This is a genomic window from Luteimonas rhizosphaericola (assembly GCF_029888045.1).
Classification (GTDB): Bacteria; Pseudomonadota; Gammaproteobacteria; order Xanthomonadales; family Xanthomonadaceae; genus Luteimonas; species Luteimonas rhizosphaericola.
Map to the genome: position 1 here is coordinate 91,150 of NZ_JARXRN010000029.1, position 55,650 is coordinate 146,799.

The 55,650-nt window shown below is 71.8% G+C and carries 52 protein-coding genes and 3 pseudogenes (1 of these 55 only partly in view); 29 read left to right on the top strand and 26 right to left on the bottom strand.

Annotated features, from left to right (window positions below; genetic code table 11):
- The 3 genes from QFW80_RS16920 to lepB all read left to right on the top strand — a co-directional run.
- Window positions 1–935: ATP-dependent DNA helicase (locus QFW80_RS16920; protein WP_280603254.1), on the top strand; the 935-nt coding region annotated here is incomplete at its 5' end.
- Window positions 936–1,002: 67 nt separating this feature from the next.
- Window positions 1,003–1,698, top strand: a complete 696-nt coding sequence (gene tsaB, locus QFW80_RS16925; protein ID WP_280603255.1) for a tRNA (adenosine(37)-N6)-threonylcarbamoyltransferase complex dimerization subunit type 1 TsaB — start codon at window positions 1,003–1,005, stop codon at window positions 1,696–1,698.
- Window positions 1,699–1,752: 54 nt separating this feature from the next.
- On the top strand, window positions 1,753–2,382 hold the full coding sequence (gene lepB / locus QFW80_RS16930) for a signal peptidase I (RefSeq protein WP_280603256.1): 630 nt from the start codon (window positions 1,753–1,755) through the stop codon (window positions 2,380–2,382).
- Between the two features lie 93 nt (window positions 2,383–2,475).
- Here the strand turns inward: lepB and QFW80_RS16935 are convergent, their stop codons facing one another.
- The gene (locus tag QFW80_RS16935; RefSeq protein WP_280603258.1) at window positions 2,476–3,357 is read right to left on the bottom strand and encodes an energy transducer TonB; all 882 of its coding nucleotides are present in this window, start codon (window positions 3,355–3,357) and stop codon (window positions 2,476–2,478) included.
- A gap of 4 nt (window positions 3,358–3,361) precedes the next feature.
- Window positions 3,362–4,315 (bottom strand): glutathione synthase, encoded by a 954-nt coding sequence (gene gshB / locus QFW80_RS16940; protein WP_280603259.1) that lies wholly within the window; start codon window positions 4,313–4,315, stop codon window positions 3,362–3,364.
- Window positions 4,316–4,499: 184 nt separating this feature from the next.
- On the opposite strand from gshB, the gene pilG reads away from it, so the two are divergent.
- The 5 genes and pseudogenes from pilG to QFW80_RS17650 form a co-directional block, all read left to right on the top strand.
- Window positions 4,500–4,901 carry a twitching motility response regulator PilG gene (gene pilG / locus QFW80_RS16945; protein ID WP_280577287.1) on the top strand — a complete coding sequence of 134 codons (402 nt, stop codon included), beginning with the start codon at window positions 4,500–4,502 and terminating at the stop codon, window positions 4,899–4,901.
- Between the two features lie 12 nt (window positions 4,902–4,913).
- Window positions 4,914–5,285, top strand: a complete 372-nt coding sequence (locus QFW80_RS16950; protein ID WP_280603261.1) for a response regulator — start codon at window positions 4,914–4,916, stop codon at window positions 5,283–5,285.
- On the top strand, window positions 5,282–5,821 hold the full coding sequence (locus tag QFW80_RS16955; RefSeq protein WP_280603263.1) for a chemotaxis protein CheW: 540 nt from the start codon (window positions 5,282–5,284) through the stop codon (window positions 5,819–5,821). Before QFW80_RS16950 ends, QFW80_RS16955 begins: the two co-directional genes overlap by 4 nt.
- A gap of 42 nt (window positions 5,822–5,863) precedes the next feature.
- Window positions 5,864–7,885, top strand: a complete 2,022-nt coding sequence (locus QFW80_RS16960; protein ID WP_280603264.1) for a methyl-accepting chemotaxis protein — start codon at window positions 5,864–5,866, stop codon at window positions 7,883–7,885.
- A gap of 550 nt (window positions 7,886–8,435) precedes the next feature.
- Window positions 8,436–10,118: pseudogene (locus QFW80_RS17650) on the top strand (FimL-related protein); the annotation flags it as partial.
- Between the two features lie 784 nt (window positions 10,119–10,902).
- Here the strand turns inward: QFW80_RS17650 and QFW80_RS17615 are convergent.
- Complete coding sequence (locus tag QFW80_RS17615) at window positions 10,903–11,598, bottom strand: pentapeptide repeat-containing protein (RefSeq protein WP_425603605.1); 696 nt, start codon at window positions 11,596–11,598, stop codon at window positions 10,903–10,905.
- Window positions 11,599–11,639: 41 nt separating this feature from the next.
- On the opposite strand from QFW80_RS17615, the pseudogene QFW80_RS17620 reads away from it, so the two are divergent.
- From QFW80_RS17620 to QFW80_RS16975, 3 genes and pseudogenes are all read left to right on the top strand, one after another.
- A pseudogene (locus QFW80_RS17620) lies at window positions 11,640–14,471 on the top strand (response regulator); the annotation flags it as partial.
- Window positions 14,458–16,221 carry a chemotaxis protein CheB gene (locus tag QFW80_RS16970; protein ID WP_280603268.1) on the top strand — a complete coding sequence of 588 codons (1,764 nt, stop codon included), beginning with the start codon at window positions 14,458–14,460 and terminating at the stop codon, window positions 16,219–16,221. The pseudogene QFW80_RS17620 and the gene QFW80_RS16970, both read left to right, overlap by 14 nt.
- Window positions 16,218–16,685, top strand: coding sequence for a chemotaxis protein CheW (locus QFW80_RS16975; protein ID WP_280603269.1), 468 nt, complete (start codon window positions 16,218–16,220; stop codon window positions 16,683–16,685). Before QFW80_RS16970 ends, QFW80_RS16975 begins: the two co-directional genes overlap by 4 nt.
- A 23-nt stretch (window positions 16,686–16,708) precedes the next feature.
- On the opposite strand, the gene QFW80_RS16980 is transcribed toward QFW80_RS16975, so the two are convergent.
- Window positions 16,709–17,458, bottom strand: a complete 750-nt coding sequence (locus QFW80_RS16980) for a 16S rRNA (uracil(1498)-N(3))-methyltransferase (protein ID WP_280603271.1) — start codon at window positions 17,456–17,458, stop codon at window positions 16,709–16,711.
- Between the two features lie 58 nt (window positions 17,459–17,516).
- Window positions 17,517–18,908 (bottom strand): adenosylmethionine--8-amino-7-oxononanoate transaminase, encoded by a 1,392-nt coding sequence (gene bioA, locus QFW80_RS16985; RefSeq protein WP_280603273.1) that lies wholly within the window; start codon window positions 18,906–18,908, stop codon window positions 17,517–17,519.
- Window positions 18,909–18,946: 38 nt separating this feature from the next.
- On the opposite strand from bioA, the gene nudE reads away from it, so the two are divergent.
- The 4 genes from nudE to QFW80_RS17005 all read left to right on the top strand — a co-directional run bounded on the left by nudE (window position 18,947) and on the right by QFW80_RS17005 (window position 21,649).
- The gene (gene nudE / locus QFW80_RS16990) at window positions 18,947–19,498 is read left to right on the top strand and encodes an ADP compounds hydrolase NudE (RefSeq protein ID WP_280603275.1); all 552 of its coding nucleotides are present in this window, start codon (window positions 18,947–18,949) and stop codon (window positions 19,496–19,498) included.
- Window positions 19,495–20,328, top strand: a complete 834-nt coding sequence (gene cysQ, locus QFW80_RS16995) for a 3'(2'),5'-bisphosphate nucleotidase CysQ (RefSeq protein WP_280603276.1) — start codon at window positions 19,495–19,497, stop codon at window positions 20,326–20,328. Before nudE ends, cysQ begins: the two co-directional genes overlap by 4 nt.
- A gap of 3 nt (window positions 20,329–20,331) precedes the next feature.
- Window positions 20,332–21,150: a nucleoside triphosphate pyrophosphohydrolase gene (gene mazG, locus QFW80_RS17000; RefSeq protein WP_280603278.1), complete on the top strand. Its 819-nt coding sequence runs from the start codon at window positions 20,332–20,334 to the stop codon at window positions 21,148–21,150.
- A 196-nt stretch (window positions 21,151–21,346) separates the two neighbouring features.
- Window positions 21,347–21,649 carry an Mpo1-like protein gene (locus QFW80_RS17005; RefSeq protein ID WP_280603280.1) on the top strand — a complete coding sequence of 101 codons (303 nt, stop codon included), beginning with the start codon at window positions 21,347–21,349 and terminating at the stop codon, window positions 21,647–21,649.
- 147 nt (window positions 21,650–21,796) lie between these two features.
- Here QFW80_RS17005 and QFW80_RS17010 read toward each other — a convergent pair whose 3' ends face one another.
- A complete protein-coding gene (locus QFW80_RS17010) occupies window positions 21,797–22,141 on the bottom strand; it encodes a DMT family protein (protein ID WP_280603282.1) in 345 nt (114 codons plus the stop codon).
- 108 nt (window positions 22,142–22,249) lie between these two features.
- Here QFW80_RS17010 and QFW80_RS17015 point away from each other — a divergent pair, with 108 nt between their 5' ends.
- The 10 genes from QFW80_RS17015 (at window position 22,250) to QFW80_RS17060 (ending at window position 31,536) form a co-directional block, all read left to right on the top strand.
- Entirely contained in the window at window positions 22,250–22,963 is a 714-nt protein-coding gene (locus tag QFW80_RS17015; protein WP_280603284.1) for a response regulator transcription factor, read from the top strand.
- 18 nt (window positions 22,964–22,981) lie between these two features.
- Complete coding sequence (locus QFW80_RS17020; RefSeq protein ID WP_280603286.1) at window positions 22,982–24,274, top strand: sensor histidine kinase; 1,293 nt, start codon at window positions 22,982–22,984, stop codon at window positions 24,272–24,274.
- An 86-nt stretch (window positions 24,275–24,360) separates the two neighbouring features.
- Complete coding sequence (locus QFW80_RS17025; RefSeq protein ID WP_280603288.1) at window positions 24,361–25,881, top strand: efflux RND transporter periplasmic adaptor subunit; 1,521 nt, start codon at window positions 24,361–24,363, stop codon at window positions 25,879–25,881.
- Window positions 25,878–26,666 (top strand): ABC transporter ATP-binding protein, encoded by a 789-nt coding sequence (locus QFW80_RS17030; RefSeq protein ID WP_280603290.1) that lies wholly within the window; start codon window positions 25,878–25,880, stop codon window positions 26,664–26,666. Before QFW80_RS17025 ends, QFW80_RS17030 begins: the two co-directional genes overlap by 4 nt.
- Window positions 26,663–27,892 (top strand): ABC transporter permease, encoded by a 1,230-nt coding sequence (locus QFW80_RS17035; RefSeq protein WP_280603292.1) that lies wholly within the window; start codon window positions 26,663–26,665, stop codon window positions 27,890–27,892. Before QFW80_RS17030 ends, QFW80_RS17035 begins: the two co-directional genes overlap by 4 nt.
- Window positions 27,893–28,072: 180 nt before the next feature.
- Complete coding sequence (locus QFW80_RS17040) at window positions 28,073–28,453, top strand: diacylglycerol kinase (RefSeq protein ID WP_280603293.1); 381 nt, start codon at window positions 28,073–28,075, stop codon at window positions 28,451–28,453.
- A gap of 23 nt (window positions 28,454–28,476) precedes the next feature.
- Window positions 28,477–29,214 carry a TerC family protein gene (locus QFW80_RS17045; RefSeq protein ID WP_280603295.1) on the top strand — a complete coding sequence of 246 codons (738 nt, stop codon included), beginning with the start codon at window positions 28,477–28,479 and terminating at the stop codon, window positions 29,212–29,214.
- Window positions 29,215–29,326: 112 nt separating this feature from the next.
- Entirely contained in the window at window positions 29,327–30,229 is a 903-nt protein-coding gene (gene lgt / locus QFW80_RS17050; RefSeq protein WP_280603296.1) for a prolipoprotein diacylglyceryl transferase, read from the top strand.
- Entirely contained in the window at window positions 30,226–31,020 is a 795-nt protein-coding gene (locus QFW80_RS17055) for a thymidylate synthase (RefSeq protein ID WP_280603297.1), read from the top strand. Before lgt ends, QFW80_RS17055 begins: the two co-directional genes overlap by 4 nt.
- 3 nt (window positions 31,021–31,023) lie before the next feature.
- On the top strand, window positions 31,024–31,536 hold the full coding sequence (locus tag QFW80_RS17060; RefSeq protein ID WP_280603298.1) for a dihydrofolate reductase: 513 nt from the start codon (window positions 31,024–31,026) through the stop codon (window positions 31,534–31,536).
- A 31-nt stretch (window positions 31,537–31,567) separates the two neighbouring features.
- On the opposite strand, the pseudogene QFW80_RS17065 reads toward QFW80_RS17060, so the two are convergent.
- The 10 genes and pseudogenes from QFW80_RS17065 to QFW80_RS17110 form a co-directional block, all read right to left on the bottom strand.
- A pseudogene (locus tag QFW80_RS17065) lies at window positions 31,568–32,392 on the bottom strand (symmetrical bis(5'-nucleosyl)-tetraphosphatase); the annotation flags it as partial.
- Window positions 32,393–32,405: 13 nt separating this feature from the next.
- Entirely contained in the window at window positions 32,406–32,789 is a 384-nt protein-coding gene (gene apaG / locus QFW80_RS17070; protein WP_280603299.1) for a Co2+/Mg2+ efflux protein ApaG, read from the bottom strand.
- Window positions 32,790–32,908: 119 nt separating this feature from the next.
- On the bottom strand, window positions 32,909–33,700 hold the full coding sequence (rsmA, locus tag QFW80_RS17075) for a 16S rRNA (adenine(1518)-N(6)/adenine(1519)-N(6))-dimethyltransferase RsmA (protein ID WP_280603300.1): 792 nt from the start codon (window positions 33,698–33,700) through the stop codon (window positions 32,909–32,911).
- Window positions 33,697–34,035, bottom strand: coding sequence for a tRNA-binding protein (locus tag QFW80_RS17080; protein WP_280603302.1), 339 nt, complete (start codon window positions 34,033–34,035; stop codon window positions 33,697–33,699). Before QFW80_RS17080 ends, rsmA begins: the two co-directional genes overlap by 4 nt.
- Before the next feature lie 173 nt (window positions 34,036–34,208).
- Entirely contained in the window at window positions 34,209–35,186 is a 978-nt protein-coding gene (gene pdxA / locus QFW80_RS17085; RefSeq protein ID WP_280603303.1) for a 4-hydroxythreonine-4-phosphate dehydrogenase PdxA, read from the bottom strand.
- Window position 35,187: 1 nt separating this feature from the next.
- Window positions 35,188–36,510 carry a peptidylprolyl isomerase gene (locus QFW80_RS17090; RefSeq protein ID WP_280603304.1) on the bottom strand — a complete coding sequence of 441 codons (1,323 nt, stop codon included), beginning with the start codon at window positions 36,508–36,510 and terminating at the stop codon, window positions 35,188–35,190.
- On the bottom strand, window positions 36,507–38,900 hold the full coding sequence (gene lptD / locus QFW80_RS17095; protein WP_280603305.1) for an LPS-assembly protein LptD: 2,394 nt from the start codon (window positions 38,898–38,900) through the stop codon (window positions 36,507–36,509). The genes QFW80_RS17090 and lptD overlap by 4 nt, the downstream gene beginning before the upstream one ends.
- Before the next feature lie 109 nt (window positions 38,901–39,009).
- A complete protein-coding gene (locus QFW80_RS17100; protein WP_280603408.1) occupies window positions 39,010–39,948 on the bottom strand; it encodes a histone deacetylase family protein in 939 nt (312 codons plus the stop codon).
- Window positions 39,949–39,960: 12 nt separating this feature from the next.
- Window positions 39,961–40,509 (bottom strand): cob(I)yrinic acid a,c-diamide adenosyltransferase, encoded by a 549-nt coding sequence (locus tag QFW80_RS17105; protein WP_280603307.1) that lies wholly within the window; start codon window positions 40,507–40,509, stop codon window positions 39,961–39,963.
- 30 nt (window positions 40,510–40,539) lie between these two features.
- On the bottom strand, window positions 40,540–41,136 hold the full coding sequence (locus QFW80_RS17110; protein ID WP_280603309.1) for a hypothetical protein: 597 nt from the start codon (window positions 41,134–41,136) through the stop codon (window positions 40,540–40,542).
- A 90-nt stretch (window positions 41,137–41,226) separates the two neighbouring features.
- On the opposite strand from QFW80_RS17110, the gene ubiH reads away from it, so the two are divergent.
- Entirely contained in the window at window positions 41,227–42,429 is a 1,203-nt protein-coding gene (gene ubiH, locus QFW80_RS17115) for a 2-octaprenyl-6-methoxyphenyl hydroxylase (RefSeq protein ID WP_280603311.1), read from the top strand.
- Window positions 42,426–43,604 (top strand): FAD-dependent oxidoreductase, encoded by a 1,179-nt coding sequence (locus tag QFW80_RS17120; protein ID WP_280603312.1) that lies wholly within the window; start codon window positions 42,426–42,428, stop codon window positions 43,602–43,604. The genes ubiH and QFW80_RS17120 overlap by 4 nt, the downstream gene beginning before the upstream one ends.
- A 6-nt stretch (window positions 43,605–43,610) precedes the next feature.
- On the opposite strand, the gene QFW80_RS17125 is transcribed toward QFW80_RS17120, so the two are convergent.
- The 6 genes from QFW80_RS17125 to QFW80_RS17150 all read right to left on the bottom strand — a co-directional run bounded on the left by QFW80_RS17125 (window position 43,611) and on the right by QFW80_RS17150 (window position 48,939).
- The gene (locus QFW80_RS17125; RefSeq protein WP_280603314.1) at window positions 43,611–44,552 is read right to left on the bottom strand and encodes a DUF808 domain-containing protein; all 942 of its coding nucleotides are present in this window, start codon (window positions 44,550–44,552) and stop codon (window positions 43,611–43,613) included.
- 110 nt (window positions 44,553–44,662) lie between these two features.
- Window positions 44,663–45,049, bottom strand: a complete 387-nt coding sequence (locus QFW80_RS17130; RefSeq protein WP_280603315.1) for an EF-hand domain-containing protein — start codon at window positions 45,047–45,049, stop codon at window positions 44,663–44,665.
- 96 nt (window positions 45,050–45,145) lie between these two features.
- Window positions 45,146–46,201 carry a 23S rRNA (cytidine(2498)-2'-O)-methyltransferase RlmM gene (gene rlmM / locus QFW80_RS17135; RefSeq protein WP_280603410.1) on the bottom strand — a complete coding sequence of 352 codons (1,056 nt, stop codon included), beginning with the start codon at window positions 46,199–46,201 and terminating at the stop codon, window positions 45,146–45,148.
- Between the two features lie 10 nt (window positions 46,202–46,211).
- The gene (locus QFW80_RS17140; protein WP_280603316.1) at window positions 46,212–46,790 is read right to left on the bottom strand and encodes a nucleoside deaminase; all 579 of its coding nucleotides are present in this window, start codon (window positions 46,788–46,790) and stop codon (window positions 46,212–46,214) included.
- On the bottom strand, window positions 46,790–47,170 hold the full coding sequence (locus QFW80_RS17145; RefSeq protein WP_280603317.1) for a hypothetical protein: 381 nt from the start codon (window positions 47,168–47,170) through the stop codon (window positions 46,790–46,792). Before QFW80_RS17145 ends, QFW80_RS17140 begins: the two co-directional genes overlap by 1 nt.
- A complete protein-coding gene (locus QFW80_RS17150) occupies window positions 47,170–48,939 on the bottom strand; it encodes a glutamine--tRNA ligase/YqeY domain fusion protein (RefSeq protein WP_280603318.1) in 1,770 nt (589 codons plus the stop codon). The genes QFW80_RS17145 and QFW80_RS17150 overlap by 1 nt, the downstream gene beginning before the upstream one ends.
- Before the next feature lie 226 nt (window positions 48,940–49,165).
- Here QFW80_RS17150 and QFW80_RS17155 point away from each other — a divergent pair, with 226 nt between their 5' ends.
- Window positions 49,166–51,385 (top strand): GGDEF domain-containing protein, encoded by a 2,220-nt coding sequence (locus QFW80_RS17155; RefSeq protein ID WP_280603319.1) that lies wholly within the window; start codon window positions 49,166–49,168, stop codon window positions 51,383–51,385.
- A 70-nt stretch (window positions 51,386–51,455) separates the two neighbouring features.
- Window positions 51,456–52,103 carry a peptide-methionine (S)-S-oxide reductase MsrA gene (gene msrA / locus QFW80_RS17160; protein ID WP_280603320.1) on the top strand — a complete coding sequence of 216 codons (648 nt, stop codon included), beginning with the start codon at window positions 51,456–51,458 and terminating at the stop codon, window positions 52,101–52,103.
- 33 nt (window positions 52,104–52,136) lie between these two features.
- Here msrA and QFW80_RS17165 read toward each other — a convergent pair whose 3' ends face one another.
- The 4 genes from QFW80_RS17165 to ahpF form a co-directional block, all read right to left on the bottom strand.
- Window positions 52,137–52,784: a hypothetical protein gene (locus QFW80_RS17165; RefSeq protein ID WP_280603321.1), complete on the bottom strand. Its 648-nt coding sequence runs from the start codon at window positions 52,782–52,784 to the stop codon at window positions 52,137–52,139.
- A 3-nt stretch (window positions 52,785–52,787) separates the two neighbouring features.
- Window positions 52,788–53,195, bottom strand: coding sequence for a nucleoside diphosphate kinase regulator (gene rnk, locus QFW80_RS17170; protein ID WP_280603322.1), 408 nt, complete (start codon window positions 53,193–53,195; stop codon window positions 52,788–52,790).
- Between the two features lie 138 nt (window positions 53,196–53,333).
- Window positions 53,334–54,287, bottom strand: a complete 954-nt coding sequence (locus QFW80_RS17175; RefSeq protein WP_280603324.1) for a LysR substrate-binding domain-containing protein — start codon at window positions 54,285–54,287, stop codon at window positions 53,334–53,336.
- Between the two features lie 4 nt (window positions 54,288–54,291).
- A protein-coding gene (gene ahpF, locus QFW80_RS17180) for an alkyl hydroperoxide reductase subunit F (RefSeq protein ID WP_280603326.1) crosses the window boundary here: on the bottom strand, window positions 54,292–55,650 show its 3' portion. It continues 231 nt past the right edge of the window; only the last 1,359 of its 1,590 coding nucleotides appear in the window; the start codon falls outside the window, past its right edge; its stop codon occupies window positions 54,292–54,294.

Here is a 55,650-nt window from a genome sequence, read left to right on the forward strand (position 1 = left end):
CTGCAGGGTCGAAAGCATCGACAGGAAAAGTCGACTCTGACCCCGGCCCCGACGCGGGCGTGGACGACGACGTCCGCTGGTACGAGCTCTCGCCGCGCGGCTTCCGCCTGCAGCGCACGCCGCTCGATGTTTCCGGCCCGCTGCGCCAGCATCGCGAGCAGTCGCGCGCGGCCTGGGTGTTCACGTCCGCCACGCTGGCGGTCGACGACGGCTTCGGCCACATCGCCACGCGCCTGGGCCTGGATGCGCCGACCACGCTGCTGGTGCCGAGCCCGTTCGACTGGCCGCGGCAGGCGCTGTGCTACCTGCCCACGCGCATGCCGCAGCCGTCCGACCGCGACTACACCTGGGCGGTGATCGACGCGGTGCGCCCGGTGCTGCAGGCCTCGGGCGGGCGCGCCTTCGTGCTGTTCGCCTCGCACCGCGCGCTGCGCGAGGCCGCCGAACTGCTGCGCGAAGACGGCGAGTGGCCGCTGTTCGTGCAGGGCGAGGCGCCGCGCCACGTGCTGCTGCAGCGGTTCCGCGAGTCGGGCAACGGCGTGCTGCTGGGCGCGGCGAGCTTCCGCGAAGGCGTGGACGTGGCCGGGGAGGCGCTGAGCGTCGTGGTGCTCGACAAGCTGCCGTTCGCCGCGCCGGACGATCCGGTGTTCGAGGCGCGCCTGGATGCGATCCGCCGTGCCGGCGGCAACCCGTTCCGCGACGAGCAGCTGCCGCAGGCGGTGATCGCGCTCAAGCAGGGCGTGGGCCGGCTGATCCGCACAGAGACCGATCGCGGCGTGCTGGTGCTGTGCGACCCGCGCCTGACGCAGAAGTCCTACGGCCACGTGTTCCTGGATTCGCTGCCGCCGTTCGCCAGCACCCGCGACCCCGCCGACGTGGACAGGTTCTTCGCCCGGGCGCCCGCCACGCCAGGCCTCGACACCTTCGCGTCGTAGCCGGGCGCCAGCCCCACGCGGCCGGGTGGGTCGCCACCGCCGCCGCACGGCCCGCTACCATGGCCGCATGAGACTGCTCGCGTTCGAAACCGCCACCGAAGCCTGCTCCGTTGCCGTGCTGGTGGACGGCGAGGTCCTCGAGCGCTTCGAGATCGCGCCGCGGCGCCATGCCGAACTGGCGCTGCCGTGGGCGGACGAACTGCTGGCGCAGGCCGGCGTGGCGAAATCGCAGCTCGATGCGGTGGCGGTGGGGCGCGGGCCGGGGGCCTTCACCGGCGTGCGGCTGGCGGTGGCGCTGGCCCAGGGCATTGCGCTGGCGCTGGATCGCCCGGTCGTCGCGGTATCGACGCTGGCGGCGCTGGCAGCGCGCGCGGATGGCGAGCGCGTGCTCGCCGCGATCGATGCGCGCATGGGCGAGGTCTACCTGGGCCGGTTCCTGCGGGCGGGCGACGAACTGCAGACGACCGGCGCGGAGACCGTGGTCCGCCCGGACCTGGCCGACCTCCCGGGCACCGGCCTCTGGGCGGGCGTGGGCACCGGTTTCGATGCCGCCGACGGCGCACTGCGCCAGCGCCTGGGTGGCGCGCTGTCGTCGGTCGACGCCGACGCGCTACCGCGCGCGGGCGACGTCGCGCGCCTGGGCGCCCGCGCGTTCGCCCGCGGAGAGGCGATCGCCCCGGACCGCCTGCAGCCGGCCTACCTGCGCGACAACGTGGCCCTGACCCTCGCGCAGCAGCAGGCGGCGCGCGCCGCGCGCGGCTGAGGGAACCAACCGTCCCGGCGCGCGGTCCAGCGCAGGTCCAGACCGGAGATCGCCATGACCGCCAGTACCACGCCGGACCCGGGCGAACGCGCGCCGCGCGCCGCCTGGCTGCGCGACTGGGCCCCGAGCCTGCTGCTGATCGCGCTGCTGGTGGTGGCGCGTTCGTCGCTGGCCAACCACTACCACGTGCCCAGCGGTTCGATGCAGCCGACCCTGCAGCCCGGCGACCGGGTGCTGGTGGACATGCGCGCCTACGGCGTGCGCGTGCCGTTCACCGGACTCGGACTGTGGGGGAGCGGCCGGCCCGCGCCTGGCGACGTGGTGGTGTTCCGCTCGCCGGCCGACGGCACCCGGCTGATCAAGCGCGTGGTCGCGGTGGGTGGCCAGACGGTGGCGCTGGTGGACGGCCGCCTGCGCATCGACGGTCGCCCGCTCCAGCCGGACGCGGGCGGCGACAGCGAGCGCATCGGCGACCGGCTCGTGCGCCTCGACCTGGCCGACGGTGGCGGTCCGGACATCGCGCCGCTCACCATTCCCGACGACATGGTGCTGGTGCTGGGCGATCACCGCGGCCGCAGCGCGGACGGGCGCTGGTTCGGCCTGGTGCCGCGGCAGGCGTTCTACGGCAAGGCGCTGGGCGTGTACTGGCGTCGCGGCGAAGGGCCGGTGTGGCAGCGGCTGTAGTCGCGCACGCGACGCGCGCGATCCGCGCGGGCTTCGATGGACCGACGCATTCGCCGCGGCGGCCACCCGGCAGCGCGCCGGGTCCGTGCGCCGTCAGTCGTCGATCAGTTCGCCGCCGGGCAGGAACTGCCAGGTGCGGGTGACGTGGAGGATGTCGATCTCCTCCTCGGTGATCGGCAGTGGCGGATAGGGCTCGGCCAGGCGCGCGATCCGAAGCGCGGCGTCGTCGAGCAGGCGGATGCCGCTGGAGCGGATGATGTCGGCGCGCTCCACCGACCCGTCGCGGCGGATCGCCACGCTGATCACCAGCTCGCCCGCCAGCTGGCGGCGTCGCGCCTCGTCGGGATAGTTGAGGTTGCCCACGCGCTGCACCCGGTCCACCCAGTCGCGCAGGTAGCCGGCGTAGGCCCATTCCTGGGTGCTGGCGGACACGAACTTGCGCTTGGGCCGCTTGGCATAGCGCTCCGAGCGCAGGTGGATCTCGGCCGCCAGGCGCGCCATCGCCAGGTCGCGCTCGATCTTCTGCTCGCCGCGGGGCAGGGCGCTGTCGTCGGCCTGCGGGCGCGCGTCCGCGTTCGGCAGCGCCTCCTCGCCGCGCTGGCTGGCGACCACGCGCGCCTGCGGCGGAGGCTGCGCGGTGGGCGACTGCGCGCGCAGCTCGATCGGCGCCACGCCCGAATCCGCCTGCACGGCGCGCCCGGCCTGGTCGTCGCGCGGACGCGTACTGCGCTCGTGTTCGCCGCCGCCCTGGTTGCTGGCCTGGGCGAGGAAGTCGGCCTGGGCCTGGGTGAGGGGGCTGGTGGTTTCGGTGAGGATCACGTCGAGCGTCGGCGCCAGCGGCGCGGCCTCGTCCAGCGCGAAGCCCACGCCCAGCACCAGCATGCCGTGCAGCAGCAGCGACAGCACCATCGTCGCGCTCAGGCGCTCGCGTTCTCCGATGCGCGGCGGCGCGGGGGGCAGGGCGAGGGAGGACATGCGCTCAGGCCGGGTCCGGGTCCCGTTCCAGCGCGTCAAACAGCAGGCCGGCGATGTTGATGCCGAACTGCGCATCCAGCTCGCGGATGCAGGTGGGGCTGGTGACATTGACCTCGGTGAGCCAGTCGCCGATCACGTCCAGGCCCACGAACCGCATGCCGCGCCGCTTCACCTCGGGCCCGACCTGGGCGGCGATCCAGCGGTCGCGGTCGGTCAGCGGCCGGCCCTCGCCACGGCCGCCGGCCGCGAGGTTGCCGCGGAACTCGTCGCCCTGGGGGATGCGCGCCAGGCAGTAATCCACCGGTTCGCCGTCGATCAGCAGGATCCGCTTGTCGCCATCCACGATCTCGGGCAGGTAGCGCTGGGCCATCGCCAGGTGGCGGCCGCCGGCGGTCAGCGTCTCCAGGATCACGTTGAGGTTCGGTTCGCCGGCGCGCGCGCGGAAGATCGAGCGTCCGCCCATGCCGTCGAGCGGCTTGAGCACCGCCTCGCCGTGCGACTGCACGAAGGCCTTGAGCGTGGCCGCGTCGCGCGCGACCACGGTCGGCGGGCAGCACTGCGGGAACTCCAGCGCCGCCAGCTTCTCGTTCATGTCGCGCAGTCCCTGCGGATCGTTGACCACGCGCGCGCCCTGGCGCTGCGCGGCGCCCAGGATCAGGGTGTCGTGGATGTAGTCCGCGTCCACCGGCGGATCCTTGCGCATGAGCACCAGGTCGCCAGCGCCCAGCGCACGCTGTGACGTCGATCCCAGTTCGAACCAGCCGACGGGATCCTCCCGCACGCGCAACGGCGCCAGCCGCGCCTGCGCCCGCCCATGATCCATGCCAAGCCCGCCAGGCAGCACGTAGTGCAGCGCATGGCCGCGCCGCTGCGCTTCCAGCAGCATCGCGAAGGTCGAATCCTTGGCGATCCGGATCGACTCGATCGGATCCATCACCACCACGACATTCAGGGACATCTGACCCACCAGTGGCACTTTCTGACAAATGTTAGCAGGCGGGCTGCGTCGCTTTCGCCCGTGGCGGCGGCGACTTGCGCAATCTTCTTCATGGATGCTTGACAGTCCGGCACGAGGCTGGAATATACGGCGATCGCGGCGATGCGGGCATCGGACCTGCATCGCGCGCCGGGGGAAACGAAGAATGACGCAAGACGACAGCCGCGCCGCCAGTCTCGATGGCCTGCGGGTGATGGTCATCGACGACTCGAAGACCATCCGCCGCACCGCCGAGACCCTGCTCAAGCGCGAGGGCGCCGACGTGGTGACCGCGGTCGACGGGTTCGAGGCGCTGGCCAAGATCGCCGACCACAAGCCGCAGATCATCTTCGTCGACATCATGATGCCGCGCCTGGACGGCTACCAGACCTGCGCCCTGATCAAGAACAACCAGCTGTTCAAGTCGACGCCGGTGATCATGCTGTCGTCCAAGGACGGCCTGTTCGACAAGGCGCGCGGCCGCATCGTCGGCTCCGAGCAGTACGTGACCAAGCCATTCACGCGCGAGGAGCTCCTCGACGCGATCCGTACCCACGTCAAGGCGTAAAGGGGAACCGCCATGGCCCGCATCCTGATCATCGAGGACTCACCGACCGACACGGCGGTGCTCACCCAACTGCTCGAACGCCACGGCCACGAGGTGCTGGCGTCCACCAGCGCCGAGGACGGCATCGAGGTGTGCAAGCGCGAACAGCCCGGCCTGGTGCTGATGGACGTCGTGCTGCCGGGCATGAACGGCTTCCAGGCCACGCGCGCGCTCGGCCGCGATGCGCAGACCAAGCACATCCCGGTGCTGATCGTGAGCACCAAGGGCATGGAGACCGACCAGGCCTGGGGCATGCGCCAGGGCGCCAAGGGTTACCTCGTCAAGCCGCCGCGCGAAGAGGTGCTGATGGGCGAGATCGACCGGCTGCTCGAGGCGGCGGGATGAACCAGGGTCGCGACCCGTTCGCGATGCTGCTCGACTTCGAGCAGCGCAGCCTCGCGCACGTGGCGGGCCTGCCGGAGCAGTTCGACGCGCCCGGCCTGTGGCGCGGCGTGGGCTACCGGGTCGGCGCGCACCGGCTGGCGTCGGCCTTCGACGAGGTGCTGGAAATCCTGCCGATGCCGCCGATCACGCCGGTGCCGGGGGCGCAGGCGTGGATGCTGGGCGTGGGGAACGTCCGCGGCAGCCTGCTGCCGATCGTGGACCTCAAGCAGTTCCTCGAGGGCGAGCGCACGGTGCTGCACGAGACGCAGCGGGTCTTGATCGTGCGCCAGCCCGACGGCGACGTCGCCGTCACCATCGACGAGCTGTTCGGGCAGCGCAGCTTCCACGACGACCAGCAGTCGGAGGCCGGCGCGCTGGCCGAAGGGCGCTACGCCCATTTCGTCGAGCGCGCCTACCGGCTCGCCGACCAGACCTGGGGCGTGTTCAGCCTGAGCCGGCTGGCACGGACACCGGAATTCAGACAAGCCGCGGCCTGATGGCCGCGTCCAGCAAGACAGCGCAGGGGCAGGGGTAGGACCATGAGCACAGTAGTCGATACGATCGCCGGCAAGAGCCGCGGCCTGGGGAGCAACTTCTGGATCGCGGCGCTGGTCGCCACGCTCGTGATCTTCGGCGCCAACACCGGCTACGCCGGCTGGAAGGCGGCGCGGCTCGGCGGCGCGAGCACCGCGGCCTCGAGCCTGCAGGTGAACTCGCAGCGCCTGGCCAACCAGGGCCGGGAAGCGGTCGCAGGCGATGCCGCCTCGTTCGCCGCGTTCAAGGACACCAAGGCGCAGATCGACCGCGACGTCGAGCAGCTCAACGCCAACTTCGGCCAGACCACCGGCGTGGCCGGCCCGATCCAGACGGTGACCCAGACCTGGACCCCGCTGGCCGCGAGCGCCGAGCAGGTGGCCGCCAGCGAGCAGGCGGTGAGCGGATTCGCCGCCAACGCCGCCCGCTTCAACCAGGCCGTGCCGCAGCTGCAGGCGCAGCTGGACGAACTGGTGCGCGCGATGTCCTCCAGCGGTTCGCCGGCCTCGCAGGTCTACATCGCCCTGCGCCAGAACGTGCTGGCGGGCAACATGGCGCGCCGCGTCGCCGAGATCCAGGCCGGCGGCCCGGGCGCATCGATCGCCGGCGACGCGCTGGCGCGCGACGTGGGCGTGTTCGAGCAGGTGCTCGACGGCCTGCGCGGCGGCGACGAGGCGATGAACGTGCAGGCGCTGTCCAACGGTGGCGCGGTGTCCGCGCTCAACCAGGCGGGCACCCGCTGGACGGAGATGAAGCAGGACCTGGACGCGATCATCGCCAGCGCACCGGCGCTGTTCCAGGCCCAGGCCGCGTCTGCGGCGCTGACCACCGGCTCGGACAAGCTGCTGTCCGACAGCCAGGACCTGTTCGCGGCCTTCACCGCCTTCGGCTCGCTGCGCGACACCAGCATCGCCGGCAACGTGTGGATCAGCATCATCTCCGGCCTGCTCGCGCTGGTGTCGCTGGCCGGCCTGCTCTGGTCGCTCAACCGCGCCCAGCGCAAGCGCTACGAGGACACGATGGAGCTCAACAACCGCAACCAGGAGGCGATCATGCGCCTGCTGGACGAGATCGGCGCGTTGGCCGAGAACGACCTGACGGTGAAGGCGACGGTCACCGAGGACATGACCGGCGCGATCGCGGACTCGATCAACTTCGCGGTCGAGAACCTGCGCGACCTGGTGGGCACGATCAACGACACGTCCGCGCAGGTCGCATCCAGCGCGCAGGAAACGCAGGCCACCGCCATGCACTTGGCCGAGGCCGCCGAACACCAGGCGCAGGAGATCAACTCCGCCTCCAACCGCATCACCGAGATCGCCTCGAGCATCGACCAGGTCTCGCGCAACTCCGCCGAATCGGCCGACGTGGCGCAGCGCTCGGTGCAGATCGCGACCAAGGGCGCGGGCGTGGTGCGCGAGACGATCGCGGGCATGGACTCGATCCGCGACCAGATCCAGGAAACCTCCAAGCGCATCAAGCGCCTGGGCGAGAGCTCGCAGGAAATCGGCTCGATCGTGGAACTGATCAACGACATCTCCGAGCAGACCAACATCCTCGCGCTCAACGCGGCCATCCAGGCGGCGTCGGCGGGCGAGGCGGGCCGCGGGTTCGCGGTGGTGGCCGACGAAGTGCAGCGACTGGCCGAACGCGCGTCCAACGCCACCAAGCGCATCGAGGCGCTGGTGCAGACGATCCAGAGCGATACCAACGAGGCGGTCAGCTCGATGGAGCAGACGACCTCGGAAGTGGTCGCCGGTGCGCGACTGGCCGAGGACGCGGGCACCGCGCTGGGCGAGATCGAAAGCGTGTCGAACAACCTCGCCGGCCTGATTCTCGGGATCTCCACCGCGGCCAAGCAGCAGTCCGCCGCGGCGACCAACATCACCGAGACCATGAACACGATCCAGTCGATCACCGCGCAGACGTCGCAGGGCGCCAACCAGACCGCGGAGTCGATCGGAAACCTCGCGCAGCTGGCCGCCAACCTGCGGCGCTCGGTCGCCGACTTCAAGCTGCCGGCCTGAGCGCGGGACGAGTGCACCGGATGAACGCGACGACGACAGGTCGCAGGCGCAGCCACGCCGGCACCCACGGAGGGCGGCGATGACCGCACTGCGCGAAGCCCTCGAGCACACCGCGCTCGGCTGGATCAAGCCGGAGCTCGACGAGACCCTGCGCCTGGCCAAGGCCGAGCTGGAGGACTACGTCGAGGATCCGGCCGATGTCGGCCGCATGCGGCTGTGCGCCGGGTACCTGCACCAGGTGCAGGGCACGCTGCGCATGGTCGAGCTCTACGCGCCGGCCATGGTGGCGGAGGAAATGGAGCACGTCGCCCAGGCGCTGCACGCCGGCACCGTCGGTGATCGCGACGGCGCGTGTGCCGCCCTGCTGCGCGGCATCGTGCTGCTGCCGGACTACCTCGAGCGCCTGCAGAGCGGGCACCGCGACATCCCGATCGTGCTGCTGCCGCTGCTCAACGAACTGCGCGCCACGCGCGGCGAGAGCGGGCTGAGCGAAAGCGTGCTGTTCTCGCCCGACCTCGAGCGCCCGCTCCCGGGCGCGATCGCGGGCGCCATGGGGGCCGCGGCGTCCAACGACGACGTCCAGCCGCTGCTCGAAGCGCTGCAGCGCGCGCTCGCCGGCTGGCAGGACGAGGCTTCGCCCGATGCGCTCGCGCCGCTGCCGGCGGCCGTCGATGCGCTGCTGCCGCACGTGCGCCAGGTTCCGGTCCGCCGGATGCTGTGGGTCGCATCGAGCGTGGCCCGCGCGCTCGCCGACGGGGCGCTGCCGGCATCGGCCGGCCTGCGCAAGGTGTTCGCCGGTGTCGAGCGCGAGGCCCGCCGCGGCCTGCTCGACAACGACGGTTTCGCGGAAGTGCGTGGCGAGGCTGCGCAGGAACCCACCCGGCAGCTGCTCTACCACGTCGCCCACCACGAGGACGGCAGCCACCCGGCGCTTCAGGAGCTCAAGCAGGTCTTCGAACTCGAAGCCGCGCTGCCCACGCCCTCCGAGCTGGAACACGCGCGCGGCAGCATCAGCGGGCGCAACCGCGCGCTGCTCGACACCGTGTCCGCCGCGGTCAAGGACGACCTGCTGCACGTCAAGGATGCGCTCGACCTGCACCTGCGCACCGGGTCGGACGACCTGTCCTCGCTGCAGCCGCACGCCGAGACGCTGGGCCGGGTGGCCGACACGCTCGGCATGCTCGGCCTGGGCGTGGCGCGCAAGGTGGTGCAGCAGCAGCGCGACGCGATGCAGCAGATCCTCGAAGGCACGGTCGCCGCGGATGAAGATGCGCTGCTCGACGTCGCCGGCGCGCTGCTCTACGTCGACGCCACGCTCGACGACCAGGTCGCGCGGCTGGGGGCGGCCGACACCGGCACCGGAGCGGAGAACGAACTGTTCGCCGGCGAGACGCGGCAGGTGGTCGACACCATCGTGCGCGAGGCGATCGCCAACTTCGTGCAGGCGCGCCAGGCGCTGGTCGCCTTCGTCGAGACCAGCTGGCAGCACGAGCAGCTCTCGGACGTGCCGCGGCTGCTGGACGAGGTGTCCGGCGCGTTGCGGATGATGGAACTGCCGTTGCCCGCCGACTACCTGGTCGCGGTCAGCCGCTACACCGAGACCGAGCTGATCGGTCGCCAGCGCGTGCCCAACGGCCGCCAGCTCGACACCCTGGCCGATGCGCTGGCCAGCCTGGAGTATTACCTCGAGGCGCTGCGCGAGCAGCGCGGCAACCGCGACGAGATCCTCGACATCGCGCGCAACAGCCTCGAATCGCTCGGCTACTGGCCGCTGCCGCAGGCGGCGGAGAAGCCGGCGCCGCCGGCCGAGACGACGGTGGCCGCGACGCCTGCAGCGGCGGCCGACGTGCCGGTCGCGCCGGCGACGCCCGTCGACGTCGCCGGGCCGGCGTCGTTGCCCGACGCCGCGCCCGCGCGCCCGGCCGGCCCGGTGGTGGGCGGGTTCGAGACCGTCGGCGAGGAGATCGACGAGGAGATCCGCGAGGTCTTCCTGGAAGAATTCGCCGAGGAGATCGACAACCTCGACGGCCTGCTGCCGCAGTGGCGCGCCCGCCCCGAGGACATGGAGCGCCTGCGCCCGATCCGGCGCGTGTTCCACACACTCAAGGGCAGCGGGCGCCTGGTCGGCGCGCGCATGCTGGGCGAGTTCAGCTGGAAGATCGAGAACATGCTCAACCGCGTGCTCGACGGGTCGCGCCCGCCGAGCGAGGCGGTGATCGCGATGGTCGACCGCGCGTTCTACACCCTGCCCGAACTGCAGTCCGCGCTGCGCGGAGAGCGCGGCCTGACCACCGACCTCGAGCCGCTGCAGGCGGCCGCCGAGCGCATCGCCGCCGGCGACGAGACGATGCCGCCGGAGACCACGGTCGCGGTCGCGATGGAGCTGTCCGCGCCGGCGACCGACGCCGGCGACACCGGCGTGGTCGCGCCCGAGGCCAGCATGGCGCCCGCGCTGGTCGACGCGGAGCCCGTGCCCGCGCCGGTCGAGGTCGCGGACGCCGGCGAGCCGCTGGCCGCGGTGCCGGCGAAGATCGACGCGCTGCTGCTGGAGATCCTCGACGCCGAGGTCAACGGCCACCTGCAGACCGTCGATACCTGGGTCGCGCGTGCCCGCGCGGGCGAGGCGGATGGAAGCGACCCGCTGCTGCGCGCGCTGCACACGATGAACGGCGCGTTCGCCATGACCGAGGTTCCGGTCATCAACAGCGTGCTGTCCCCGGCCGAACACTATGCGCGACGCCTGCTCGCCTCGCATGCCAGCGCGACGCCGGAAGGGATCGAGGCGCTGGCCGACCTGTCGGTCGTGGTGCGCGACACGGTCGAGACGCTGAAGCAGGCGAACCCGGCGCTGCCGCTGCAGGATGCGCTGGCCGCGCGCCTGGCGGCGCTGCGCGACAGCCTGCCGGAGGCCGCGAGCGGCCTGGCGGCGCTGGTGGATGCGCAAGGGCTGGAGGAAGCGGGAGCGATGCCGGACGCGCCGCAGGCGCCGGAAGGCATCGCGCTCACCACGGACGATCTCACTGCGTACGCCGGCTTCGTGGATGCGGCGCTGGTGGATGCGGTGGATGCCGGTCCGGCCGCGGAGCGTGCCGGCGACGCAGCCCCTGACGTCCAACGGCTCGAAGCCGAGCGCTTCGAAGCCGAACGTCTCGAAGCCGAGCGTCTCGAAGCCGAGCGTCTCGAAGCCGAACGTCTTGAAGCCGAACGTCTCGAAGCCGAACGTCTTGAAGCCGAACGTCTTGAAGCCGAACGTCTCGAAGCCGAACGTCTCGAAGCCGAACGTCTCGAAGCCGAACGTGTCGAAGCCGAACGTGTCGAAGCCGAACGTGTCGAAGCCGAACGTCTCGAGGCCGAGCGTCTCGAAGCCGAGCGTCTCGAGGCCGAACGTCTCGAGGCCGAACGTCTCGAAGCCGAGCGCCTCGAAGCCGAGCGTCTCGAAGCCGAGCGTCTCGAGGCCGAGCGTCTCGAAGCCGAGCGTCTCGAAGCCGAACGTCTCGAGGCAGAGCGTCTCGAAGCGGAGCGTCTCGAAGCGGAGCGTCTCGAAGCGGAACGTCTCGAAGCGGAACGTCTCGAAGCGGAACGTCTCGAAGCGGAACGTCTCGAAGCGGAGCGCGTTGAAGCCGAGCGTCTCGAAGCGGAACGAGGTGAAGCAGGAAGCCTCGATGCAGATCGCCTGGACGCCGAGCGTCCCGACGCCGACCACGTGGACGCAGATCTCGCCGCGAATGCGGGCCTTGCGCTGGTGCGAGGCGGCGAGTCGGCGGACGCCGGAACCGGCGACGCCGAGTACCCGGCCGCGCAGCGTCTGGAAGCCGAGCTTCTGGACGCCGAGCGGATCGAAGCCGAACGCTTCGAGATCGAGCGCGCCGAAGCCGATCGTCTTGAGGCCGAACGTCTTGAAACCGAGCGTCTCGAACTCGAGCGGCTTGAAGCGGAGCGTCTCGAGGCGGAGCGTCTCGAAGCAGAACGGACCGAGGCCGGGCGCGCTGAAGCGGCACGCGTGGAGGCCGAACGCTTCGAGGCAGAGCGTGCGGAACTCGAGCGGCAGGCATCGGAAGCGCAGGCGTACGGAGAGGAGTCCGCCGCGGATGGCGCCGATGGTGTTGCGGACGCCGACACCGACACCGAATCCGAATCCGAACCTGAAGCCGAAAGCGAAGCAGAGGCCGAAGCCGAAGCCGAAGCCGACGTCCCCGTCGACACCGCGGTCGCGGCCTTGCTCGCACGCGTGCTGGCCAAGGCGGATCCGGACGAGGCGCTGGACGTGTCGCGCCTGGACGAGGAACTGGTCGACATCTTCGTGGAAGAGGCCGGCGACCTGCTCGACCACTCCGACGGTCTGCTCGCCCAGCTTCGCCAGTCGCCCGACGCCCGCGAACCGCTGATCGGGCTGCAGCGCGACCTGCACACCATCAAGGGCGGTGCGCGCATGGCGGGCGTGTTCACCGTCGGCGAGCTCGGCCACGCGATGGAGTCGCTGCTCGAGGCGGTGGTCGAACAGCGCTGCGAGCTCGACCGCACCGGCATCGGCCTGCTCGAGGGCGGCTTCGACCGCCTGCATGCGATGATCACGCGGATCGGCGAACGGCGCGCGATCGCCATGCCGGACGCGCTGATCGACGCCTTCAATGCGCTCGCCCGCGGCCGCTCGCTGCTTGCCGAGAACGAAGCCGCCGCCGCGGCCGAGGCCGCGCCGCCGCCGCCCAAGGTCGAGCTCGCGCCGCTGTCGGGACCGATCGTCGAGCTGGGCGCGGAGGACGACACCACTATCCGCGCGCCGCAGGAGCAGGTGCGCATCCGCGCAGACCTGCTCGACCGGCTGGTGAACTACGCCGGCGAGGTGGCGATCTACCGGGCCCGGCTGGAACAGCAGCTGGGCGCGTTCCGTGCCGCGATGAACGAGATGGAGCAGACCAACGCGCGCCTGCGCGACCAGCTGCGCCGCCTCGACATCGAAACCGAGGCCCAGATCATCGCGCGCTACCAGCGCGAGGGCGACGCCGGCGACGTCAGCTTCGATCCGCTCGAACTCGACCGTTTCTCCACCCTGCAGCAGCTTTCGCGCGGCCTCGGCGAATCCGCCGCGGACATGACCAGCCTGCAGCAGACGCTGGACGACCTGACCCGCCAGTACGAGACGCTGCTGCTGCAACAGTCGCGCGTGAGCTCGGAGCTGCAGGAAGGCCTGATGCGCACGCGCATGGTGCCGTTCGACGCGCTGGTGCCGCGCCTGCGCCGGGTGCTGCGCCAGGCCGCCCAGGAAACCGGCAAGCAGGTGCAGCTGCGGCTCGACGGCAGCCAGGGCGAGCTCGACCGCAACGTGCTCGAACGCATGACCGCTCCGCTGGAGCATATTTTGCGCAACGCGGTCGCGCACGGGATCGAGTCGCCCGAGCGCCGGCGCAAGGCGAAGAAGTCCGAGGAAGGCACGGTCCGGATCGCGGTCCGCCGCGAAGGCTCCGAAGTGGTGCTCGAGGTCGGCGACGACGGCTCGGGCCTGGATCGCGGCGCGATCCGGCGCCGGGCCGAGGAACGCGGGCTGATCCGCGAGGGCGCGGTGCTGACCGACGGCGACCTCGACCAGCTGATCTTCGAGCCCGGCTTCTCCACCGCCGACGAGGTCAGCCGGCTGGCGGGCCGTGGCGTCGGCATGGACGTGGTCGCGAGCGAGGTGCGCCAGCTCGGCGGTTCGCTCGACATCGCCACCCGGCGCGAACAGGGCACCACGTTCACCCTGCGCCTGCCGCAGACGCTCGCGGTCACCCAGGCGGTGTTCGTGCGCATCGGCGAGACCCAGTTCGCGGTGCCGATCGCTTCGGTGCGCGGCGTGGGCCGGATCGAACGCGGGCGCCTGGGCGAGGCCGACGCCACGTACGCGTACGGCGGCGAGGACTACGGCCTGCACGACCTCGGCATGCTGGTCGGCCAGGGGCCGGCGCGCGCCGAAGGCCACCTGCAGATGCCGCTGCTGCTGGTGCGCTCGGGCGAACTGCGCGCCGCGGTCGCGGTCGACGAGATCATCGGCAGCCGCGAGATCGTAGTGAAGCCGGTCGGTCCGCAGGTCGCCTCGATCCCCGGCATCTTCGGCGCCACCATCATGGGCGACGGCAGCGTCGTGGTGATCCTCGACGTCGCGCCGCTCGTGCGCCGCCACGCGGTGCTGCCGCGCGAAGCGGGGCCGTCGGTGCCGGTCGAACAGCGCCCGGTGCCGCTGGTGATGGTGGTCGACGACTCGGTGACCATGCGCAAGGTCACCGGCCGCGTGCTCGAGCGCCACAACTTCGAGGTCATCACCGCAAAGGACGGGCTCGATGCGCTGGAGCGCATGGACGAACGCGTGCCCGATCTGATGCTGCTCGACATCGAGATGCCGCGCATGGACGGCTACGAGCTGGCCAGGCACATGAAGGCCGATCCGCGCCTGCGCGACGTGCTGATCATGATGATCACCTCGCGTACCGGCGAGAAGCACCGCCAGCGCGCGTTCGACCTCGGCGTGGACCGCTACCTGGGCAAGCCGTACCAGGAACCCGAGCTGATGCGCAACGTCAACGAACTGCTGAAGGTGCCGCATGGCCGCGACTGAGGCCACGCCGCGCGTCGCGCTGCTGGCGCGCGCCGGCGAAGCCTGCGAACGCATCAGCGGTGCGCTGCGCGAGGCCGGCGCCGAAGTGGTGCTGGTGGCCGATCCGCTGCAGGCCGATCCGGACGACGTGCGCCACGCCACGCCGCAGGCGATCCTGGTGGCGCTCGATCCCGCGATCGAGGACGCGATCGACCGTTACGCCGACGTGCTCGCCGATCCGGATTACATGGTGATCTTCGAGGAGGCCGACCAGGCCGCGCAGCGCACCGGCTGGGACGCGGCGCGCTGGCTGCGCCACCTGTCGGCGAAGCTGCACCGTCACCATGACGTCCTGCCGGCAGGCGCGGAGGCCGACGAGGCGGTCCATCCCGTGCCGGGCCCGCTGCCCGCGCCGCCCGCGCCGGTGGACTTCGACCAGGCGATCGCCGAGGTCACCGGTCAGGCGCAGCAGCTTGCCGACGAAGTGCCGAACGACGGCGGCATCGCGGGCATGACCGGTCTCGGGGATGCGGCGCAGGACCTCATGGCCGCGCCGGAAGGCGAACTCTCCATCGCCGACGCAGGCGACGGCGCGCCGGCGTGGAACCCCGGCGAGGGCACCCACGCGGGTCCCCCGGTGAACGCACCGGACGATTTCGCGGCCGGGGACGACGGGCTCGACCTGACCGCGCTGGCGCTGGAGCTGGAACTGGACGACGCCGCACCGCCGCGGCGCGCATCGACCGGGGACGACGCGTCAGCGCCCGCTTCCCTCTCGCTCGACGCGATGTCGTTCACGCTGTCGGACGAACACGCCGCCGAGATCGACGCCGGCGACGGCGGCGCGCTGGACGAGCTCGCGTTCGATCCGGAGCGGTTCATGCGCGCCGGCGACGACGCCGCCACGCCCGAGGGCATCGAGGAATTCCTGGCCGCGCAGATGCGCCAGTCCGAATCCGCATCCGCCTCGGACACGGGGTTCGACCAACGGATGGCCCGGCCTGCGGGCGACGCCCCGGCTCCCGAAGCCGCGGACGCACCTGCGCCGCGCATCGATTTTTCCGGCCTGAGCCTGCTGGACGACGAGGCCGATGCCGTGCCCGCATCGGCGCCCGAAGCCGCCGCGGTGCGCGCGCCGGCCTACGACCTCGAAGCGCTCGGCGGTGGCCTGTCGCTGGCCGATCCCGACAGCTACGGCCACGGTCCCGTCCGCGGCGTGGTGCTGATCGAGGCCGGGCTGGGCGGGCCGGACGCGGTGCGCCAACTGCTGGCGGCGATTCCCGAGGGTTTCAGCAAACCGATCCTGATTCGCCTGTCGCTCGAAGGCGGCCGCTACGACCGGCTGGTCAAGCAGATGACGCGCGCCACATCGGCACCCGTGAGCGTGGCCGAGGCCGGCCAGGTCGCCCAGCCGGGCAGCATCTATTTCGTGCCCCCCGGGCTGGGCCTGCGCGCGGGCTCGGGCTGGAAGTTCGATGCCTCCGCGGCGCTCGAGCCCGATGCCCTGCCGGCCGACGACAGCGCCGTCCTGTTCCTCAGCGGCGCCGACGCGTCACTGGTGCCCGCCGTCAGCCAGGCCCGCTGGAGCGGCGGGCTGGTGCTGGGCCAGACGCCAGACGAGGGTTGCTACGACCCGGCGGCCGCGCAGGCCGCGATCGCCGCCGGCGCCGCCCACGGCACGCCCGCCGCGCTGGCGGCCAGGCTGCTGGCGCGCTGGCCGGTGGCCGGCGTGTCGCCCGATCCCGATTCCAGCGGACTGCTGCAGCCATGAACACCACCTCCCAGAGCGACATCCGCGCGGTGCTGATCCAGACCGAGGCCACGCCGCTGCTGCTGCCCAACGCCACCATCTCCGAGGTGCTGTCCTACGCCGAGCCCGACCCGGTGGACGACGCGCCCGACTGGCTGCTGGGCACCATCCGCTGGCGGGGCTGGCGCCTGCCGCTGGTGGCCTTCGCGCCGCTGATCGGGCAGGGCGCGGAGCAGGGCGGCCTGGCCCACAAGGTGATCGTGCTCAAGACCCTCGGCGGGCAGGCGACGATGCCGTACTTCGCCCTGCTGACCAAGGGCTTCCCGCGCCTGGTGACGGTCTCGCGCGACCGTCTGGCCGCGGTCGACGACGCGGGCGATGCCGCGCCCGGCGTCCGCGCGCACGTCCGCTTCAACGACGAGCCGGCCGTGATCCCCGACATCGACGGGATCGAGCAGGCGTTGCGCGAGGCCATGGCGGCCTGACCCGGCCGCATCGCCCGCGCGCTTCAGCCGCGCAGGTCTCCGTACAGCACCTGCAGCGCGGCGATCGCCGCCAGCCCCGCGGTTTCCGTGCGCAGGACGCGCGGTCCCAGGCGCAGCCCTTCGAACCCGGCCGCACGCAGGTGATCGCGATCGCGCGGTGCCCACCCGCCTTCGGGACCGATCGCGAGCACCACTTCGCCGCCATCGTCGGGCACGCGCCCGGCCAGGTCGGGCAGCGCGTGCGGACCCTGCGGGTCCAGCGTCAGGCGCAGCCGCGCGTCCGCGGTCGCTTCCGCGATCGCCGCGATCGGCGCCGGCGCGTCCAGCACCGGGATGCGTGCCCGCCCGCACTGTTCGCAGGCGGCCACCAGCACGCCCTGCCAGTGCGCGATGCGGCGCGCCAGCCGCGCGCCGTCCAGCCGCACCTCGGTGCGCTCGGCGTCCACCGGCACGATCCGCGCCACGCCCAGTTCGGCCGCCTTCTGCAGGATCAGGTCCATCTTCTCGCCGCGGGCGATGCCCTGCACCAGGGTGATGCGCAGCGGCGACTCGTTGTCCACGGCTTCGGCGCCGGTCACCTCGACCATCGTCCGCCGCCTGTCGGCCGCGACGATGCGCGCGTGGTAGTCGCGGCCGTCGCCGTTGAACAGCACGCAGGCGTCGCCCTCGCGCAGGCGCAGCACGCGCACCAGGTGCGCGGCCGCGGCCTCGGGCAGGACCAGCTGGGTGCCCACCGCGAGCGGCAGGTCGATATGGGCGCGCATCACCCGCATGGGCGCGCACTCCGACGCTGGCGCCTGGAGGCGGCCGGCCCGAGGCCCGATGCGGCGCTCACGCCACCGCCTCCGCGATCGCCGCACGGGTGACATCGGCGAGCAGCGCGAGCTGGGCATCGTCGATGCAATAGGGCGGCATCCAGTACAGCACGTCGCCGAGCGGGCGCAGCAGCACGCCGCGCTCCAGCGCGGCGCGATAGGCCCGCAGGCCGACGCGCCGCGCCGGATCGAACGCGGCGCGGCGGTCGCCGCCGGGCGCGAGTTCGAACGCCACGATCATGCCGGTCTGGCGCGCCTCGGCCACGTGCGGCAGGGTGGCGATCCCGCGCACGAGCTCCGCCATGCGTGCGGCGGTCGCACGGTTGCGCGCCAACACCTCGTCGCTGGCGAAGATCTCCAGCGAGGCCAGCGCCGCGGCACAGGCCAGCGGGTTGCCGGTATAGCTGTGCGAATGCAGGAAGGCGCGTTCGCGCGAGTCGTCGAGGAAGCCGTCGTAGATCGCCTGCGTCGCCAGCACCGCGGCCAGCGGCAGGAAGCCGCCGGTCAGGCCCTTCGACAGGCAGAGCAGGTCGGGTTGGATGCCGGCCTGTTCGCACGCGAACATCGTGCCGGTGCGGCCGAAACCCACCGCGATCTCGTCCGCGATCAGGAAGATGCCGTGCACGTCGCACAGTTCGCGTACCCGGCGCAGGTAGGCCGGGTGGTGCATGCGCATCCCGCCGGCGCACTGCACCAGCGGCTCGAGCACCAGGGCGCAGATCTCGCCGGCGTGCGCGTCGAGCAGGTGGGCGAGCGCATCGGCGGCGTCCTCGGCGCAGCCTTCGGCGCTCTGGCCGGGGCGGGCGAGGTAGGCATCGGGCGAGGGCGCGAACACCGCCTGCATCAGCAGCGGCGCGTAGATGCGCCGGTACAGCGGGATGTCGCCCACCGACAGCGCGCCGATGGTCTCCCCGTGGTAGCCGTTCTGCAGCGCGACGAACTTCGTCCGCCGCGGCTCGTCGCCGCGGTTGCGGAACCAGTGGAACGCCATCTTCAGCGCCACCTCGATCCCGGCCGAACCGTTGTCGGCATAGAACACCTTCGACAGCGGCGGCCGCCCGGCTTCGCGCGGGGCGATGGCCAGCAGGCGCTCGGCCAGCTCCACCGCAGGCGCGTGCGAGCAGCCGGCCAGGATCACCTGTTCGAGCGTGCGGGCCTGGCGCGCGATGGCTTCGGCGATGCGCGGTTCCGCATGGCCGTGCAGGGTCACCCACCAGCTGCTCACCGCGTCCAGCGTGCGCCGCCCGTCGTGCCCCACCAGCCAGGCGCCTTCGGCCCGCGCCACCGGCAGCAGCGGCAGGGTGTCGGGGTGTTCGCGCATCTGCGTGCAGGGGTGCCAGAGCACCGCGAGATCGCGCGACCGCCAGTGCGCGGCCTCGTCTAGAATGGCGTCATCGTGAGTCGACATGCCCCCATTATCGCCCGTGGCCGCGTCGGGGCGGCGCCGTGACGCGCCGCCTGCCGACGATCCACGGCATCACCGAGCACGATGCCGGCCCCTACCGCATGGAGCGGCTGGACCTGGAGTTCAGCAACGGCGAGCGCCGCCAGTTCGAGCGCCTGCGCGGGCGCGGCCACGGCGCGGTGGCGGTGGTCCCGCTGCTCGACGAGAACACCGTGCTCCTGGTGCGCGAGTACGCGGCGGGACTGCATCGCTACGAGCTGGGTCTGGTGAAGGGCCGGATCGATGCCGGCGAGACGCCAGTGCAGGCGGCCGACCGCGAGCTCAAGGAGGAAGCGGGCTACGGCGCGCGCCGGCTCGACGTGGTGCGGCTGCTGTCGCTGGCGCCGGTGTACATGAGCCACGAGACCACGGTCGTGCTTGCGCGCGACCTGTATCCCGAGCGCCTGCCGGGCGACGAGCCGGAGGAACTGGAAGTCGTGCCGTGGCCGCTCGCGGATATCGGCGAGCTGGCCCTGCGCGAGGATTTCTCGGAAGGGCGGTCGATCGCGGCGCTGTTCGCCGCGCGCCAGTACCTGGAGCGGGAGCGCGCATGACCGACTACGCCACCATCCAGGCCCTGCGCGAGGACGTGCTCGCGATCGCGCAGGACGCGGCGGCGTCGATCCTGGAGGTCTACGAACGCGATTTCGACGTTACCCGGAAGGACGACGCCAGCCCGCTGACCGAAGCCGACCTGGCCGCGCACCACGGCATCGTCGCCGGCCTGTCGCAGCTCACGCCGGACATCCCGGTGCTGTCGGAGGAATCCGCGCACACCGTGCCGCTGGCCACCCGCCGCGGCTGGTCGCGGCTGTGGGTGGTCGATCCGCTCGACGGCACCCGCGAGTTCATCAAGCGCAACGGCGAGTTCACGGTGAACATCGCGCTGGTCGACCACGGCGTCGTGGTCTTCGGCGTCATCCAGGCGCCGGTGACCGGCGTGTTGTGGCATGGCGCGCCCGGACACGGCGCGTTCCGTCGCGATGCGAACGGCGAACACCCGCTGCACGTGCGCCGGCCCGCGGCGCCGCCGCTGCGGGTGGCCGCGAGTCGATCGCACCGCGATCCACGGACCGAGGCCCTGATGGCGCACATGGGGCGGGTGGACACGATCGGCTTGGGGTCGTCGCTGAAGTTCTGCCGCCTGGCCGAGGGGGGGATGGACGTGTATCCGCGCTTCGGCCCCACCAGCGAGTGGGATACGGCCGCCGGGCAGGCGATCCTGGAGGGCGCGGGTGGCGCGCTGCTGGATCCGCGCGGGCGGCCGTTCCGCTACAACCAGCGCGACACGCTGCTCAACGGCGATTTCATCGCGCTTGGCGACGCAGCGCTGCCGTGGCGGGACTGGCTGCAGTCCGTGCCGCCCGCAGCCGCATCGGCCTGACGCGTGAGCGGCACACCCGGCGACATCCAGCGCCTGCTCGCGATCATGGCGCGGCTGCGCAGCCCCGACGGCGGCTGCCCGTGGGACCTGGCGCAGGATTTCTCCACCATCGCGCCCTATACGATCGAGGAGGCCTACGAGGTCGCCGATGCGATCGACCGCGGTGACATGGCCTCGCTGCGCGACGAACTGGGCGACCTGCTGCTGCAGGTGGTGTTCCACGCGCGCATGGCCGAGGAGCAGTCGGCGTTCGCGTTCGGCGACGTGGTGGACGCGATCTGCGACAAGATGGTGCGTCGCCATCCGCATGTGTTCGGCGGCGCCGATGCCGGGGATCCGCAGGCACAGAGCGGCCAATGGGAAGCGATCAAGCGCGCCGAACGCGCCGCCGCGGGCGAAACCGATCCTTCGGCGCTGGCCGGCATCTCGCGTGGCCTGCCCGAATGGCAGCGTGCGGTGAAGCTGCAGGCGCGCGCCGCGCGGGTCGGGTTCGACTGGCCGGGCCCGGCGCCGGTGATCGACAAGCTGCACGAGGAGATCGACGAGGTGCGGGTGGAGTTCGATGCGGTGGCGGCCGATCCGGAGGATGCGCAGGCGCGCGCACGGCTGCAGGACGAGCTTGGCGACCTGCTGTTCGTCGCCGCCAATCTCACCCGGCATGCACGGGTGGACGTCGGCGCCGCGCTGCGCGGCGCCAACCACAAGTTCGAGCGCCGGTTCCGGGCGATGGAAGCGATGGCGCAGGCCGAGGGGGTGCGGCTGCAGGACCTGCCGCTGGAGGCGCAGGATCGGTACTGGCATCGCGCCAAGGCGGTTACGTAGCGACGGGCGCGGTGGGCACTCGCCCGCTGCCGCACCCGGCGCCTCGACCCGCGACACCGGCCGCGAATTCGCCCGCCGTCCCGCGAACCGTCGTCCCGTACGGCGTTCGCGCGGGGCCGGCCCGGGTCCCGCTTGTCGGCCGCGCCTGGCCTCGTCATCATCGCCCTGACCCGACCGCGCCCGGCCGGAGGCCGCCATGCCCCGATTCGCCAGCTTCCGCGAGTTCTATCCCTACTACCTGAGCGAGCACAGACACCGCACCTCGCGACGCCTGCATTTCATCGGCAGTTGCGGCGCGCTGGCGTTCGTGGCGCTGGCGATCGTGCAGCGCGATGCCTGGTGGCTGCTGGCGGCGCTGCTGTGCGGGTACGCGTTCGCGTGGGTCGGGCACTTCTTCTTCGAGAAGAACCGGCCGGCGACCTTCCGCCATCCGTTCTATTCGTTCGCCGGCGACTGGGTGATGTTCAAGGACATCCTGACCGGTCGCATCCGGTTCTGAACCCGCTGCGGCGGGACGCGCCGCGCATCCCGTCCGAGCGGGACGTGCAGGCCGGGGGCTACGAGCGCCGCGCGGCGCAGCTCTGCCTTGCGCAGGCCCCGCGCGCCCGCATCCCTGGCGCAACACGCCCGCCCCGCGCGACCGCGCTCACTCCAGGAAGATCAGCCACGCGGCCACCGCGATCAGCGCGAACCCGGCCCAGTGGTTCCACTTCAGCGGCTGGCCGAGGTACCAGGCCGAGAAGCCGGCGAACACCAGCAGGGTGATCACCTCCTGCATGCCCTTGAGCTGCGGCGCCGAGTAGAACGTCGACCCCAGGCGGTTGGCCGGCACCATGAGGCAGTACTCGAAGAATGCGATACCCCAGCTGATCAGGATCACGGTCAGCAGTGGCGTGGTCTTGTACTTGAGATGGCCGTACCAGGCGAAGGTCATGAACAGGTTGGAGCCGATCAGCAGCAGGATCGGGACGAGGCGGTCGAAAGGCGGCATGGGCGGTCGCGGCGGCGTCGGAAATGCGGACGATGCGCATCTTCACGGCGCTTGTACAGCGGGACTGGCAGCCTTTCACAAAGCTGAAGACCCCTTAGAGGAAACCACATGCGTGCAGGGCAGGAGACCGGCGGGCTGGTCCTGATCGTCGAGGACAACCGCAACATCTCGGAAATGGTAGGCGAATACCTGGAAAGCCGCGGCTTCGAGGTCGATTACGCCTCCGACGGCCTGGACGGCTACCGCCTGGCGGTGGAGAACAGCTACGACGTGATCGTGCTCGATCTCATGCTGCCGCGCCTGGATGGCGTGGAAGTGTGCAAGCGCCTGCGCGCCGAGGCGCGCAAGTCCACGCCGGTGCTCATGCTCACTGCGCGCGACACCCTGGACGAGAAGCTGACCGGGCTGTCCTCCGGCGCCGACGACTACCTGACCAAGCCGTTCGCGATCCAGGAACTGGAAGCCCGGCTGCGCGCCCTGATCCGCCGCGAGCGCCGCCAGGTGGGCTCCGAGGTGCTGAAGGTCGCCGACCTCGTGCTCGACCCGGCCAGCATGCGCGCCACCCGTGGCGGCACCGAGCTGCAGCTCTCGCCGATCGGCATGAAGCTGCTCACCATTCTCATGCGCGAATCGCCCCGGGTGGTGAACCGGCAGGAGATCGAGCGCGAGATCTGGGGCAACGGGCTGCCGGATTCGGACACCCTGCGCAGCCATCTGTACAACCTGCGCAAGATCATCGACAAGCCGTTCGACAAGCCGCTGCTGCACACGGTGCAGAGTGCGGGCTACCGGATCGCGGACATCGACCAGTCGCCGGCCTGAGCCCGGCGGAGCAGTCCGATGCCGCAGGGATTGCCGCGCAGGATCCGCTACGCGTTCGTCACCCAGGGCCTGCTGCTGATCCTGGCGGTCGTGTTCGGCGTCAGCGTGGTCACGCTGATCACGCGCGACGCATTGATCAGCCAGCGGCTCGAGGTCGAGGCGCAGGCGTTCTGGGAACGTCGCGCCGGCCTGCGCCCGCCGGGGCAGATGCCGGCCACGAATGCGCTGCAGGGCTACTTCCGCGGGCAGGGGGAAGACGAGGACGCCATCCCCGGGTTCGTCCGATCCCTGCCCGAGGGCATGAACTACATGTACCGCCTGCAGCGCGCGATCCTGGTGCAGCGGCGGCCGGACGGCGTGCTGTACCTGGTGCTGCAGACACGCACCGTCGACCGGCTGATGTGGTCCTCGGCCGCGGCGATGATCCTGCTCGGTCTGCTCGCGGCCCTGGCCATCACGGCGCTGACGTACCGCAAATCGCGCGGAATCGTCATGCCGATCAACCGCCTGGCCGAGGAGGTCTCGCGCTGGGATCCGCTGCAGGGCGAGATGTCCGCGCCGCTGGCGATCTCGGCCGGCGCGGGTGATTCCGGCCGCGAGGTGCGAGCGCTGTCGAGTGCGCTGCACGGGCTGACCAGCCGCGTGGCCGAGTTCATCCAGCGCGAGCGCGACTTCACCCGCGACGCCAGCCACGAGCTGCGCACGCCCCTGACCGTGATCCGCGTCGCCAGCGACATGCTGCTCTCCGATCCCGCGCTGCCCGCGCACGGCAGGCGTTCGCTCGAGCGCATCCAGCGCGCGGGGCGCGACATGGAGGCGGTCATCGACGCGTTCCTGATCCTGGCGCGCGAGGGCGGGGTGGCGCCGGTGAGCGAGGAATTCGACGTGCGCGAGGTGGCGCTCGAGGAAATCGACAAGGCGCAGGCGCTGCTGGCCGGCAAGCCGGTGGAGCTGGCGCTGGTCGGAGATGCCGCGCCACGGCTGTTCGCGCCGCGTGCGGTGCTCGGCGTGGTGCTGCGCAACCTGCTGCGCAACGCCTGCCATTTCACCGAGCGCGGCAGGATCGAGGTGGAGATCTCGCCGGACGCGGTCGCCATCCGCGATACCGGGATCGGCATGTCGGCCGAGACCCTGCGGCATGCCTTCGAGCCGTTCTATCGCGCCGACGCCTTCAGCCCGATGGGGAAGGGGTTCGGCCTGACCATCGCCAACCGCCTCGCGCGCCGGTTCGGTTGGGACCTGGTGCTGGAAAGCGAGCCCGATGCCGGCACCGTGGCCACGGTGCGCTTCACGCCCGCGAACGAATCCTGACCGTCGGCGCGTGGCGCCGCCGCCTGCGTCAACGCGGGCACGGGGCGGCGCGTTGACGAGCCCAGTTGCCGCTCCCCGGAAGCCCCATGCGACCAGCCCCGACCCGCCGCCGGCGTCCGTCCACGACCCTGTCCGTCATTGCGGCGATCGCGCTCGTCGCGCTTGTCGCCGGGGCGGCCTGGTGGCATGGGCAGCGCGACGAAGGCGCCGAGTCGGCATGGCGTACGGTGCAGGTGGAACGGGGCGACGTCCGGGTCGCGATCTCGGCCACGGGCACCCTCAGCGCGATCTCCACCGTGACCGTCGGCAGCCAGATTTCCGGCCAGGTGACCGACGTGCTGGTGGACTTCAACAGCCGGGTCCAGGAGGGCGACGTCCTGGCGCGCATCGATCCGCGCACCTACGAAGCGCAGATCGCGCAGGGCGCCGCCCAGGTCGAAAGCGCCCGCGCCTCGCTCAGCCAGGCCGAGGCGGCGCTGCGCAATGCCGAACTCGACTACCGCCGCAAGTCCGATCTCGGCGCCCAGCAGCTGGTCGCCCGCGCCGACATCGACCTGGCCCGGGCCGCGCGCGACCAGGCACGCGCGCAGGTCGCCTCCACCCGTGCCCAGATCCGGCAGCAGGCCGCGGCTACCGAGAGCACGCAGCTCAATCTCGAACGCACGGTGATCCGCTCGCCGGTCGACGGCGTGGTGCTGACCCGCACGATCGAACCCGGCCAGACCGTCGCCGCGAGCCTGCAGGCGCCCGAGCTGTTCACCATCGCCGAAGACCTGTCGCAGATGAAGATCGAACTGGCCGTCGACGAGGCGGACATCGGCCAGGTGCGCCAGGGGCAGGCCGTCGCGTTCACCGCCGACGCGTTTCCCGACCGGCAGTTCCGCGGCGTGGTGGCACAGGTGCGGCTGGCCGCCACCACCACCAACAACGTGGTGACCTATCCCGTCGTGGTGAGCGTGGACAACGGCGACGGCACCCTGCTGCCGGGGCTGACCGTCAACGCGGAGATCGAGGTCAGCAACCGCCCCGATGTGCTCAAGGTCTCCAACGCCGCCCTGCGCTACAAGCCGGTGGGCGGCGGCGCAGCGCCCGCATCGGGGCCGCCTGCCGCTCGAGGCGGTGGGGCGCTGATCGCAGAACTGGAGCAGGTGGCTGACGGGCTCGACCTGGATCCGGAGCAGCGCGCGGCATTCGATGCTGCAGTGGCGGCCCAGCGCGCGCGCGCAGGGACTCGTCCCGGTGCCGGCGCCACGCAGTCCGGCGCGCGGGGCGCGGGCGGCCCGCCGTCCGGAGCGACGGCCATGGGCGCCGGCGCTGGCGGTGGCGACGCCTCGATGCAGGCGCAGCTGCGCCAACGCATGCGCGAGCGCCTGCAGGCACAGTTCGCGGGCTTCACCCGCCTGCTCGACGACGCCCGGCGCCAGCGCTGGGACGCCGGGCTTGCCGCGGCCGTCGGCGCGACGCGCACCACGCTCTACCGTCTGGCCGACGGGAGGCCCGAACCGGTCCAGGTGCGCATCGGCGCCAGCGACGGCACCAGCACGGAAGTCCGCGGCGGGGTCTCGGAGGGCGATCTGATCATCACCGGCGAGCGCGCGCCGCGATGACCGCGGGCGCACCCGTGCCGGTGATCGAGACGCGCGCCCTGCGCAAGGTCTATGCCGAGGGGACCCAGGCCGAGGTGGTGGCGCTGGCCGGCGTGGACCTGCGCATCGCCGCGGGCGAGTTCGTCGCGATCATGGGCCCGTCCGGCTCGGGCAAGTCGACGCTGATGAACCTGATCGGCTGCCTCGACACGCCCACATCCGGGCAGTACCTGTGCGGCGGCGTCGACGTGGCCACGCTCGATCGCGAACAGCTCGCCACGCTGCGGCGCGAGCGCATCGGCTTCGTGTTCCAGGGATTCAATCTTCTGCCGCGCATGAGCGCCGAAGACAACGTCGCGATGCCGCTGGGCTACGCGCGCGTGCCGCCGGCCGAGCGCCGGCGGCTGGCGCAGGAAGCGCTGGCCGAGGTCGGGCTTGCGGCGCGCTCCGCGCACCGTCCCAGCGAACTGTCGGGCGGGCAGCAGCAGCGCGTGGCGATTGCGCGCGCGCTGATCAATCGGCCCGCGCTGCTGCTGGCCGACGAACCCACCGGCGCGCTCGATTCGAAGACCGGCGAGGAGATCCTGGCGCTGTTCAAGCGCCTGCGCGACGACGGCCATACCGTGGTGCTGATCACCCACGATGCGGAGGTCGCCGCGCATGCGGACCGGACCTGCGTGATGCGCGACGGCGAACTGCACGAGGGCGATGAGCCGCATTCGGCCTATGCCCGGTCGGCATCGACTGCCACGAACCCGCGCCTGGCCGTGGATGGCGGCGACGTCCACGGGGAGCGGTCGCGATGAACTTCGCCGACGTCCTCCGCACCGCCCTGTTCGCCCTGCGCGGCAACTGGATGCGCAGCGCGCTGACCTCGCTCGGCGTGATCATCGGCATCGCCTCGGTGATCGTGATGGTCTCGGTGGGCCAGGGCACGCAGGCCGAAATCGACAGGATGGTGTCGGGGCTGGGCTCGCAGCGGCTCGACATCTCGCCCAACGTCACCCGCGGCAGCGGCGCCGTGCGCATGAGCGCGAGCAGCTACTTCACGCTGAGCCTCGACGACGTCGAGGCGATCCGCGCCGAGATTCCCGAGGTGCAGTACATCTCCGGCTCGCTGCGCGGGTCCAGCCAAGTGGTCTATGCCGAGCGCAACTGGAACAGCAGCTGGCAGGGCGTGGATCCCGACTACCTGGTGATCAACGGCTGGACCGTCGCCGAGGGCCAAGGCCTGGACGAGGCCGGGGACGGCAAGTCGGTGCTCATCGGCGAGACCGTGCGCCGCGAGCTGTTCGGCGAGGAGAGCGGCATCGGCGAGACGATCCGCATCGGCCGCGTGCCGCTGACCGTCGCCGGCACGCTCGCGCCCAAGGGGCAGAGCAACTGGGGACGCGACCAGGACGAGGTGGTGATGGTGCCGCTGGAAACCGCGCGGCGCCGGCTGATGGGGTCGATGGGGATGCCGCCCGGCGCGGTGATGGAGATCTCGCTGGCCGTCTCCAGCCCGGACGACCTGGGCTACGTGCAGGGCGAGATCGAATCGCTGCTGCGCCAGCGCCACCGCATCGCGCCGGGGACCGAGGACGATTTCCGTGTGCGCAACATGTCCGAGATCGTGGCCACGCGCACCGCGACCACGCGCCTGATGTCGTGGCTGCTCGGCGCGGTGGCGACGATCTCGCTGATCGTGGGCGGCATCGGCATCATGAACATCATGCTGGTTTCGGTCACCGAGCGGATCCGCGAGATCGGCCTGCGGATGGCGGTGGGCGCCGGTCCGCGCGACGTGCGCCGCCAGTTCCTGGCCGAGGCGATGCTGCTTTCGCTGGGCGGCGGCCTGATCGGCATCCTGGCCGGCGTCGCCGGTGCGCTGCTGGTCGGACAGTTCAACAGCGAGCTGCCGGTGGAGCTCAACGGCCGGGTGATCGCGCTCGCGGCCGGATTCTCGGTCGCCACCGGCCTGTTCTTCGGCTACTACCCCGCGCGCAAGGCCAGCCAGCTCGACCCGATCGAGGCGCTGCGGCAGCAGTAGGGCGGGCGCCCGTGCCGCAAGATGAACGGGGCGCACCGGCGTTTCGCGCGTCTGTGGCAAAATTGCACGGTTGCGGCACCTGCCGCGCCCACGAACGCCGCATGCCGTCGACCCCCTCGCAGTCCCTGCCCGGCACCGCCGGGGGCGCGGGTCCCGGTGCGTGGTCCCGGATCGGCTGACGTGGCCGACGAGACCGGACACCTGCCGCGCCGCCCGGCGCGCATCCTGATGGCGACCGTGTGGTCGCTGCAGGGCCTGCGCGCGGCATGGCTGCACGAGTCGTCGTTCAGGCTCGAGGTGTACCTGCTGGTGGTCCTGGCCCCGCTCGCGCTGTGGCTGGGCGACACCGGCGTGGAGCGCGCGCTGCTGCTGGGCAGCTGCCTGCTGGTGCTGGCGGTGGAACTGCTCAATTCCGCCATCGAGGCGGTGATCGAGCGCTACGGCCCCGAACATCACGAGCTGGCCGGCCGGGCCAAGGACATGGGTTCGGCGGCGGTATTCGTGACGATGTTGAATGTGCTGCTGGTGTGGGGGCTGGTGCTGCTCCCGCGCTGGATGTAACTGAACGAGAGGACACACAAGCGATGCTGGAGATGTTGAGCGATCCGCAGGTCTGGATCCTGCTGTTGACCCTGAGCACGATCGAGGTCGTGCTGGGCATCGACAACCTGGTGTTCATCTCGATCGCGGTCAGCAAGCTGCCGCCCGAGCGGCGCGAGTTCGCGCGCAAGTTCGGCATCGCGGTGGCGTGCATCACCCGCATCCTGCTGCTGCTCACGCTGGCGTGGCTGGCCAGCCTGACCGCGGATCTGTTCGTGGTGCTGGGGCAGGGCATCTCGGTGCGCGACCTGGTGCTGATCCTCGGCGGCGTGTTCCTGCTGGTGAAGGGCATGCTGGAAATCCGCGAGCTGGTCGGCGGAGCCGACGAGGACGGCAGTCCGGCGGCGAAGGCGGCGGTGTCGTTCGGCGGCGTGATCGCGCAGATCGCTGTGATCGACATCGTGTTCTCGCTCGATTCGGTGATCGCCGCGGTCGGCATGGCCGGCGAATACGTGCCGGTGATGGTCGCGGCGATCCTGGTCGCGGTGAGCGTGATGCTGCTGGCCGCGCGGCCGCTGGGCCAGTTCATCGACGCCAACCCGACCGTCAAGATGCTCGCCCTGACCTTCATCGTGCTGATCGGCGCCTACCTGTTGCTGGAAGGCTTCGACGTGCACGTCGCCAAGGGGTACATCTACGGCTCGATGGGCTTCGCGGTCCTGGTCGAGGTGCTGAATCTGTGGGCGAAGCGCAACGCGCACCGGCGCGGCGAGAGCTACTGAGGCCGGCGCGGCCTCGCGCGACAGGCGGCGCGCGCGGCGGGGACGGCGACCTGCCGACCGCGCGGTACCTCGGGCACAATAGGGCCCGGGCCGCCCAGGGACACCGCGCTTCATGATCCACCTGCACCAGATCGACCCCATCGCGGTCCAGTTCCCGGCCTTCGAACTGTTCGGGCGCACCTTCCAGCCCTCGATCCACTGGTACGGGATCATGTACCTGCTGGCGTTCGCCACCGCGTGGTGGCTGGGCCGGCGGCGGGTGGCGGCCGGCCGCCTGCCGGGGGTGGATGCCAACGCCTTCGGCGACCTGCTGTTCTACGGCATGCTCGGCGTGGTGCTGGGCGGCCGCCTGGGTTACGTGCTGTTCTACGCCTTCCCCGATCTGGTGCGCGATCCGCTGATGCTGGTGCGGGTGTGGGACGGCGGCATGAGCTTCCACGGCGGGCTGCTGGGCGTGCTGGTGGCCTCGTGGGTCTGGGCGCGGCGGCATTCGCTGCACTTCTTCGACGTGATGGATTTCGTGGCGCCGCTGGTGCCCGCAGGCCTGGGCTTCGGCCGGCTCGGCAACTACATCGGCGCCGAGCTGTGGGGCAAGTACACGCAGGCGGGCTGGGGCGTGGTGTTCCCGACCGACCCGCAGTTCGCCGGCTGGAGCGCGGAGCAGCTGCGCACCCAGTTCGAGGCGGGCGCGCTGGATGCGTTCGCGCGCCATCCCTCGCAGCTCTACCAGGCCTTCCTGGAGGGTCTGGTGATGTTCGTCGCGCTGTGGTGGTTCTCGTCCCGGCCGCGGCCGCGCTACGCGGTGAGCGGGCTGTTCGCGCTGCTCTACGGCGTGTTTCGCTTCCAGGTCGAATTCGTGCGCGTGCCGGACGCGGAGATCGGCTACCTCGCCTTCGGCTGGCTCACGATGGGCCAGCTGCTGTCGCTGCCGCTGGTGGCGCTGGGCCTGTTCTGGCTGTGGAAATCGCACCGTTCGCCGACCCTTCGGCCCGCCGTGGAAGGAGGCGGGGCATGAAGCAGTACCTGAACCTGCTGCGCCACGTGCTCGAGCACGGCGCGGAGAAGTCCGACCGCACCGGCACCGGCACCCGCAGCGTGTTCGGCTGGCAGATGCGCTTCGACCTGGCCGAAGGCTTCCCGCTGGTCACCACCAAGAAGCTGCACCTGCGCTCGATCATCCACGAGCTGCTGTGGTTCCTGAAGGGCGAGACCAACATCGCCTACCTCAAGGCCCACAAGGTCGGGATCTGGGACGAATGGGCGGACGCACACGGCGAGCTCGGCCCCGTCTACGGCAAGCAGTGGCGCAGCTGGGAGGGCGCCGACGGCCGCACCATCGACCAGATGCAGTGGCTGGTGGACGAGATCAGGCGCAATCCCGACTCGCGCCGGCTGGTGGTCAGCGCGTGGAACGTGGCCGAACTGCCGAAGATGGCGCTGATGCCGTGCCACACGCTGTTCCAGTTCTACGTGGTGGACGGCCGGCTCAGCTGCCAGCTCTACCAGCGCAGCGGCGACATCTTCCTCGGCGTGCCGTTCAACATCGCCAGCTACGCGCTGCTCACCCACATGGTGGCGCAGGCGACCGGCCTGGGCGTGGGCGATTTCGTGCACACCCTGGGCGATGCGCACCTGTATTCGAACCACTACGACCAGGCGCGCGAACAGCTCGCGCGCGCGCCGAGACCCCTGCCGACCCTGCGCCTGAATCCCGCGGTGACCGACCTGTTCGGCTTCACCTACGACGACATCGAGATCCTCGGCTACGACCCGCACCCGGCAATCAAGGCGCCGGTGGCGGTCTAGCGTATGCCGACGATCAGCCTGGTCGTCGCCTACGACCGCCGCCGCGCGATCGGCAAGGACAATGCGCTGCCCTGGCACCTGCCCGACGACTTGAAGCGCTTCAAGGCGCTGACGCTGGGCAAGCCGGTGCTGATGGGGCGCAAGACCGCCGAAGCGATCGGTCGCGCGCTGCCGGGGCGCCTGAATCTGGTGATGACGCGCAGCGGTCGGACCCCGTTCGCGGACATGCGGGCCGTGGGTTCGCTCGACGACGCGCTGCGTGCGGCGGGCGATGCGGGTGCCGGCGAACTGTGCGTGATCGGCGGTGCGGAGATCTACGCGCTGGCACTGCCGCATGCGCAGGTGCTGCATGCGACCGAGGTGGAGACCGAGGTGGACGGCGCCGACGCGTTCTTCCCCGCGCTCGACGGCGCATGGCAGGAGGCGGCGCGCCAGCCGCACCCGACGGATGCACGCCACGCGTACGCGTTCGAGTTCATCGATCTGCGGCGCGAGGCGCCGGACGCCACGTCGTAGCCGTCGCCTCCGGCGGCGTTCAGCCCGGCTGGCCGCCGACGTCCCGCCCCGGCACCTGCACCACCTGCAGGTCCTCGCTGTCGAGCCGCAGCGCGGTGAGCTTGCCACCCCAGACCGCGCCGGTATCCAGCGCATGCACGCCGTGGCCGATGAACAGCCCCAGCGTGGACCAGTGCCCGCAGGCGATCTTCAGGTCCCGTTGCGCCCGCCCGGGCACCTCGTACCAGGGGTAGAGGCCGGGTGCCTGGGTACCGGGCGCGCCCTTTTCCTCGAATGCGATCCGCCCGCGCGGCGAGCAGTAGCGCATGCGGGTGAAGACGTTGATGATCGCGCGGTCGCGCTCCGGCCCGGTCAGGCGCGGCGACCAGGCGGGGCGGTCGCCGTACATGTTCTTCAGCAGTTTCCGCGCGCCGCTGCCCGCGAGCTTTCGCTCGACCTCGCGCGCATGCTGCTCAGCCAGGGCGACGGTCCATTTCGGCGCGAGGCCGGCGTGCACCATCATCCAGCCCAGCGCGCGGTCCACGTGCACCAGCGGCTGCGTGCGCAGCCAGTCCAGCAGCTCGACCCGGTCCTCGGCGAACAGCACGCCCTGCAGGTCGGGATTGACCTTGCGCTGCTCGGGTTCGCTGCGCTGCGCGATCGCCAGCAGCGACAGGTCGTGGTTGCCGAGCACGGTCACGGCGCTGGCGCGCAGCGAATGCACCAGGCGCAGCGTCTGGATCGACTCGCCGCCGCGGTTGACCAGGTCGCCGCAGAACCAGAGGCGGTCGCGCGCCGGATCGAACCGGAGCTTGTCCAGCAGGCGTTGGGTGGGGCCGTAGCAGCCCTGCAGGTCTCCGATCGCCCAGACGGCCATGCGCTCCCGTCCCTCAGTGCAGCGTGCGCGGCACGGCGAGGGTGAACGGCGGGATCGGCGCGTCGAAGCGGGTGCCGTCGTCGCCGACCATGTCGTAGCGGCCTTCCATGGTGCCAACGGAGGTCGGCAGGGTGGCGCCGGAGGTGTAGGTGAACTGCTCGCCCGGCTCCAGCCGCGGCTGCTCCCCGACGACGCCGTCGCCGTGCACCTCCTCGATGCGGCCGTTGGCGTCGGTGATCAGCCAGTGGCGGCCGACCAGCTGCGCCGGCAGCCGCCCGAGGTTGCGGATGCGGATGGTGTAGGCGAAGACGTAGCGGTCGTCGTCGGGCGCGGATTCCTCGTCGAGGAACTGGGTCGCGATCTGGATCTCCAGGCTGTAATCGGCCGTCTCGTTCATAAGTGCAGTGTATGCGCTGGGCCGTGAACGATGCGGCGTTGAACGCCGCGATTCCGCGGTTGCGCGCGGCTGGATGCCCGGCGACGGAGCGGCGGTGGCGGACCCGGGCGGGGGCGTGTCTAGGCCGTGGGCGGAGGCTGGTTGGACAGGCGGACGAAGTCGGCCACCGGCAGCTGTTCCGCACGCGCCTGCGGGTCGATGCCGGCCGCGCGCAGGGTGGTTTCGTCGCACAGGCGGGACAGCGCGTTGCGCAGCGTCTTGCGGCGCTGGCCGAAGGCGTCGCGGACCAGCGCCGCGAAGCGCGCCGGATCGGCGATCCCCACACTCGCGGGCGGGCGCGGCACCAGCCTGACCACGGCCGAATCGACCTTCGGCGGCGGGCGGAACGCGCCGGGCCCCACCGTGAACAGCGCGGTCACCTCGCACCAGGCCTGCAGCATCACGCTCAGGCGCCCGTAGACCTTGCTCCCGGGGGGGGCGGCCATGCGCTCGACCACTTCCTTCTGCAACATGAAATGCATGTCCTGCACCACGGCGGCGTGGTCCAGCGCGTGGAACAGGATCGGCGAGGACAGGTTGTAGGGCAGGTTGCCGACCAGCCGGATCGGCGCGCCGCCGGCCAGCGCGGTGAAGTCGACGTCGAGCACGTTGGCGTGCACCAGGGTCAGGGTGCCGTGCGCGCGGGCGGCTTCGGTGAGCGGGGCCAGCAGGTCGCGGTCGAACTCGATCGCGGTCAGGCGGCCGTGGCGCTGCAGCAGCGGAAAGGTCATCGCGCCCTGGCCCGGGCCGATCTCGACCAGATGGTCGCCGGGCTTGGGATCGACCGCCAGCAGGATGCGCTCGACCACGCCGCGCTCGTGCAGGAAATGCTGCCCGAGCGACTTCTTCGCCGGCTGGCTGAAGCCGCTCACAGCAGGCGCGTCCCGGGCGGAACGTCCCGGTCGGGCACGCACAGCGCAACCCGGCCCTGTTCGTCGTGGAAGCCGGTGACCAGGCATTCGGAGCGCATCGGGCCGATCTGCCTGGGAGGAAAGTTGACCACGCCCACGACCAGCCGCCCGACCAGTTCGTCCGGTGTGTAGAGCGCGGTGATCTGCGCGCTGGACCTGCGCACGCCGATCCCGGGACCGAAATCGACCTCCAGCACGTAGGCCGGCTTGCGCGCCTCGGGAAACGCGCGCGCAGCGAGCACCCGGCCGACGCGCAGCTCGACCTTCATGAAATCGTCCCAGTCGATGGTCTGCATGGATGGCGGTCGCGGGCTGAAGTCCGGGAAGCCTAACCGGTTGTCGCCGGCAACGCGCGCCGCGCGCCGGTCACCCCGAGTGGCCGGTCAGCCGACGTCATGCGCGTACCCCGGGGATGATGCGGAGCGGGGCGGTGTACGCGCGTGGCCGAGGCCTCCGCGCGGCGCCGCGCTCACGCCTCGCGCCTGCGGCCCGCCAGCCGCGTGCAGGTGTCGATCGCGGCGAACAGGCTGGACGGATCGGCGCGTCCGGTCCCGGCGAGGTCGAACGCGGTGCCGTGGTCCACCGCCACCCGCGGGTAGGGCAGTCCGAGGGTCAGGTTCACGGCGTGCTCGAAACCGCTGTACTTGAGCACCGGCAGGCCCTGGTCGTGATACATCGCGAGCACGGCGTCGAAGCCGCGCAGCTTCGAAGGCAGGAACGCGGTGTCGGCAGGCAGCGGGCCGGGCAGGTCGAAGCCCTCGGCCCGCAGGCGCGCGAGTACCGGCTCGATCACCTCCAGTTCCTCGCGGCCCAGATGGCCGCACTCGCCGGCATGCGGGTTCAGGCCGAGCACCGCGATGCGCGGCTCGGCGATGCCGAAGTCCGTGCGCATCGCCGCATGCACGATCCGCAGCACGCGCTCCAGCAGCGCCGGGGTGATCGCGTCGGCCACCTCGCGCAGCGGAAGATGGGTGGTCGCCAACGCGACGCGGACGATGTCGTTGGCGAGCATCATCACCACCTCGCGCCCGGCGTGCTGCGCGAGCAGTTCGGTGGTGCCGGTGTAGGCGATGCCGCCGAGGTTGATGGTGGCCTTGTGCACCGGCCCGGTCACCAGGCCGTCGCAGTCGCCCGCTTGGCAGGCGTCGGCGGCGCGCGTCAGCGCCTCGACGACCGTGACCGCATTGCGCGGATCCGGAGCGCCGGGAGCGCAGGCTGCCGGGTGGGGAATCTCTACCAGCGGCAGCTGTCCGGGCCGTGCACCGGCGGGGTCGGGCGGCAGCAGCTGGAGGGGCAGGCCGAGCCTGCGCGCCGCATTCACCAGCGATGCCGCATCGCCGTAGGCGACAAGCCCTGCATTCCAGGCGCGCTGCGCGGCACGGACGCACAGTTCCGGGCCCACGCCGGCCGGCTCGCCCGGGACCAGCGCCAGGCGCGGGAGCGCCATGTCAGCCGCCGCTGGCGGGCTGCTGCTGGGCCGCGTCGCCGGCGCGGATGTCGACGTAGGCCTCGCCGCGCATCTCGCGCACGTAGCGGTCCCACTCGTCCTCGAGCTTGCGCTGGCCGATTGCCTCGCGCACCTGGGCGCGGCGGTTCTCGTCGTCGACGCTGGTCTGGCGCTCGCCGACGCGCTGCACGATGTGCCAGCCGGCCTGGGTCTTGAACGGCGCCGAGACCTGGCCGTCCTGCAGCGCCGCGACCTGGCCGCCGAACTCGGGTCCGAACTCGTCCTGGGTGAACCAGCCCAGGTCGCCGCCGTCCGGCTTGCTGACCGTGTCGTCCGAACTTTCGCGGGCGACTTCCTCGAAGTCGGCGCCGCCGGCGATCCGTGCGCGCAGGGTGTCGATCCGCGCCTTGGCCTCGGCATCGCCGCCCGCGCCTTCGGCCGGGCGCACCAGGATGTGGCGCGCGTTGAACTGGGTGACCGTCGCGCCACCGCCGGCCTGCGCGCCTTCGCGCGTGTCGACCAGCTGCAGCAGCTGGAAGCCGCTGGGACCGCGGATCGGACCGATCACGTCGCCCTTGGACATGCTGCGGATGGCGTTGCCGAACGCGGCCGGGATCTCGTCCAGGCTGCGCCAGCCGAGGCTGCCGCCCTCGAGCGCATTGGGGCTGTCGGAATAGCGCACCGCGGCGGCGGCGAAGTCCATCTCGTTGCGGTCGAGCAGGGCCTTGATGCCGTCGATCTTCTGCTGGCCGGTGGCGATCTGCTCCGGCGTCGCGCCCTCGGGCAGCGCCACCAGGATGTGCGCCAGGCTGTACTGCACGTTGCCGGCCTGCGCGGCCATCGCCGCGTCCACCTCGGCGTCGCTGACGCTGATGCGGCTCTGCGCGAAGCGCTGGCGCATGCGCTGGATCACGATCTCGTCGCGCAGCGAGCTGCGGAAGTCGTCCATCGACATGCCGTCCGCCGCGAGCTGCTGGCGCAGCTGGTCAGGCGAGAGGTTGTTCTGCTGGGCGATGTTGTTGATCGCGTTGTCGACCTCCGCGTCGCCAACGCGCACACCGGTCTCGGCCGCGCGCGCGGTCTGCAGCTTGACCAGGACCAGGCGCTCGAGCACCTGGCGTTCGAGCACCGGGCGCGGCGGCAGCTGGTTCTGGCGATCGGCGTACTGGGCGACGATGTTGGCGACGGCGCGATCGAGCTCACTCTGCAGGATCACGTCCTCGTCCACCACCGCGGCGATGCGTTCCAGCGGCTGGGTCTGTTGCGCGTGGGCGGAGGCCGCGAACAGCAGGGCGGCGCACAGGGATGCGAGGCGGGTCTTCATGGGAGGGGGTCGTCTGCGGAAATGTCGTCGTCCGCGCTGCTGCGCAGTTCCGACGGCGGGACGAGGTAGAGGTCGTCGCGGTGATACCCGAGGATAGCACGGCGCAGACGGCTCCGGTTGTCGGGGCCGGCGGAACCCAGCCCCTTGAGTTCGATCTCGAGCTGGATCGAATCGTTCATGTCGCCGCGGGTATTGCGCACGTAGCGGCGCGCGACCAGGCGCGCAGCGACGCAGCAGCTTTCCCACTGCACGCCGGCGATGCCTTCGAGCACCTGCTTGTCCTGCAGCGAGTAATAGTAGCGGCCGACCAGGCTCCAGGTGGGGTTGATCGGGTACAGGAACGACAGATCCACCTGTTCGAGCAGGTCGGTCTGGCGCAATACATTGCGACGGTAGCGATAGGAGAGATTGACGATGCCCTCGTCGCCGATCAGGTAGCGGGTGCGGAAGCTGGCCAGGTCTTCGCGGCGCGTCGCCGGATTCCACTGATACGAGGCGCCGATGGTCCAGCGGTCGTTGATCGCGTAGTTGGTGTCGACCACCCACGCGGATTCGCCTTCCTCGATCGGCGCTTCGTTGCCGAGCGTGACCCTGGCATCCTTGAAGTACTGGATCTGGCCGATACTCGCGGAGAGTTTCTCGCGACCGTCGGACTCGCGGATCAGGCGCGTGGTCAGCGCCATCGTCAGCTGGTTGGCATCTCCCTGGCGGTCGGCGCCGGAATAGCGGTTGTCGCGGAACAGCTGGCCCCAGCTGAAGGTCATCGGCCGGGTGTCGAACAGCGGCATGTCGTCCTGCTCGCGGTAGGGCGAGTTGAGGTAGAACAGCCGCGGTTCGAGCGTATGCAGGTAGTCGTCGCCGCGGAAGCGGGTGTCGCGGTCGAAGAACAGGCCGGCATCGACGGTGCCGATCGCATGGCTCGCCGACGGCGCGTCATCCGGACTGCCGGGATCGAGATCCTCGGCCAGGGCGTTGTCCAGCCGGTACTGCACATGCCGGAAAGCAACCGTGGGCCGCACGTACCAGCTCGCGCCTTCCAGCGGCAGGCTGACCCAGGGCTTCGCGTACAGGCGGCTGCCGCCGGGCTTGGACTCGGCGTCGAGATGCGAGAAGCGGGTGACCTCCGCATCCGCTCCCGCCACCAGCCACCGGCCGACCGGCTGCTCCCAGTTCACGTAGGCGCGCGGCAGGCGGTTGTAGGGCAGGCGGGTCTCGGAGAAGGTGTAGTCGGTCAGGTGTCGGTACTGGCCCTCGACCAGCGCGTTCCAGTAGCGGCCGCGGCCGTACACGCCGACGGTGCTGGTGAGCGAGGACACCGACAGGCCCTCGACGTTGCTGCTCGAATCCTCGATCCAGCGCGGGTCGCTGAACCAGTACAGATTCGCGCGCGCCTGCCAGGTGCGGTCGATGTTGTGGTGACCCGTGTAGCGGAACGCGCCGCGGTTGTCCTCGCGCCGGTTCTCGGCGATCGGGACCTCGATGATCTCCTCGTCGCGCTCGCGCCAGGCCAGGTCGTCCGAAGGCAGCGCCTGGAAATCGAGCGTGCCGCGACCGCGGCTGTACAGATGGCGGAACTCGGTCCCCAGCTGCAGCCCGCGCCGGCTCATGTAGCGCGGGGTGAGCGTCATGTCGTAGTTCGGCGCGAGGTTGAAGTAGATCGGCTGGCGCCAGTCGAAGCCGTTGCGGCTGGACATGCTGATGCTGGGATAGAGCAGGCCGGTGCGGCGCTGGTCGTCGATCGGGAATGCCAGGTACGGCACGTACAGGATCGGTACCTTGCCGATGCGCAGGGTGGCGTTGCGCGCCACGCCCGTGCCTTCATCCGTGTCGACGTCGATCCGCTGCGCGCGCAGCTCCCACCAGCGCTGGCTCGGCGGGCACGTCGAGTAGGTGGACTCGAACATGCGCCCGCGCGCGTCCTGCATCTCGATCCGCTCCGCGCCGCCGTTGCCGCGGCGCTCGGTGAGCTGGTAGCGGACGTTGTCGATCCGGTGCGAGTCGTTGTTCTGGTCGCCCTCCAGCCGCTCGGCGACCACGCGCATGCCGGAGTCCTGGTAGCGGACGTTGCCGGTCGCGGTGTAGGTGCCGGTGTCCTGCGCGAATTCGATCCGGTCGGTGCCCAGGAACTGGTCGCCGCGGCGCAGGGTGACGTTGCCGGTGACGTTGTACAGACCGCCGTCCATGCCGACGGTCTGGTCGCCCTGGATGTCGGTGGGCAGGTTCTCGCGGTCGGCGGCGTTGCCGACCGGCGCCTGTGCGTCGGGGAACAGCGGCACCGCGTCCTCGACCGGACACAGCGACCAGTCGACCGGGATGTCGTCGTCCGCGTGGGCTGCCAGCGACAGGGCGATGCAGATCGGCAGGGGCAGCAGGCGGAGCGCTTGACGCACGCGACGGAATCCCGGGGGCGGAAAGGCCGCTAGCTTGCCGGAACCACCGGGCAGCGGCAATGCGGCCGGCCCCGGCGGTTCATGCTGTGGCCGCCTCGCACGCGGGGGGTCAGGCGCCGGCGCGGACGGGCCCGTCCGCGCCGAGCAGCGCCGCCACGTGCGCCACCGTGCCCTCCCGCAGCGCCTGCAGGTCGTAGCCGCCCTCGAGCATCGACACGAGGCGCCCGCAGGCATGGCGCGCGGCCAGGCGCGACAGCTCGGCCGTGATCCAGCCGAAGTCGGCCGGATCCAGCGCCAGCTGGGCGAGCGGGTCGCGCCGGTCGCCGTCGAAGCCGGCCGAGACCAGCACCAGTTGTGGCGCGAACGTGTCCAGGGTCGGGAGCAGGTGCTCGCGCCACGCACGCCGGAACGCCTCGCCGCCGCTGCCCGCAGGGAGCGGCAGGTTCACCAGGTTGCCCACGCCGCGCTCGTTGGCCGCGCCCGACCACGGATACAGGTCGGCCTGGTGCGAACTCAGGTACAGCACCCGGGGATCCTGTTCGAAGATCGCCTGGGTGCCGTTGCCGTGGTGGACGTCGAAATCGGCGATCGCCACCCGCGCCAGCCCGAACCGGTCCAGCGCGTGCGCGGCGGCGACGGCGATGCTGTCGAACAGGCAGAAGCCCATGGCCGTGTCCGCGGTGGCGTGATGGCCGGGCGGGCGCACCGCGCAGAACGCGACGTCGGTTTCGCCGTTCATCACCGCCTCGGTCGCGGCGACGCCGGCGCCGGCCGCACGCAGCGCCGCTTCCGGCGAGCCGGGCGAGAGCAGGGTGTCGGGATCCAGGCGCATGGTGCCGGCCAGCGGCGGACTCAGCACCGTCGCCAGCAGGCGCTCGTCGTGCACGCGCAGCAGCTGGCCGCGGGTCGCGCGCGGGGCCTCGATCCATTCCAGGGCGGGGAAGGCCGCGTGCAGCGCCTCGAGCACGGCGCCGAGGCGGTCGGCGCACTCGGGATGGCCCGCGCCGGTGTCATGGTCCAGGCAGGCGGGGTGGGTGTAGCCGAGCAGCCGCGGCATGGCTCAGCGGCGCTCGTGGCGCCACAGCACTTCGCCCTGCCCGTCGTGGCGTGCGAGCACGCGGGCGAGCACGAACAGCAGGTCGGACAGGCGGTTGAGGTAGCGGATCGCCTGCGGCCGCACCGCCTCCTGGCGCGACAGCGCCACCGTGCCGCGCTCGGCCCGGCGCACCACGGTGCGGGCGACGTGGCAGCGCGCCGCGGCCTCGCCGCCGCCGGGGAGGATGAAGTCCTTCAGCGGCGGCAGCGATTCGTTGTAGTGGTCGAGTTGCGTTTCGAGCCGCTCGATGTCGGCATCGGTGATCGCCGCGTGCCCGGGGATGCACAGTTCCCCGCCGAGGTCGAACAACTGGTGCTGGATCGAGGTCAGCAGTGCATGGATGTCATCGGGCAGCGCCACCGCGAGCAGCAGACCGATCGTCGAATTCGCCTCGTCGACGGTGCCGTAGGCCTCGACCCGCGCCGAATCCTTGGCCACCCGGCTGCCGTCGCCCAGGCCGGTGGTGCCGTCGTCACCGGTGCGGGTGTAGATCTTCGACAGGCGGTTGCCCATGGCGATGGCCGCGCGGCGCGCCGTGCGCCGTCAGTGGCGCGCGCCGTCCCGCGCCAGCGCCGTCGCCTGCGCCGGCCACAGCCGGACGGCGACAGCGTGCAGGGCGACAGCAATGCCCACGTACATCGCGCTCACGCGCAGGTAGGCCGGCAGCCAGTCGCTGTAATTCTTCCACCAGCCGGCCAGGGTCGGATCGGCCACGGTGTCGCTCAGCCAGTAGAACCCGCCTTGGGCGAAGAGGTGGCAGGCCGCGGCCGCGACGGCCACGCTCGCCACCAGCAGGCCGGCCGTGCGCCAGGCCAGGCGGCCGCCGGTGGCACGCTGCAGCCACCAGCCGCCGGCCCACATCGCCAGGTGCGCCGGGACCAGCGCCCAGTAGCCGGGCGAGACGCAGTAATGGCTCCAGAAATCCATGCCCTGGCCGCGGATCACGATCCAGTCCACCAGGACCGCCAGCGCCATGAGCAGCGGAAACGCCCAGCGCGTCCAGGTCGACAGGTAGAAGCCACCGATGAAGAACACCGCCCACGACGCATCGGGCACCGCGCCGAAATGATGCAGGCGCGTGGCGGCCATCAGGGCGGCGAGCAGGGTGAGGATCGCGGCGCGGCTGGCGGCGGTGCTCATGCGGATCGGACTCCGGCGAAACGGCGGGACAGCGCGCATTCTAGCCGACGCCGCCGCGGTGCGCCCCGGGCCCGCGGCTATCATGGCGCGATGGAAGGCGAACACGGAATCCTGATCGTGGGCGGCGGGCTGGTCGGCGCCAGCCTGGCGCTGGCGCTCGACCGCGCCGGCGTGGCGTCCACCCTGCTGGAAGCGGCGCCATCCACGCTGCCGCCCGTGTTCGACCAGCGCAACCTCAGCTTCGCCGAGGCCACCGTCAACGCCCTGACCGCGCTCGGCGTGATGCAGCGGCTGCGCGCGCCAACCGGCACCATCCGGCGCATCCACGCCAGCCGCAGCGGCGATTTCGGCCGCGTGCTGCTCGACGCGCGCGATTACGGCCGCACGGCGTTCGGCCAGGTGGTGGTGGCGCGCGACTTCGGCCAGGCGCTGGACGAGGCGCTGGGCGCGGCGACGCGCGTGCGCCGGCTGCGGGCGCGCTTCGTCGGCCTCGCGGCCAACGCGCCCGGGGCGCGGCAGGTGCGCATCGACGACGGCAGTGGCGAACACGTGCTTGGCGCGCGGCTGGTCGTCGGCGCGGACGGGACCGGCAGCGGCATGCGCGCGGCACTCGGCATCGAGGCCGAGCATCACGATTACGGGCAGCGCCTGTTCGTCGCCCGGCTGCGCGCGACGCAGGCGCCCGAGGGCACCGCCTTCGAGCGGCTGCGCGACGAAGGTCCCACGGCGCTGCTGCCGCGCGGCGACGGCGCGTGGGGCCTGGTGCATGGCGTCGCAGCCGCGCAGGCGGAACAGGTTGCGGCGTTGCCGGACGCGGCCTTCCTGCAGCGCGTGCAGGACGCGTTCGGATGGCGGGTGGGGCGGCTGCTCGAGGTCGGCGAGCGCAGCGTGTATCCCGCCACGCGGGTAGTGGCGCGACACACGACCGCCGCACGCGCGGTGCTGGTCGGCAACGCGGCGCAGACGCTGCATCCGGTCGGCGCGCAGGGATTCAACCTCGGGTTGCGCGATGCGCTGACCCTGGCCGAGGTGGTCGCCGGTGCCGCGGATCCCGGCGCCGATGCCCTGGTGTCCGCGCACGCCGCGCGCCGCCACGAGGACCGCAGCCGCACGCTTGCCTTCTCCGACGGCCTGGCGCGCCTGAGCGCCAGCCGCGTGCCGCTGCTGCGCCCGCTGCGCAGCGCCGGGATGATGGCGGTGGACCGGGTGCCGTCGCTGCAGGCGCTGCTGGCCGGCGGCGCGATGGGCTATCGCGGCGACGTCCCGGCGCTGTGCCGGGGAGCGCGCGCATGAGGCGTCGCGACCCGCACGACGTGGCGATCGTTGGCGGAGGCGTGGTGGGCGCCGCGTGCGCGCTGGCGCTGGCGCGGCAAGGGCTGGACGTGCGCCTGCTCGAAGCCGCGCCGCCGGCGCCGTGGTCCGCGGACCGGGCCGACCTGCGCGCCTACGCCATCGCGCCGGACAACGTCGCCCTGCTCGATGCGCTCGACGCCTGGGCGCCCGTGCGCGACACCCGCGCGCAGGCGTACCGGCGGATGCACGTCTGGGATGCCGGCGGCGGCGATCCGATCGTGTTCGATGCCGACCTGCTGGCGCGGCCCGAGCTGGGCTGGATCGTCGAGCACGGCCTGCTGGTCGAGGCGCTGTGGCGCGCGCTCGAACGCGCGGGCGTGCGGGTCTCGTGCCCGGCGCGGGTGTCGGCGCTCGAACAGTCCGACACCTCCGCCACGCTGCGGCTGGACGACGGGACCTCGGTCGCCGCGCGCGTCGCGATCGCGGCCGACGGCGCCTCGTCGCCACTGCGGCAGATGGCGGGCATCGCCGCCGAAGCGCACGACTACGCGCAGCGGGGCGTGGTGGGCTATGTCCGCACCGGCCGTCCGCACGAGGCGACGGCGTGGCAGCGCTTCCTGCCCACCGGCCCGCTGGCGCTGCTGCCCTGGGTCGACGGCAGCTGTTCCATCGTGTGGACCCTGCCGGAGGACGAGGCCGCGCGCGTGCTGGCGCTGGACGACGACGCGTTCGGCCGCGCGATCACGACCGCATTCGACGCGCGCCTGGGTGCGATCGATCCGCTCGGCCCGCGGGCGGCGTTCCCGCTGCAGCGCCAGCTCAGCGAGACCCAGCACCGGGGACGGGTCCTGGTGATCGGAGACGCCGCGCACGCGGTGCATCCGCTCGCCGGGCAGGGCGTGAACCTCGGCCTGCGCGACGTGGCGGCACTGCGCGACGTGGTGGCTGGCGCGCGACGGCAGCGGACGGAGTGGGAGGCCCCGCACCGCCTGGCACGCTGGGCGCGTGCGCGCCGCAGCGAGAACGCGCTGGCTGCGCACGCCTTCGAAGGCCTCAACCGGCTGTTCTCGAACGATGCGCTGCCGGCGACGCTGCTGCGCGGCCACCTGCTGGGCCTGGCGGGCCGGATGCCGCCGCTGGTCGACCTGTTCTGGCGCCGCGCCGCCGGCGGCTGACCGGCCTCAGGCCGACTCGGGTTTGGCGCGCGCGCCGCGCAGCCGCTGCACGCCCATCACCACGCCCACCGTGACCGCGCCGGCGACGATGCCGACGGCCGCGTTGATCAGCATCGGCGTGAGCGCGCCGAGCACCGCACCCACGCCAGGCACCGCGGCCGCGTCCACCGCTGCATCCTCCACCCACTCGGCCAGCGCGTGGAAGCCGTGCACCAGGATGCCGCCGCCGACCAGGAACATCGCCGCGGTGCCCGCGATCGCCAGGCCCTTCATCAGCCACGGCGCTGCGCGCAGGATGCCGTTGCCGATCGCGCGCGTGGCCGCGCTGGCGGCGCGGCTCAGGTACAGGCCGAAGTCGTCGAGCTTCACGATGCCGGCGACCAGGCCGTACACGCCGACCGTCATCAGCGCCGCGATCCCCACCAGCACGCCGAGCTGCACCATGAACGGCTTGCCGGCGACCGTACCCAGCGAGATCACGATGATTTCCGCCGAGAGGATGAAATCGGTACGGATCGCGCCCTTGATCTTCTCCTTCTCCTGCGCCAGCAGTTCGCTGTCCGGCCGCGAGAGCGCCTTGAGATGCGCCTGGTGGTGGGCTTCCGCCTCGCCCTTGTGCAGGAACTTGTGCAGCAGCTTCTCGACGCCCTCGTAGCACAGGAACAGGCCGCCGGCCATCATCAGCGGCGTCACCGCCCAGGGCAGGAAGGTGCTGATCGCCAGCGCCGCCGGCACCAGGATCGCCTTGTTGACCACCGAGCCCTTGCCGACGGCCCACACCACCGGCAGTTCGCGCGCCGCGCGCACGCCGCTCACCTGTTCGGCGTTGAGCGCCAGATCGTCGCCGAGCACGCCGGCGGTCTTCCTCGCGGCCACCTTGGTCATGGCCGCCACGTCGTCGAGGATGGTGGCGATGTCGTCGAGCAGGACCAGCAGGCTGGAGGCCATGGGGATCGTCGGAGATGGAGGACGCGCGATTGTAGGCGGGCTCGCGCCCAGGGCAGGTGACCGCAATCGTCCGCCCGGCGCCGCGGACGGCCGGGCGGACGCCGCGCGGGTCAGCGGCGCCGCTGCGCGGTGTACTCGTCGCGGTCCAGGCGCCCGTTGCCGTCGGCGTCGATCCGTTCGAACGGGTCCGCCAGTGGCGGCCCGGCGGCCGCCTCGGCCGACGTGAGGGTGCCGTCGCCATCGGCATCGAGGGCGTCGAAGGCACGGCTGGCCTCCACCAGCGCCGGGTCCACCACCCGCGTGAACAGGGTGACGTCGCGGTCGACGTCGATCCGGGTGGTGTCGGTCGCCGAATCGGTCGCCTGGGTCGCGGTGTCCGGCGTAGCGGGCGCCGGCGGGGGCGCGGCATGCGCCGGGGCGGACTGGGCGGCCGCCCAGGGAGCGGCGGCGATCAGCGCCGCGGCGGACAGGAGACGCAGGACCACGGGCATGCGCATCGGAAGCTCCGGACGGGACGATGTCGCGATGCTCGCCCCCGGGCGATGAAACGGCCGTCAAGCCGGCCGGCCATACCGGCTACGCCACGAGCGCGATCAGTCGGTGCGCCGCGCGTGGACGGTGATCTCTTCGCGGTCGTGGTACAGCTGGCGCGCACGGACCGCGAGCGGCACCGCGGCGGAGTCCGCGAAGGCGTCCAGGCTGCGCCGGGTTTCCAGCCAGCGCTTCTTCATCGGCAGCTTGAGGTTGAAGATCGTCTGCCGGCACCAGCCCTCGCGCAGCCAGTCGCCCATGCGCCGGGCCACTCGCGCCGGCTGCTCGACCATGTCGCACACCATCCAGTCCAGCGGCCGTGGCGGCTGCCAGCGGAAGCCGTCCGCGCGCAGGTGTTCGACCCTTCCGGTGTCGAGCACGTGCTGGCGCAGCGGGCCGTTGTCGATCGCGGTCACCTGCAGCCCGTGTCGGGCCAGCACCCAGGTCCAGCCGCCCGGAGCGGCGCCGAGGTCGGCCGCGGTCATGCCGGGGCGCAGCCAGTCGCGGCGCTGGGCATCGTCGAGCAGGCTGAGCAGCGCTTCCTCGAGCTTGAGCGCCGAGCGCGACGGCGCGTCGTGATGCAGCTTCAGCCGCGGCACGCCCAGCGGCCAGGGCGCGCTGGCGCCAGGATCGGACTCGGCGAGCAAGGCGTGGTCGCCGGCGACGAAACACACGTGGAGGCGGGTGGCGTTGGGCTGTTCGACGCCGGCGAGAAGCCCGCGCTTGCGCAGCGCCGGCCGCAGCGCGTTGCCGAAGCTGCGCGCCAGGCCCGAGAGCGGCTTGCCGGCGTCCGAGTCCGGATGCTCGACCCACAGCGTGCCGTAGGCGGGCGTGCGGTCCACGCGCAACGCCTCGAGCGCGGACACGATCGGGGCGATGCGGTCGCGCGGATCCAGTCCGCGCAGTTCGGCCAGCAGGCGAAGCGACTGCCGGGCGAACACCATGCTGCGCCAGGGCAGGTGCGTGGCCAGCGCCGGGTCGCCGACGAACAGCACGTAGCCGTCGCCGCGCGCGGTGCGGGCGTGGCCGTGCAGGCCCGCGTCTGCGGCGCGATCGCCGAGTTCCGCCGCCAGGTCCGGCTCGAAGCCGGCGCGGCAGTAGCACAGCAGGCCGTCCACGCCGGGACGGTCAGTAGCTGCGGGCACCGGACTGGCCGTAGCGGCGCAGCACCTCGCGCGCGTCGTCGCGGTGCAGGTCGCGCACCACCTCGATCCCGCGCCGCGCCAGCTCGCCGATCCAGTCCGCGGGCAGGGGGCCTTCGTCGAATTCGGTGAGCGCTTCGACGTCCTCGGAGCGGGCGCCGATCAGCAGCCGGTCGATGCCGGCCCACACGGTCGCGCCGTAGCACTGGCAGCACGGTTGGGCCGAGGTCGCCAGCACGTAGCGGCCGACCACGTTGTCGTCCAGGTCGCGGTTCAGGCGCGCGCGGCCGAGCTGCTGCTGCGCCAGCATGCAGGCCATGGTCTCGGCGTGCGCCACCGAGCAGTGCTGCGGCAGCACGCGGTTGACGCCGATCGCCACGATCCGGTCGTCGGCCGCGTCGAACACCACCGCGCCGAACGGCCCGCCGCTGCACGCCTCGATGTTCAGGCGCGACAGCTCGATCGCCAGCGCCACCTTGGCCTCGTCGCCGGGGTAGGCCCGCGCCGGATCGACCACGCCGTGGGCCCATTCGGGCAGGGCGAGCAGGACCTGGGCCGGCAGCATCAGCGGTCCACCCGGATCGGGCCGTCGACGGCACGGCACTGGCCCTGCACGCAGTCGCAGGACTGGATGTCCTTCCAGCCGCAGACCGAGGCCATGCCGCTGCGTTCGCACTCGGCGCGCACGGCCTCGGGATCCACGGTCGCGTCCTTGTTCACGCAGGCGGGGAAGTAGCCGCAGCAGTTGCCGACGTTCTTCACCTCGCAGTCGGCGGCCACGCGGCAGCTGGCGTCCGGCTCGGCGGCGGGCCCGCGCACGACCGGGGTCGCGGCGGGCGGCGGGCTGTCCGCTGCCGGCGGCGTGGCCGGCGCGCGCGGCGCGCAGGCGATCGCGCCGAGCAGCAGCGACAGGACGAGCAGGCTGGCGCGAAGTCGCATCGGCATCAGGCCTTCGCCGCCCAGGTATCGCGCAGCGAGACGCTGCGGTTGAACACCGGCGCTTCGGGACGATGGTCGTGGCGGTCGGCGACGAAATAACCCAGCCGCTCGAACTGGAACGTCTGCTCCGGCGCCGCGGCCGCCGCGGCCGGTTCGACGAAGCCGCGCACGCTGCGCTTCGAATCGGGATTGAGGTGGTCGCGATACGTCTTGCCGTCCGCTTCGTCGTCGGGATCGGCGGCGGAGAACAGGCGGTCGTACAGCCGGATCTCGGCCTCGCGCGCATGCGCCGCGCTCACCCAGTGGATGGTGCCCTTGATCTTGCGGTTGGCGCCTTCCATGCCCGGCCGCGATTCCGGGTCGAGCCAGCCGCGCAGCTCGACGATGGTGCCGTCCTCGTCTTTCACCACCTCGTCCACGCGTGCGATGCCGGCGCCGCGCAGGCGCACTTCGCCGCCCGGGACCAGCCGCTTCCAGCCCTTGGGCGGCACTTCGGCGAAGTCCTCGCGCTCGATCCACAGCTCGCGCGAGAACGGTACTTCGCGGGTGCCCAGCGTGTCGTCCTTGGGGTGGTTGGCGAAGGCCAGCGTCTCGGTGTGGCCGTCCGGCAGGTTGGCCAGGACCAGCTTCAGCGGATCGACCACCGCCATGCGCCGCGGCGCGTGCGCATCGAGGTCGTCGCGCAGGGCGCCCTCGAGCACCGAGAAGTCGATCACCGAGTTCTGCTTGCTGATGCCCACCCGGTCCACGAACAGGCGCAGCGCCGCGGGCGTGTAGCCGCGGCGGCGCAGTCCCTGCAGCGTGTACATGCGCGGATCGTCCCAGCCATCCACCAGTCCCTCGCCCACCAGCGCCACCAGCTTGCGCTTGCTCATCACCGTGTAGTTGATGTTGAGCCGGGAGAACTCGATCTGGCGCGGCTTGGCGGCGACGTTCGGCAGGCCCCTGGCCGCCAGCGGCGCCAGCAGCTCCGGGGAGTGCGCCAGGTCCACCCGGTCCACGCACCAGTCGTACAGCGGCCGGTGGTCCTCGAACTCCAGCGTGCACAGCGAGTGGGTGATGCCCTCGATGGCGTCGCCCAGCGCGTGCGCGAAGTCGTACATCGGATAGATGCACCATCCCGCGCCGGCGATCGGGTGCGGCATGTGCTTGATCCGGTACAGGGCCGGGTCGCGCAGGTTGATGTTGCCGCTGGCCATGTCGATCCGGGCGCGCAGGGTGCGGGCGCCGTCCGGGAACTCGCCCGCGCGCATGCGCCTGAACAGGTCCAGGTTCTCCTCCACCGACCTGCCGCGGAAGGGCGATTCGCGACCCGGTTCGGTCAGGGTGCCGCGGTATTCCCGGATCTGCTCGGGCGTCAGGTCGCAGACGAAGGCGTCGCCCTGGCGGATCAGCTTCTCCGCCGCCAGCGCGTAGACCTCGAAATAGTCCGAGGCGTGCCGCAGCTCGGCCCAGTCGAAGCCCAGCCAGCGGACGTCGTCCTGGATCGCCTGCACGAAGGCCGGGTCTTCCTTGGCCGGGTTGGTGTCGTCGAACCGCAGGTTGCACAGGCCGCCGAATTCCTCGGCCACGCCGAAATCCAGACAGATTGCCTTGGCGTGGCCGATATGAAGGTAACCATTGGGTTCCGGCGGGAAGCGCGTGCGGATCGCGGCGTGCTTTCCGCTGGCCAGGTCGTCGCGGACGATCTGGCGGATGAAGTCCTGGCGCGGAGCGCCAGCGACGGCGTCCGGGGCGGCCGCGTGGGCACCGGTGGCCGGTTCGGGAGGGGTCATGGCGCGCGTGGGAGGCGAAAAAACACAGTGTAGCCGAGGCGCCTGAGAGGCCCCGGACCGTGCTGATCCGTGCACGCGGTATCGCCGATAATGTGACGTCGGACAGGGTTCTGCCCGGCACGAAAGTTGCTTAACAGGTTGCGAAGGAGACATTCATGCCCATTGCCCACGCCAGCGCCGGTATCCCGGCCGCGCGGACGCCGCCCTGCTGCGGGCGCGCCGGGCGGTGGGTACGGGCACGCGTGGACGGGCCGCCGGGAGGTGGCAGCTGAGCGCCGGCGCGCGCGCGGCCGGCGGCGGGCGGCGCGAGGGCCTGATCGCGATCTGCCTGGTGCTGATGCTCGGGTTGTTCGCGGCGGCCGTCGCCGGCGGGCTGCCGGATCCGTCCGGGGTCCAGGTACAGGTGCAGCCGCTGGCGGATGCGCCACCTCCCGCGGACACACCCGCCGACGCCGAGTACCGGGCCGTGCGGCTGCGGTTCGACCTGCCACCGCGCACGCCCGGCTCGCGCTGGGTCGTGCGGCTGGAGCGCGAGGCCGTGGATGCGGTGTGGATGCAGCGCGACGGCTGGCGCAGCCCGACGCTGGGCTTCTTCCGCCCCGGCGCCGATACCGGCGTGCTGCCCAGCAGCTACCTGTTCGCGCTGCCGGCGGACTGGGTCGGGCCGGTCGAGGTCCAGCTGCACACCATCGGCGTACAGCGCCGGGCGCTGTATCCGGTGGTCATGGGCGAAGCCCAGGCCCTGCAGCTGGAGCAGTACGGTATCGCCGCCAGCGCGATGATCTACGCCAGCCTGTTCACCATCGGGCTGCTGGCGCTGGCGCTGTTTTCGGCGGCGCGCGACCGCATGTTCCTTGCCCTGTTCGCCTTTACCGGGGTTGCGCTGCTGGCGCTGTCGGCAGTCAACGGCCACCTGTACCAGCTGCCGGTGCTGCGGGGATTCGCGTTCTGGCGCACGCAGGGCGTGATCGCACTGGTGATGCTGCTGTGTGCGGCGTGGCTGCAGATGCTGCTCCAGTACGCCGGCCTCGCGCAGCGGCGCGCGCGCTGGAAGCCGCTCGTCGACGGCGTGTCGCTGGCGCTGGTGGCGCTGGTGGCGCTCTGCCTGCTCAATCTGCCGCAGGTCTCGCGCGTGCTGGCGACCGGACAGGTGGTGCCGTTCGCGATCGCGCTGGGGCTCGGCCTGGTGCTGCTGGGCGACGCGGCGCGGCGGCGCACGCTGATGGCGTTGCCGCTGGCGGCGCTCGCGGTGCTGGTGCTGGCCGGGGTGCTGGTGCTGGAACTGTCCAGCCGCGGCCACCTGCTCGACGGCGTGCTGGTGCGTTACGGCTACCAGCTGGCGATCGTGGTCGGGGTCGCGATCCTGGCGGTCGGCCTGGTGGGGCGGATCGGCGAGTACCGGCAGCAGCGCGACCGCGAGCAGCTCGAGCGCGCGGACAGCGAGCGGCGGATGCAGCGCGAAGCCGCGCGCGCGGGATTGTCGTCGGAACTGCAGACGCGGTTGCGCACGCTGCCCGCGGGCGACATCCCGTGGACCGCGTTCCGCCTGCTGATCGAGCGGCTCCTGCCGCTGATGGAGGTCGAGCGCTGCATCGTCGTCACCCAGGGCTACCATGGCCAGGATGCGCTGCTGGTCGAGCCGGTGGCCGACACCGATACCGTCCGCAGCCAGCTCGGCCGCCGGCAGCTGGCGCTCAAGCGCCAGGCCGCCAACGGCATTCCGCTGCAGCAGCCGGTGACCGAAGCCGGCGCGCCGTCGGTGCTGGCGATCGAGGCGGTGGTGCCGCTGCAGATCCGGGCGCCGGCGTGGGGCGCGCTGCTGCTGCAGCGCCGCGGCGCGGACGGATTCACCACCGAAGAGCTGGCCCTGGCTGGCGATTTCGCGCGCCAGACCCTGCAGCAGATCGACCAGGCGATGGCCGCGGTGCAGCTCCGGCAGTCGGCCGAGCTCGACGCGCTGACCGGAAGCTTCAACCGCCGCACCATCGACCAGTGGCTGGCGCGCAGCTTCGCCGAGGGCGCGCGCTCGGGCCAGCCGGTGTCGGTGCTGTTCCTCGACCTGGATCATTTCAAGTCGATCAACGACCGTCACGGCCATGCCTGCGGCGACGCCGCATTGCGCGAGGTGGCGCTGGCGCTGCGCGGGGCGCTGCAGGAGGGCGACCTGTTCGGCCGCTACGGCGGCGAGGAATTCATCGTCATCCTGCCCGGTCGCAACGGCGCCGCCGCGCGCATGGTGGCCGAGCAGCTGCGCATGGCGGTCGACGACCTGCGCCCCGACTGCAACGGCCAGGTGCTGCACCTGACGGTGAGCGTGGGCGTGGCCACGCGGCTGGAGCGCGAGGACACGCCCGAGGCCACGCTCGAGCGCGCCGACCGCGCGCTGTATTCGGCCAAGGCGGCCGGGCGCAACTGCGTGCAGGTGGCGCCCGCGGTCTTCCGCTGACGCGCTGCGTGGCCGGTTGAAGTCGGCGCGTCGCGGCCGCACATCACCAGGCCCCCCGCGGAGAGCCGTCATGATCGGAATCGGAGCCTGGAAGCAGCGCCTGCCGGCGCCTGGCGAAGCGTTGCCGGGACGCCACGAGCCCCTGCCGCTGCACAACCGGCACCACGTGCTCGGCACGCCGCTGCAGGACGCCTTCGAGGGCCTGGCGCGGGTGCAGTTCGGCATGGGCTGCTTCTGGGGTGCGGAACGGGCGTTCTGGTCGCTGCCGGGCGTGGTCACGACCGCGGTCGGCTACGCCGGCGGCCAGACCCCGAACCCGACCTACCGCGAGGTGTGCTCGGGCCAGACCGGGCACGCGGAAGTGGTGCTGGTGATCTTCGATCCGGCGAAACTGCCGTTCGAGACCCTGCTGCAGACCTTCTGGGAACGGCACGACCCCACCCAGGGCATGCGCCAGGGCAACGACACCGGCACCCAGTACCGCTCGGCGATCTACAGCGACACGCCGGAGCAGCACGCGCTCGCGCTGCGCAGCCGCGATGCCTACCAGGCGCGGCTTCGCGAGGCGGGCCACGGCGCCATCACCACCGAGATCGTCCAACCCGCGCCCCCGTTCTATTACGCCGAGGACGAGCACCAACAGTACCTGTCCAAGCACCCGGGCGGCTACTGCGGGCTCGGCGGCACGGGCGTGAGCTGCCCGGTGGGGCTGGGCTGACCGCAGCGGCGCAGGCGCGCCGGCCCGGCCGGATCAGGGCAGCACTTCGATCGAGCAGGCGTACACCAGCTCGCAGGCGCCGTTGCCGCGATCGTCGCGGCGCAGCGAACTGCGCCAGCGCCAGCCGTCTCCGGTGTCGGCCTCCACCAGCCAGCCGCGGATGCGCACCCGGTCGTCGGTCCGGACCCGGCGTAACGATCGCGCCGCGGCCGCATCGGCCGGGATGATGTGCATGTTCGCGCTGCTGCGCACGAGTTCCTCGAGCGGCAGCGGCGGGTCGCCGGCCCAGCGGTAGTGGTACCAGCGCGACGACTGGCGGATCTGCAGCCGTTCGAGCACGGCCTCCTCGCGCATCCGTTCCCAGCCCAGGGCCAGGTCCGTCGGCGAGAACGCCGCCTCGCGCCCGAGGCGGTAGTCCTCGCGCGACAGCACCCGCGCATCGATCCGGAAGCCCGCCAGGGGCGTGAGCGTGCCGGCTTCGAGCCGGAACGGCACCAGCCCGCGCGGCACGTCGGTCTGCAGTGGCCCGTCGGCCGGATCGCGCCCGGCCGGGGGTGGGCAGGCGAGGGTGGTCCCGGAAGCCGCCGCCGGTGCGTCCGGCTGGCGCGGCGAATAAGGCGAGTACCACCAGCCGAGCGCGCCGAGCAGCAGCCCGGCCACCGCCACCCTGCGCAGCGCCATCGGTCAGGCCGCGGGCTGGACGCCGGTGACGCGCAGGCGCAGGGTGCGGCCCTGCGGCGTGGCCCAGTCGATCGACTGGCCGACCGACAGGCCGAGCAGCGCGCTGCCGACCGGCGCGAGCACCGAGATCCGCCCGGCGCCGACGTCGGCCTCGTGCGGGAACACCAGGGTGAGCTCGTGGCGTTCGCCGGAATGCTCGTCGATGCATTCCACGCGCGCATGCATGCCGACCACGTCCGCCGGCATCTCGGCGTCGTCGACGACCTCGGCACGCGCGAGTTCGCCGATCAGTGCATCGGCGGCCGGGTCGTGCTGCCACTGCGGCGATTCGAGCAGGGCGTCCAGGCGCGCGGCGTCGCGGCGCGAGATGCGGATCGAGGGGGGCAGGCCGCTGGTGGGCTGGGTGGTCATGGCATCGGAACTCCGGTCGGGGCGGCGCATACCGCGCGCGCAAAGAAAAACGGACGGCGCGTCCAACGCGTCGCCCGCTGTGGTGAGGCCTACCGTAGCGCCGCACGCGCGGCGCTTCAAGGGGGGCGCAGGCCCGGTTCAGAGCATGTCGGGCGGGGGCGCCTCGGCCGCCGCGGCCGCCACGTCGGGCACGCCAGCGAGCAGCGCGGGCGGCAGGTCGCGGAAGGTGTCGGCAAGCCGCATGAGGAAGCCCGCCATGGCCGAACTGCGTCGCCAGAACATCGCGATCTCGCGGCTGGGCCGGGAGTCGCTGAAGCCGAGCAGGCGGATGCTCGGGGGATGCGCGACGGGCGGCTGCACCGCCAGCGCCGGCAACAGGGTGATGCCGACGTTGGCGGCTACCATCTGCCGCAGCGTCTCGAGGCTGGTCGCGCGGAACTCCGTGGTCTCGTGCGCGCCGGCGAGCTGGCACACGTCCAGCGTCTGCCGCCGCAGGCAGTGCCCGTCCTCGAGCAGCAGCAGGTGCTCGTTGGCCAGCTCGTCGACGGCGAGCGCGCGACGGCCGGCGAGCCGGTGGCGTTCGGGCACCGCGAGCAGGAACGGCTCCTCGAACAGGAACTCGTGGTGCAGCTGGTCGTCGAGCACCGGCAGCGCGAGGATCGCCGCGTCCAGGCGCCCGTCGCGCAGGCGGGCGAGCAGTTCGTCGCTCTTCTCCTCCACCAGCAGCAGCTGCAGGTCGGGGAAGCGACTGCGGACGCCGGGGATCACGTGCGGCAGCAGGTAGGGGCCGAGGGTCGGGAAGATGCCGAGCCGTACGCTGCCGGCTTCGGGCCGCTGGCTGCGGCGCGCGGCCTCCTTCATCTGTTCCACTTCGGCGACCACGCGCCGCGCGCGCTCGACGATCTCCACCCCGACCGGGGTCAGCATCACCTTGCGCGGCGCGCGTTCCACCAGGGCCACGCCGAGTTCGTCCTCCAGCTTGCGCAGCTGCGTGGACAGCGTCGGCTGGCTGACGAAGCTGGCCGCCGCCGCGCGGCCGAAATGGCGGTGGTCCGCGACCGCGATCAGGTAGCGCAGGTCGCGGAGGTTCACCGGGTCAGGCCGCGTGGGCCTCGGCCACCGGGGCCGGCGCCGTGCTGCGGATCAGGTGGTCGAACGCGGCCAGCGCCGCCTTGGACCCTTCGCCCATCGCGATCACGATCTGCTTGTACGGCACCGTGGTGCAGTCGCCGGCCGCGAACACCCCCGCCACGCTGGTCTGGCCGCGGTCGTCGACCACGATCTCGGCACGCGGGGACAGCGCCACCGTGCCTTCCAGCCATTCGGTATTGGGCAGCAGGCCGATCTGCACGAACACGCCCTCCAGCGCCAGCCGGTGTGCATCGCCGCCGACGCGGTCGCGGTACACCAGGCCGGTGACCTTGCCGCCGTCGCCGAGCACCTCGGTGGTCTGCGCGCTGGTGATGATGCGCACGTTCTCCAGGCTGCGCAGCTTGCGCTGCAGCACTTCGTCCGCGCGCAGGCGGGCGTCGAACTCGATCAGGGTGACGTGCGCGACGATGCCGGCCAGGTCGATCGCGGCTTCGACCCCGGAGTTGCCGCCGCCGATCACCGCCACCCGCTTGCCCTTGAACAGCGGGCCGTCGCAGTGCGGGCAGTAGGCCACGCCCCGGTTGCGATACTGGTCCTCGCCGGGGACGCCCATCTGCCGCCAGCGCGCACCGGTGGAGAGCACGACCGTCTTCGACTTCAGGCTGGCGCCGTTCTCCAGCTTCACCTCGACCAGGCCGTCGGCGCCGGCAGGCACCAGCGCGGTCGCGCGCTGCAGGTTCATCACGTCCACGTCGTAGTCGCGCACGTGCTGTTCGAGCTGGGCAGCGAGCTTCGGGCCCTCGGTGTGCGCGACCGAAATGAAGTTCTCGATCGCCATCGTGTCCAGCACCTGGCCGCCGAAGCGCTCGGCCGCCACGCCGGTGCGAATGCCCTTGCGCGCGGCGTAGATCGCGGCCGCGGTGCCGGCCGGGCCGCCGCCCACCACCAGCACGTCGAACGGATCCTTGCGCGCGATCGCGTCGGCCTCGCGCTTCGCGGCGCCGGTGTCGAGCCGGGCGACGATCTGCTCCAGGCTCATGCGCCCCTGGTCGAACAGTTCGCCATTGAGGAAGATCGACGGCACCGACATCACCGCGCGCGCGGACACCTCGTCCTGGAACAGGGCGCCGTCGATGGCGACGTGCGAGATGTTCGGGTTCAGCACCGCGGCCAGGTTGAGCGCCTGGACCACGTCCGGGCAGTTCTGGCAGCTGAGCGAGTAGTAGGTCTCGAAGCGATACTCGCCTTCCAGTGCGCGCACCTGGTCCAGCAGCGCCGGCGCGGCCTTGGAGGGATGGCCGCCGACCTGCAGCAGGGCCAGCACCAGCGAGGTGAACTCGTGCCCCATCGGCAGGCCGGCGAA

What these genes read in the sequence shown, in the direction of transcription:
- msrA (WP_280603320.1), top strand. Translation starts at nt 51,456, where the DNA reads ATGATCGGAATCGGAGCCTGGAAGCAGCGCCTGCCGGCGCCTGGCGAA.
- tsaB (WP_280603255.1), top strand. Translation starts at nt 1,003, where the DNA reads ATGAGACTGCTCGCGTTCGAAACCGCCACCGAAGCCTGCTCCGTTGCC.
- QFW80_RS16975 (WP_280603269.1), top strand. Translation starts at nt 16,218, where the DNA reads ATGAACACCACCTCCCAGAGCGACATCCGCGCGGTGCTGATCCAGACC.
- rnk (WP_280603322.1), bottom strand. Translation starts at nt 53,195, where the DNA reads ATGACCACCCAGCCCACCAGCGGCCTGCCCCCCTCGATCCGCATCTCG.
- gshB (WP_280603259.1), bottom strand. Translation starts at nt 4,315, where the DNA reads ATGTCCCTGAATGTCGTGGTGGTGATGGATCCGATCGAGTCGATCCGG.
- QFW80_RS16955 (WP_280603263.1), top strand. Translation starts at nt 5,282, where the DNA reads ATGAACCAGGGTCGCGACCCGTTCGCGATGCTGCTCGACTTCGAGCAG.
- QFW80_RS17060 (WP_280603298.1), top strand. Translation starts at nt 31,024, where the DNA reads ATGCCGACGATCAGCCTGGTCGTCGCCTACGACCGCCGCCGCGCGATC.
- lepB (WP_280603256.1), top strand. Translation starts at nt 1,753, where the DNA reads ATGACCGCCAGTACCACGCCGGACCCGGGCGAACGCGCGCCGCGCGCC.
- QFW80_RS16960 (WP_280603264.1), top strand. Translation starts at nt 5,864, where the DNA reads ATGAGCACAGTAGTCGATACGATCGCCGGCAAGAGCCGCGGCCTGGGG.
- QFW80_RS17165 (WP_280603321.1), bottom strand. Translation starts at nt 52,784, where the DNA reads ATGGCGCTGCGCAGGGTGGCGGTGGCCGGGCTGCTGCTCGGCGCGCTC.
- QFW80_RS16970 (WP_280603268.1), top strand. Translation starts at nt 14,458, where the DNA reads ATGGCCGCGACTGAGGCCACGCCGCGCGTCGCGCTGCTGGCGCGCGCC.
- lgt (WP_280603296.1), top strand. Translation starts at nt 29,327, where the DNA reads ATGATCCACCTGCACCAGATCGACCCCATCGCGGTCCAGTTCCCGGCC.
- QFW80_RS17080 (WP_280603302.1), bottom strand. Translation starts at nt 34,035, where the DNA reads ATGCAGACCATCGACTGGGACGATTTCATGAAGGTCGAGCTGCGCGTC.
- QFW80_RS17055 (WP_280603297.1), top strand. Translation starts at nt 30,226, where the DNA reads ATGAAGCAGTACCTGAACCTGCTGCGCCACGTGCTCGAGCACGGCGCG.
- QFW80_RS17105 (WP_280603307.1), bottom strand. Translation starts at nt 40,509, where the DNA reads ATGGGCAACCGCCTGTCGAAGATCTACACCCGCACCGGTGACGACGGC.
- bioA (WP_280603273.1), bottom strand. Translation starts at nt 18,908, where the DNA reads ATGTCGACTCACGATGACGCCATTCTAGACGAGGCCGCGCACTGGCGG.
- QFW80_RS17025 (WP_280603288.1), top strand. Translation starts at nt 24,361, where the DNA reads ATGCGACCAGCCCCGACCCGCCGCCGGCGTCCGTCCACGACCCTGTCC.
- QFW80_RS17045 (WP_280603295.1), top strand. Translation starts at nt 28,477, where the DNA reads ATGCTGGAGATGTTGAGCGATCCGCAGGTCTGGATCCTGCTGTTGACC.
- QFW80_RS17140 (WP_280603316.1), bottom strand. Translation starts at nt 46,790, where the DNA reads ATGCTGCCGGCCCAGGTCCTGCTCGCCCTGCCCGAATGGGCCCACGGC.
- QFW80_RS17090 (WP_280603304.1), bottom strand. Translation starts at nt 36,510, where the DNA reads ATGAAGACCCGCCTCGCATCCCTGTGCGCCGCCCTGCTGTTCGCGGCC.
- QFW80_RS17145 (WP_280603317.1), bottom strand. Translation starts at nt 47,170, where the DNA reads ATGCCGATGCGACTTCGCGCCAGCCTGCTCGTCCTGTCGCTGCTGCTC.
- QFW80_RS17120 (WP_280603312.1), top strand. Translation starts at nt 42,426, where the DNA reads ATGAGGCGTCGCGACCCGCACGACGTGGCGATCGTTGGCGGAGGCGTG.
- pdxA (WP_280603303.1), bottom strand. Translation starts at nt 35,186, where the DNA reads ATGGCGCTCCCGCGCCTGGCGCTGGTCCCGGGCGAGCCGGCCGGCGTG.
- QFW80_RS17150 (WP_280603318.1), bottom strand. Translation starts at nt 48,939, where the DNA reads ATGACCCCTCCCGAACCGGCCACCGGTGCCCACGCGGCCGCCCCGGAC.
- QFW80_RS17030 (WP_280603290.1), top strand. Translation starts at nt 25,878, where the DNA reads ATGACCGCGGGCGCACCCGTGCCGGTGATCGAGACGCGCGCCCTGCGC.
- QFW80_RS16950 (WP_280603261.1), top strand. Translation starts at nt 4,914, where the DNA reads ATGGCCCGCATCCTGATCATCGAGGACTCACCGACCGACACGGCGGTG.
- QFW80_RS17005 (WP_280603280.1), top strand. Translation starts at nt 21,347, where the DNA reads ATGCCCCGATTCGCCAGCTTCCGCGAGTTCTATCCCTACTACCTGAGC.
- cysQ (WP_280603276.1), top strand. Translation starts at nt 19,495, where the DNA reads ATGACCGACTACGCCACCATCCAGGCCCTGCGCGAGGACGTGCTCGCG.
- QFW80_RS17020 (WP_280603286.1), top strand. Translation starts at nt 22,982, where the DNA reads ATGCCGCAGGGATTGCCGCGCAGGATCCGCTACGCGTTCGTCACCCAG.
- QFW80_RS16935 (WP_280603258.1), bottom strand. Translation starts at nt 3,357, where the DNA reads ATGTCCTCCCTCGCCCTGCCCCCCGCGCCGCCGCGCATCGGAGAACGC.
- QFW80_RS17015 (WP_280603284.1), top strand. Translation starts at nt 22,250, where the DNA reads ATGCGTGCAGGGCAGGAGACCGGCGGGCTGGTCCTGATCGTCGAGGAC.
- QFW80_RS17010 (WP_280603282.1), bottom strand. Translation starts at nt 22,141, where the DNA reads ATGCCGCCTTTCGACCGCCTCGTCCCGATCCTGCTGCTGATCGGCTCC.
- QFW80_RS17035 (WP_280603292.1), top strand. Translation starts at nt 26,663, where the DNA reads ATGAACTTCGCCGACGTCCTCCGCACCGCCCTGTTCGCCCTGCGCGGC.
- ubiH (WP_280603311.1), top strand. Translation starts at nt 41,227, where the DNA reads ATGGAAGGCGAACACGGAATCCTGATCGTGGGCGGCGGGCTGGTCGGC.
- apaG (WP_280603299.1), bottom strand. Translation starts at nt 32,789, where the DNA reads ATGAACGAGACGGCCGATTACAGCCTGGAGATCCAGATCGCGACCCAG.
- QFW80_RS16980 (WP_280603271.1), bottom strand. Translation starts at nt 17,458, where the DNA reads ATGCGGGTGATGCGCGCCCATATCGACCTGCCGCTCGCGGTGGGCACC.
- QFW80_RS17125 (WP_280603314.1), bottom strand. Translation starts at nt 44,552, where the DNA reads ATGGCCTCCAGCCTGCTGGTCCTGCTCGACGACATCGCCACCATCCTC.
- pilG (WP_280577287.1), top strand. Translation starts at nt 4,500, where the DNA reads ATGACGCAAGACGACAGCCGCGCCGCCAGTCTCGATGGCCTGCGGGTG.
- QFW80_RS17110 (WP_280603309.1), bottom strand. Translation starts at nt 41,136, where the DNA reads ATGAGCACCGCCGCCAGCCGCGCCGCGATCCTCACCCTGCTCGCCGCC.
- QFW80_RS17130 (WP_280603315.1), bottom strand. Translation starts at nt 45,049, where the DNA reads ATGCGCATGCCCGTGGTCCTGCGTCTCCTGTCCGCCGCGGCGCTGATC.